General features: G+C 25.9%; 53 protein-coding genes (2 of these 53 cut by a window edge). 4 read left to right on the top strand and 49 right to left on the bottom strand.

All coding sequences use genetic code 11. From position 1 onward, the window contains the following. The 9 genes from EJJ37_RS04310 to EJJ37_RS04270 form a co-directional block, all read right to left on the bottom strand. A protein-coding gene (locus EJJ37_RS04310) for a GGDEF domain-containing protein (protein WP_133014365.1) crosses the window boundary here: on the bottom strand, positions 1 to 596 show its start. It extends 1,309 nt beyond the left edge of the window; only the first 596 of its 1,905 coding nucleotides appear in the window; its start codon is at positions 594 to 596; its stop codon lies off the left edge, out of view. Positions 597 to 618: 22 nt separating this feature from the next. After that, complete coding sequence (locus tag EJJ37_RS04305; RefSeq protein ID WP_133014364.1) at positions 619 to 2,862, bottom strand: EAL domain-containing protein; 2,244 nt, start codon at positions 2,860 to 2,862, stop codon at positions 619 to 621. Between the two features lie 394 nt (positions 2,863 to 3,256). Further along, on the bottom strand, positions 3,257 to 3,526 hold the full coding sequence (locus tag EJJ37_RS04300) for a hypothetical protein (RefSeq protein ID WP_133014363.1): 270 nt from the start codon (positions 3,524 to 3,526) through the stop codon (positions 3,257 to 3,259). 425 nt (positions 3,527 to 3,951) lie between these two features. Beyond that, positions 3,952 to 4,251, bottom strand: a complete 300-nt coding sequence (locus tag EJJ37_RS04295; protein ID WP_133014362.1) for a hypothetical protein — start codon at positions 4,249 to 4,251, stop codon at positions 3,952 to 3,954. 87 nt (positions 4,252 to 4,338) lie between these two features. Further along, entirely contained in the window at positions 4,339 to 4,794 is a 456-nt protein-coding gene (locus EJJ37_RS04290) for a lasso peptide biosynthesis B2 protein (protein ID WP_133014361.1), read from the bottom strand. Then, positions 4,769 to 5,098 carry a lasso peptide biosynthesis PqqD family chaperone gene (locus EJJ37_RS04285; RefSeq protein WP_133014360.1) on the bottom strand — a complete coding sequence of 110 codons (330 nt, stop codon included), beginning with the start codon at positions 5,096 to 5,098 and terminating at the stop codon, positions 4,769 to 4,771. The genes EJJ37_RS04290 and EJJ37_RS04285 overlap by 26 nt, the downstream gene beginning before the upstream one ends. Positions 5,099 to 5,359: 261 nt before the next feature. Continuing rightward, positions 5,360 to 6,283, bottom strand: a complete 924-nt coding sequence (locus EJJ37_RS04280) for a phosphoenolpyruvate carboxykinase (ATP) (protein ID WP_133014359.1) — start codon at positions 6,281 to 6,283, stop codon at positions 5,360 to 5,362. Positions 6,284 to 6,313: 30 nt separating this feature from the next. Then, positions 6,314 to 6,589 (bottom strand): hypothetical protein, encoded by a 276-nt coding sequence (locus EJJ37_RS04275; protein WP_133014358.1) that lies wholly within the window; start codon positions 6,587 to 6,589, stop codon positions 6,314 to 6,316. Between the two features lie 236 nt (positions 6,590 to 6,825). Then, on the bottom strand, positions 6,826 to 7,293 hold the full coding sequence (locus EJJ37_RS04270; RefSeq protein ID WP_133014357.1) for a lasso peptide biosynthesis B2 protein: 468 nt from the start codon (positions 7,291 to 7,293) through the stop codon (positions 6,826 to 6,828). 138 nt (positions 7,294 to 7,431) lie between these two features. Between EJJ37_RS04270 and EJJ37_RS04265 the strand changes: the two genes are divergently transcribed. Then, positions 7,432 to 9,126: an ABC transporter ATP-binding protein gene (locus EJJ37_RS04265; RefSeq protein ID WP_243124834.1), complete on the top strand. Its 1,695-nt coding sequence runs from the start codon at positions 7,432 to 7,434 to the stop codon at positions 9,124 to 9,126. A 51-nt stretch (positions 9,127 to 9,177) separates the two neighbouring features. Here EJJ37_RS04265 and EJJ37_RS04260 read toward each other — a convergent pair whose 3' ends face one another. From EJJ37_RS04260 to EJJ37_RS04085, 38 genes are all read right to left on the bottom strand, one after another. Then, positions 9,178 to 11,166, bottom strand: a complete 1,989-nt coding sequence (locus EJJ37_RS04260) for an asparagine synthase-related protein (RefSeq protein ID WP_133014355.1) — start codon at positions 11,164 to 11,166, stop codon at positions 9,178 to 9,180. A gap of 87 nt (positions 11,167 to 11,253) precedes the next feature. Continuing rightward, a complete protein-coding gene (locus EJJ37_RS20975) occupies positions 11,254 to 11,385 on the bottom strand; it encodes a hypothetical protein (protein WP_264319215.1) in 132 nt (43 codons plus the stop codon). A gap of 92 nt (positions 11,386 to 11,477) precedes the next feature. Further along, positions 11,478 to 11,609, bottom strand: coding sequence for a hypothetical protein (locus tag EJJ37_RS20970; RefSeq protein WP_275547906.1), 132 nt, complete (start codon positions 11,607 to 11,609; stop codon positions 11,478 to 11,480). Positions 11,610 to 11,662: 53 nt separating this feature from the next. Then, positions 11,663 to 14,299 (bottom strand): YfhO family protein, encoded by a 2,637-nt coding sequence (locus tag EJJ37_RS04255; RefSeq protein ID WP_133014354.1) that lies wholly within the window; start codon positions 14,297 to 14,299, stop codon positions 11,663 to 11,665. After that, positions 14,274 to 15,251 (bottom strand): glycosyltransferase family 2 protein, encoded by a 978-nt coding sequence (locus EJJ37_RS04250; protein ID WP_133014353.1) that lies wholly within the window; start codon positions 15,249 to 15,251, stop codon positions 14,274 to 14,276. Before EJJ37_RS04250 ends, EJJ37_RS04255 begins: the two co-directional genes overlap by 26 nt. A 42-nt stretch (positions 15,252 to 15,293) precedes the next feature. Continuing rightward, on the bottom strand, positions 15,294 to 15,716 hold the full coding sequence (locus EJJ37_RS04245; RefSeq protein WP_133014352.1) for a GtrA family protein: 423 nt from the start codon (positions 15,714 to 15,716) through the stop codon (positions 15,294 to 15,296). Between the two features lie 340 nt (positions 15,717 to 16,056). Continuing rightward, entirely contained in the window at positions 16,057 to 16,923 is an 867-nt protein-coding gene (locus tag EJJ37_RS04240) for a metallophosphoesterase (protein WP_133014351.1), read from the bottom strand. A 103-nt stretch (positions 16,924 to 17,026) separates the two neighbouring features. After that, entirely contained in the window at positions 17,027 to 17,626 is a 600-nt protein-coding gene (locus tag EJJ37_RS04235) for a YdcF family protein (RefSeq protein WP_133014350.1), read from the bottom strand. A gap of 105 nt (positions 17,627 to 17,731) precedes the next feature. Then, positions 17,732 to 18,943, bottom strand: a complete 1,212-nt coding sequence (locus EJJ37_RS04230; protein WP_133014349.1) for a nucleotidyltransferase domain-containing protein — start codon at positions 18,941 to 18,943, stop codon at positions 17,732 to 17,734. Positions 18,944 to 19,078: 135 nt separating this feature from the next. Further along, the gene (locus EJJ37_RS04225) at positions 19,079 to 20,245 is read right to left on the bottom strand and encodes a nucleotide sugar dehydrogenase (protein WP_133014348.1); all 1,167 of its coding nucleotides are present in this window, start codon (positions 20,243 to 20,245) and stop codon (positions 19,079 to 19,081) included. 129 nt (positions 20,246 to 20,374) lie between these two features. After that, a complete protein-coding gene (locus tag EJJ37_RS04220) occupies positions 20,375 to 21,397 on the bottom strand; it encodes an acyltransferase (RefSeq protein ID WP_166484655.1) in 1,023 nt (340 codons plus the stop codon). Between the two features lie 100 nt (positions 21,398 to 21,497). Next, positions 21,498 to 22,229 carry an acyltransferase family protein gene (locus tag EJJ37_RS04215; RefSeq protein ID WP_338032244.1) on the bottom strand — a complete coding sequence of 244 codons (732 nt, stop codon included), beginning with the start codon at positions 22,227 to 22,229 and terminating at the stop codon, positions 21,498 to 21,500. 83 nt (positions 22,230 to 22,312) lie between these two features. Next, complete coding sequence (locus EJJ37_RS04210; protein ID WP_133014345.1) at positions 22,313 to 22,543, bottom strand: hypothetical protein; 231 nt, start codon at positions 22,541 to 22,543, stop codon at positions 22,313 to 22,315. A 437-nt stretch (positions 22,544 to 22,980) separates the two neighbouring features. Then, a complete protein-coding gene (locus tag EJJ37_RS04205; protein WP_133014344.1) occupies positions 22,981 to 25,233 on the bottom strand; it encodes a hypothetical protein in 2,253 nt (750 codons plus the stop codon). Positions 25,234 to 25,249: 16 nt separating this feature from the next. Then, positions 25,250 to 25,798 carry a hypothetical protein gene (locus EJJ37_RS04200; RefSeq protein WP_133014343.1) on the bottom strand — a complete coding sequence of 183 codons (549 nt, stop codon included), beginning with the start codon at positions 25,796 to 25,798 and terminating at the stop codon, positions 25,250 to 25,252. A 309-nt stretch (positions 25,799 to 26,107) separates the two neighbouring features. Continuing rightward, on the bottom strand, positions 26,108 to 27,646 hold the full coding sequence (locus tag EJJ37_RS04195; protein WP_133014342.1) for a lipopolysaccharide biosynthesis protein: 1,539 nt from the start codon (positions 27,644 to 27,646) through the stop codon (positions 26,108 to 26,110). 16 nt (positions 27,647 to 27,662) lie between these two features. After that, a complete protein-coding gene (locus tag EJJ37_RS04190) occupies positions 27,663 to 28,652 on the bottom strand; it encodes a glycosyltransferase family 2 protein (RefSeq protein WP_133014341.1) in 990 nt (329 codons plus the stop codon). Continuing rightward, positions 28,649 to 29,071 (bottom strand): glycosyltransferase, encoded by a 423-nt coding sequence (locus EJJ37_RS04185; protein WP_133014340.1) that lies wholly within the window; start codon positions 29,069 to 29,071, stop codon positions 28,649 to 28,651. The genes EJJ37_RS04190 and EJJ37_RS04185 overlap by 4 nt, the downstream gene beginning before the upstream one ends. Then, positions 29,020 to 29,475 carry a glycosyltransferase gene (locus tag EJJ37_RS04180; protein WP_133014339.1) on the bottom strand — a complete coding sequence of 152 codons (456 nt, stop codon included), beginning with the start codon at positions 29,473 to 29,475 and terminating at the stop codon, positions 29,020 to 29,022. Before EJJ37_RS04180 ends, EJJ37_RS04185 begins: the two co-directional genes overlap by 52 nt. Positions 29,476 to 29,480: 5 nt before the next feature. Continuing rightward, positions 29,481 to 30,545, bottom strand: coding sequence for a glycosyltransferase family 4 protein (locus tag EJJ37_RS04175; RefSeq protein WP_133014338.1), 1,065 nt, complete (start codon positions 30,543 to 30,545; stop codon positions 29,481 to 29,483). A 109-nt stretch (positions 30,546 to 30,654) separates the two neighbouring features. Next, complete coding sequence (locus tag EJJ37_RS04170) at positions 30,655 to 31,614, bottom strand: glycosyltransferase family 2 protein (RefSeq protein WP_133014337.1); 960 nt, start codon at positions 31,612 to 31,614, stop codon at positions 30,655 to 30,657. A gap of 15 nt (positions 31,615 to 31,629) precedes the next feature. Then, complete coding sequence (locus EJJ37_RS04165) at positions 31,630 to 32,907, bottom strand: glycosyltransferase family 4 protein (protein WP_133014336.1); 1,278 nt, start codon at positions 32,905 to 32,907, stop codon at positions 31,630 to 31,632. Position 32,908: 1 nt separating this feature from the next. Beyond that, the gene (locus EJJ37_RS04160; protein ID WP_133014335.1) at positions 32,909 to 33,901 is read right to left on the bottom strand and encodes a glycosyltransferase; all 993 of its coding nucleotides are present in this window, start codon (positions 33,899 to 33,901) and stop codon (positions 32,909 to 32,911) included. Further along, positions 33,858 to 35,018 (bottom strand): glycosyltransferase, encoded by a 1,161-nt coding sequence (locus EJJ37_RS04155; protein ID WP_133014334.1) that lies wholly within the window; start codon positions 35,016 to 35,018, stop codon positions 33,858 to 33,860. The genes EJJ37_RS04160 and EJJ37_RS04155 overlap by 44 nt, the downstream gene beginning before the upstream one ends. Positions 35,019 to 35,028: 10 nt before the next feature. Beyond that, positions 35,029 to 36,051, bottom strand: a complete 1,023-nt coding sequence (locus EJJ37_RS04150) for a glycosyltransferase family 2 protein (RefSeq protein WP_133014333.1) — start codon at positions 36,049 to 36,051, stop codon at positions 35,029 to 35,031. Beyond that, the gene (locus EJJ37_RS04145; RefSeq protein ID WP_166484654.1) at positions 36,051 to 37,085 is read right to left on the bottom strand and encodes a glycosyltransferase family 2 protein; all 1,035 of its coding nucleotides are present in this window, start codon (positions 37,083 to 37,085) and stop codon (positions 36,051 to 36,053) included. Before EJJ37_RS04145 ends, EJJ37_RS04150 begins: the two co-directional genes overlap by 1 nt. Next, complete coding sequence (locus EJJ37_RS04140) at positions 37,078 to 38,196, bottom strand: glycosyltransferase (RefSeq protein ID WP_133014331.1); 1,119 nt, start codon at positions 38,194 to 38,196, stop codon at positions 37,078 to 37,080. Before EJJ37_RS04140 ends, EJJ37_RS04145 begins: the two co-directional genes overlap by 8 nt. After that, on the bottom strand, positions 38,189 to 39,262 hold the full coding sequence (locus tag EJJ37_RS04135) for a glycosyltransferase (protein ID WP_133014330.1): 1,074 nt from the start codon (positions 39,260 to 39,262) through the stop codon (positions 38,189 to 38,191). The genes EJJ37_RS04140 and EJJ37_RS04135 overlap by 8 nt, the downstream gene beginning before the upstream one ends. 20 nt (positions 39,263 to 39,282) lie before the next feature. Further along, a complete protein-coding gene (locus EJJ37_RS04130; protein WP_133014329.1) occupies positions 39,283 to 40,368 on the bottom strand; it encodes a glycosyltransferase family 4 protein in 1,086 nt (361 codons plus the stop codon). Beyond that, positions 40,362 to 41,600 carry a hypothetical protein gene (locus tag EJJ37_RS04125; protein ID WP_133014328.1) on the bottom strand — a complete coding sequence of 413 codons (1,239 nt, stop codon included), beginning with the start codon at positions 41,598 to 41,600 and terminating at the stop codon, positions 40,362 to 40,364. The genes EJJ37_RS04130 and EJJ37_RS04125 overlap by 7 nt, the downstream gene beginning before the upstream one ends. Positions 41,601 to 41,617: 17 nt before the next feature. Then, positions 41,618 to 42,724: a glycosyltransferase gene (locus tag EJJ37_RS04120; protein WP_133014327.1), complete on the bottom strand. Its 1,107-nt coding sequence runs from the start codon at positions 42,722 to 42,724 to the stop codon at positions 41,618 to 41,620. Positions 42,725 to 42,804: 80 nt separating this feature from the next. Further along, the gene (locus EJJ37_RS04115) at positions 42,805 to 43,965 is read right to left on the bottom strand and encodes a glycosyltransferase family 4 protein (protein ID WP_133014326.1); all 1,161 of its coding nucleotides are present in this window, start codon (positions 43,963 to 43,965) and stop codon (positions 42,805 to 42,807) included. Next, positions 43,934 to 44,623: an acetyltransferase gene (locus tag EJJ37_RS04110; protein WP_133014325.1), complete on the bottom strand. Its 690-nt coding sequence runs from the start codon at positions 44,621 to 44,623 to the stop codon at positions 43,934 to 43,936. Before EJJ37_RS04110 ends, EJJ37_RS04115 begins: the two co-directional genes overlap by 32 nt. Positions 44,624 to 44,641: 18 nt before the next feature. After that, positions 44,642 to 45,319 carry a CpsD/CapB family tyrosine-protein kinase gene (locus EJJ37_RS04105; RefSeq protein WP_133014324.1) on the bottom strand — a complete coding sequence of 226 codons (678 nt, stop codon included), beginning with the start codon at positions 45,317 to 45,319 and terminating at the stop codon, positions 44,642 to 44,644. Next, entirely contained in the window at positions 45,270 to 46,004 is a 735-nt protein-coding gene (locus EJJ37_RS04100) for a YveK family protein (RefSeq protein ID WP_133014323.1), read from the bottom strand. The genes EJJ37_RS04105 and EJJ37_RS04100 overlap by 50 nt, the downstream gene beginning before the upstream one ends. Before the next feature lie 111 nt (positions 46,005 to 46,115). Beyond that, positions 46,116 to 46,712, bottom strand: a complete 597-nt coding sequence (locus EJJ37_RS04095) for a sugar transferase (RefSeq protein WP_133014322.1) — start codon at positions 46,710 to 46,712, stop codon at positions 46,116 to 46,118. 108 nt (positions 46,713 to 46,820) lie between these two features. Next, on the bottom strand, positions 46,821 to 48,014 hold the full coding sequence (locus tag EJJ37_RS04090; RefSeq protein WP_133014321.1) for an aminotransferase class I/II-fold pyridoxal phosphate-dependent enzyme: 1,194 nt from the start codon (positions 48,012 to 48,014) through the stop codon (positions 46,821 to 46,823). Continuing rightward, positions 48,014 to 49,924 carry a polysaccharide biosynthesis protein gene (locus tag EJJ37_RS04085; protein ID WP_133014320.1) on the bottom strand — a complete coding sequence of 637 codons (1,911 nt, stop codon included), beginning with the start codon at positions 49,922 to 49,924 and terminating at the stop codon, positions 48,014 to 48,016. Before EJJ37_RS04085 ends, EJJ37_RS04090 begins: the two co-directional genes overlap by 1 nt. Before the next feature lie 571 nt (positions 49,925 to 50,495). Here EJJ37_RS04085 and EJJ37_RS04080 point away from each other — a divergent pair. Together EJJ37_RS04080 and EJJ37_RS04075 are read left to right on the top strand one after the other, a co-directional pair. Further along, positions 50,496 to 51,167, top strand: a complete 672-nt coding sequence (locus tag EJJ37_RS04080; RefSeq protein ID WP_133014319.1) for a helix-turn-helix transcriptional regulator — start codon at positions 50,496 to 50,498, stop codon at positions 51,165 to 51,167. A gap of 774 nt (positions 51,168 to 51,941) precedes the next feature. Then, entirely contained in the window at positions 51,942 to 52,346 is a 405-nt protein-coding gene (locus EJJ37_RS04075; protein WP_243124833.1) for a type II secretion system protein, read from the top strand. A 167-nt stretch (positions 52,347 to 52,513) separates the two neighbouring features. On the opposite strand, the gene EJJ37_RS04070 is transcribed toward EJJ37_RS04075, so the two are convergent. Then, the gene (locus tag EJJ37_RS04070) at positions 52,514 to 53,809 is read right to left on the bottom strand and encodes a M18 family aminopeptidase (protein WP_133014317.1); all 1,296 of its coding nucleotides are present in this window, start codon (positions 53,807 to 53,809) and stop codon (positions 52,514 to 52,516) included. A 266-nt stretch (positions 53,810 to 54,075) separates the two neighbouring features. Between EJJ37_RS04070 and EJJ37_RS04065 the strand changes: the two genes are divergently transcribed. Further along, the gene (locus EJJ37_RS04065) at positions 54,076 to 55,251 is read left to right on the top strand and encodes a cation diffusion facilitator family transporter (protein ID WP_133014316.1); all 1,176 of its coding nucleotides are present in this window, start codon (positions 54,076 to 54,078) and stop codon (positions 55,249 to 55,251) included. 471 nt (positions 55,252 to 55,722) lie between these two features. Here the strand turns inward: EJJ37_RS04065 and EJJ37_RS04060 are convergent, their stop codons facing one another. Then, positions 55,723 to 57,671, bottom strand: partial view of a tetratricopeptide repeat protein gene (locus EJJ37_RS04060; protein WP_133014315.1) — the 3' portion only. 640 nt of this gene lie beyond the right edge of the window; the window shows 1,949 of its 2,589 coding nt (coding positions 641–2,589); its start codon lies off the right edge, out of view; its stop codon occupies positions 55,723 to 55,725.

The raw sequence follows: 57,671 nt of genomic DNA, 5'->3' as shown, positions 1-57,671 counted from the left end.
ATCATATATTGTATAGAGTCTTTTTCTGTCATACTTTTAAAAACTTCTTTATCTACTGCTATTTGTATAACAGAATAATCTTCTAGTTTTGATTTAATTCCTATGTACATTTTTTCTTCATTTCCAATTATGCTTATAGCATCTAAATCTATAACATAATCATTAATATTGTCACTTTTTATTAAGTTCCAGAATTTATGTGCACTTTTTGAGTGTAATAAATCTAGCCCTATAGAACTTGCATCATCACTTAATACTATAATTCCATTATTATCAATAAGATATATAGACTCTATATCCATTAATTTTTTTATATTTTCTAGTGATTCTATATTTAAATTTTCTTTATTTTTATTTAAAATATAATCTATCGCATAAGCCCTATTTAAATAATCATTTTCAAATAATTCTTCAGTTGTTTTTAATTTTGATTCAATTTGATTATAAGAGTTTTCAACTTGAGAAATCATTTGTGATATGTCACCTTTTGCAAAATTGCTTTTTATAAAAAACATAACTACTATAGAAACTAAAAATATAGCTATAAATATAACTGTAAAAATCGATATAATTTTTCTTAAAATTATTTTCTCCAAAAGTTTATCCCCCAGATTCAATTTATATATCTTTATTAATTAATAAATTTTCAAATCTTTCACAATCTAATGGTTCTGAAAAATACTCTCCTTGAATTTCATTACATTTATTTTCTTTTAAAAATTCAAATTGTTCCTTAGTTTTTACTCCCTCTACAATAACTTTCATATCTAAATTATGTGCTAAATTAATAATTTCTTTTACAATATACTCTCCTTTTTTATTACCTATTTTATCTACAAAGCTTCTATCCATTTTTAATATATCAAATTTGAAATCTTTCATTGAACTAAATGATAAATATCCTACTCCAAAATCTCTTAATAAAACTTTAAAACCATAATTACGCATTTTATTTATTATTTTTCTTAACTCTTTATCATTTGTAAATAAACTACTTTCACTTATTTCAAATTGTATGTATTTAGGTGATATATTATATTTTATTAAAATTCTTTTTAAGTTATAAAAATCATCCATATTATTTAAATAACCACGAGAACTATTTATTGATACTGGAACTATTTCTATATCTTTTTTTTGCCACTGATTTATTTTGATACATATATCTTCAAAGATTAATTCCTCAATTTGTCTTGTAAATCCAGTCTTATCACTTATATCAAAAAATTCTGATGGGAAATATATTTCTCCATTTGATTTATGTAATCTACCTAAAGCTTCACATCCTGTAATCTTTTTTGTTTTACAATCAAACCTTGGCTTGAAAGAAGCTTTAAATTCCTTTTTTAATATACCTTCTTTTATTTCCTCTTGTAACTTCTTTTCATTTGTTTCATTTCTAGCTAAGATTTCATCATAATATGTAAAAGGTTCCGTCTTAAGTAGTTTATTCTTATTTTTAGCTATGTTAGCATGATTATATATTTTTTCAAAATTACACTCTTCTTCTTTTATTTCATAAATTCCTATGTATAAATTGTTAAAAACTTTATTACTATAATTTATTAACTTGGAATCACTTATTACTTTGTTTAATCTAGTTTCTAATTCTTTTTTATTTTTATAAAAATATATAGCTGCAAATTCATCTGCATATCCGTGGGCTATAATTTCTTTATCATATTTTTTATTTTTAATTAAGACTTTAGATATTTCTTTAATTAAATAATCTCCAGTATTAACTCCATATATTTCATTAATAACTTTAAAATTTTCTATATTATAAATAACTAAAGCTGATTTATATTCTTTATTATTTATTTCTTTATCTAATAACTTTTCTTTTAGATAATTTTTATTATATAAACCTGTAAAACTATCTCTGTATGCTATTTTTTGTAAATAATCTTTTTCTTTTATTTGCTTCCTTATAAAATACAAAACTGTGCTTAAAGCTGAAATAAAGATAACTATAGATACAATATGTATAATATTATTTATAGGCAATATTCTTTCTGTAAGTATGTCTACTGGAACAACAGTAATTAAGAACCATCCATTTATATTTAAAGGTGAATATACAGCATATTTATATTCCCTATAGTAATATTTGGTATATTCGCTAACATTATTATTGATTCCATCCTTTATATCATCTATTGCTTTATTATTTATCTCTTTGATATTTGATGTTTCACCCTCATTTATTAAACCATTAAATAAATTTCTATCATAATACTTTTCCATATTTGGTGGGTCAGATATTACGTTCCCATCTGAATCAATTATATATGAATATCCATTTCCACTAAATGAAGATACTTGTAGTAAATCAACAAACTCCTCTGTATCATACATAGCAAAACATATTCCTTTGACTTCTCCGTTAGAATTAATAATAGGTACACTATATACATTTATATCTGTTTTATCCCCCATATCTTCTAATGTTTCTGTAACATAATTTTCTCCATTCATACTATGTTTAAAATACTCTCTATCTGATATATCAAATATTGTATTGGAGCTCATATATGTAATTCCATTTGGTAATGCAAGTCCTAGCTCTCTAAATCCAAATGCCTCTGCAATTTCTCCTGTATATTCATGACTATTAGCAAAGTCTTCTTCTGTATAATCACTAAATTCTTTAGCTATAATATTTAATAATTTAAATTTTGTATTTATTACATTTTGGATTAATTTTATATTTTGATCTGATATATCATTAATAGACGTTACTAATTGTGATTCTAATTTCTTATTAATATATCTATCAAAAGAATATAATATTGTAATAAGAATAACAGAAAATAGAAAAACTATACTAACTCCTTTGCCTATCTTATATTTTTTAAACATGTTAAATACCTCTACAAATACCAGTTTTTTGTCAAAATTATAGCATATTAATCCATTTTTTAAAATATATTAATATTTTTTTACAAAATATTTTTAAAAAAAATACAGTGATTATATTGATTTTTTTAATTTTAATAAATATTCTTAGAAATTTTTTAATTATTTACTTAATAATCTATATATTTTTCTTTTATTAGAAATAAAAAAGAGATATTGATAATGAATTAGATTTCATTATCAATATCTCCCCTTTATTACTAAGAAGACCTTACAGCATATCTTAACTCGATATTAGTAACATCTAAATTATTTCCATGTTGATCTTCATTTTCATTTGTTTTATTTACTGATAAATTAATAAAATCAATCTCTAGAAATACTTCAATTTAAAATCTTAAGATAGACCTACTGATGGTTTAGTCCCTTTGAGTACTTTTATCCATGTATTACTTACTTTGCAATCACCACAAGTTTGATTTGGCGTTGTATATATAATCCCATCGCTCGTTGTTCCTCTGTCATCAATATCACCTCTAGGATCTCCATAACAACTTGCACATATCCACTCATATCCTTCTGGTGCATAAATACCTGTAGTTGAAGCTCCCTCTCTTGTATTCTCTACTCCTAAAACTTTTAATTCTGGTTTTTCCCATTTTTTCATTGTTAATTCTCTCCCTTTTGTTTATTTAAGTATCTATACCCCATCGCTATATAAATACTATTTTTAAGTAATTATATTTTTGCTCTTTATTATATAAAGTTAGTAATTTTTAAATACTACTTATTTAACTAGCTTTAAATTACTCCTAGTTATATTAGTATTAATTAAAACTTCTACATATAATATAAAGGCATATTTATTATATATTACAAATCCAATTTATGTAAATTACACTTTAGAGGAATATTAAGTTTATATCTATTACTACTTTAGTAGCAATAATAAAGTTCTTACTTAGTTATATAGACATACTGTAATAAATATTCACCTTGAAGAAATACAACTTTATCATATATATAATAGAAATAAACATTAAAAAAGAGGATTCAAATTTGAATCCCCCTTTATTATCATCATTTAACCCTTTAAGACATTCCCCCAACTGATGCAGCCTTAAAGCAACAACATATAGGATTACCTTGTGCATCATAATGACTTGGATTTGTGCATCCTGATGAAAGGACATGACCATTTTGTTCTACTCCAGCAGTGTGATTTCCACTATTGTTATGCTCCCCATTTCCTGTTTTGTGACAAGGATGTTTATTGGCTTTAAAAGTTGAACTATCACTAGTTACAACAACTCCACAAGAACACTCTGTTTCTTTAGTATGAATTGCATCTGAAGTTTTTAAATCTGGATTGCTCCAATTTTTCTTTCCCATAAAAATACCCCTTTTTATTATTTTTATAAAAATTGCATATAAAATATACAAATTTACTTACAAATCTTTAATCAATCTTTATATTTTTTAGTTAGCAAACTTAGCTACTACTGTATATTGATCTCGAATAGCTCCACCTGTAACATAATACTCACCACATCTACTCCAGGCATGAGCCTTCATTTCATTTCCTTCTTTTCTTACTCCTAAATAAATAGTAGTAGAAATCCCCCTTTTCTTAAGCATTCTTTGTGCTGTTAAAGCTTGTACTAAACATTTGCTTTCCCAAGGAGTCTTGCTAGAGGTTACTGCAACAATCCAAGATATATGCCTAGCTTCTTTGTATACTTCTACATCAACAGTCGCTACAGATTCTTCCTTATGTTTACCCATACCCTTTCTTAACTTATTAAATGGCACAAAAAGTATAAAGGCTCTATACATCCCTTCATAAATAAATGCTTGTATAAATTCAACTCTTAGTTTATTATCTATACTAAAAAAAATCTTTATCTTTCTAGCTAACTCTGATAAGATCTGCATTATTCAATCTTTCCAAAAATTCAATCACTGTATCTGTACAAGTTTCTTCATCAACTTCATATTCAGAACGTAAAGCATCTACAATACCTTTGACATTCATGGTTTCATTGATAATTTCCCATATCCTACTTCCAACTTCATTCATCATGAAGTACTCTCCTTTATCAAGGTTCATCATTACTTTTTCTCCATCTAAATCTGTATCATCTATTTCTAAATTTTTATTAATTATTGTATCTAAACCTATTTCAAAATCTTTTTTTATTTTTCCAACTTTCCCATTACCCTTTTTAAAATTAATCATTCTTATTATCCCATCCTATTCTACCTAGTTTAAATTATATCAATCTACTTATTAATACATATAAATTTTACCAATTAATTCAAATTTATTAAATGGTACTAATTTAGCATTTTATTATTACCTACAAGAACTACTATCAATTTAATCACTTTTATACTTAAAATATAATATTTTAGTATTATATTTATTTTTTGATTCAATAAAAAAGTTACACAAAATGGCTGTATATCATTTTATGTAACCTATTTTAATATATTCACTTTATACTACGACTTCTTTAACTCCTAGTATTTCTCCTTCAATTAATTCAATTTGTTCATCTACAGTAAATTTATTTGCTGGTCTAGTTATCTTAAAGAATCTTATATTTTTAGCTATATCAAGACACTGTTTAAAATAAATTACATCCATTTTCCCTAAATGCTTGATATATTCACCTCTATATATATTTTCAATTATATTATTTAATTTTTCACTACCTCTTAGTTCCTCAATAGTTACTTCTTCAACATCACCAACAGTTAATTTAACTATTCCAACTAATTCTCTTTCCTCATAAACAAATTCATCTAATTCTGGTACAACATATTTAACTTCCTTATCACTCATAAAAGAACTATAAGCTTCTTTATCGTACCCAAACTTATCCATTGCACTTTCACATAATTTTTGATATGGAAAACCTGGCATTACATATGGAACTCTATCTATCTTAACTCCTGCAACATCATCAGATATAAATTTATATCCTTTTTCTCTTAATGCAGTAGTTAAAGTAGATTTTCCTGCTCCTCTATCCCCAGTGAATATTACTGCCTTATTATCCATCTCTATAACTCCACCATGAATAGCAACCATCTTCTTTTGAATCATAACAAACCCTAGGCAACTACACATTAGATAAATTTTCATAAGCTTCATATCAGCATTATCACATAATTCTACTTCTATTTTATTACCATTAGTTACACAATAAGTTGCTATATCATTTATATGAAACCATATTTTATTATTACTTAATTTTATTCTTTTCCCCTCTTTTATTTCTTCTTTAATTTCATCAGACATTCTTGCATATGATATAGATACTACATCTTCACTGTTTATACTATCTAACTTTACAAATTCTTCGATTTCAATTTCTGACTTAATATTTAGTCCATAAACATAATAATTATTTATCACCCTAATACCCCTCATTTAAACTCACTTTTACTAAGAACCTGTTATTCCTGGAACATCCTCCGGTGGTGCTACTGGATTATCTGGACAAACTCCTCCATCCCCTTTATCTGGAAATTGCCCTGGTCTATTTGGTTTATGTGGATGTCCTGGCCCAAATCCTGGTTTCCAATGTTGCCCATGCCAAACTGTAGATAAGTCTCTAGCTCCATATGCAGCTATAGCTCCTGCCTCACAATAACAAATTACTTCTTGAGTTAATGTTGAGTTTAACATTTCTAACTCCGGATTTATCCATTCCTTTTTCATTATTATTCTCCCCCTTGTACCTAATTCTTTTATCTAATTAATTGGTATATCACTTTCTAGTAATTACAATAATAATTATACACTTACGTATATTTTCATGTAAATTAATCCCAAGAATAATAATTTAATTAACATTTACTACTTAATTTAAATTACTTAATAATAATTATATTTTTACTATCTAGGAATATGCTTTTCATCACATTCCAATTAATACTTTAAACATCAACAATAACTTACACAAAACAATCTGCAAACTTTGCCACAACCGCAAATCCTTTCATTTCACTTCCACCAGTAACACAATACTCTCCACTTCTGATCCATGAATGAGCAATCATCTTACCATTTTCATCTTTTTTTACACCTAAATACAAAGTGCTAGATATACCTTTTCTTCTTAACATTTTTTGAGCCGTAAGAGATTGTACTAAACATTTACTTTCCCATGGCGTAAATCTAATAACATTTGCAATTATCCAAGATATACGCTGTGCCTCTATATAACTACTATTATCAACAACTCTTTGAGATTCTGCTTTGCTTGTTCCAATTTTTTTTCTTAACTTATTAAAAGGAACAAATAAAATATACATCCTAAAAATCCCAGTATAAAAATACGCATATAAAAAATCAAATTTAGTTTTACTATCAATCTTATTAAAAGTTTTAACCTTTCTCAATATGATAGAAATATTACTCATTCATAATTCCCCCTATAAAAACATAATAAAATATAATTTAATTTTATCATTTATTGTTTTATTTTTGAATATTTACCTTTATTTTCTAATATGGTAATATATTACTGTACGTATATTTTAGAAAGAGAGGAACAAAAATTGAAGAATTCTATATCAAAGATGAAGTGGATATTTACTCAAAGTAAATCTGCCTTATTCCCTTTATTAATAATAGTTATATTAGGCGGTATAACATCTATCACCTCAGTATATAGAGCTTTAGCATCAAAAACACTGATAGACTCTGCTACATCTTCACAAAACAACTTAATCACTAAATGGGCAATAATATTGGTATCACTTTTATTAACTGAACTAATATTTAAAGGTATTTCTTCAGTACTATCAACATTTTGCTCAAATAAAATCTCAAACAAACTTCAAGAAAAAATATTTAAACATATAACTTATAGTGAATGGCTAGAAGAATCTAATTATCATAGTGTAAATTTACTAACACGTCTTACTAACGATGTTGATACAATAACTAATGTTATAGTGAGCGTATTTCCTGGAATAATATCACTCTTAACAGTGCTTATATTTTCATTTGTCACATTACTTGCTTTGGACCCTATAATAGCAATTGTTGCTATAGTATTTTGTCCTGCTTTGATTCTTTTCACAAAGCTACTTACTAAAAAACTAAAAAAATTCTATATAGACATACAAGATGAGGAAGTTAAATACAGATCCTTTATACAAGAAAGTATTAATAATACTTTAATTGTAAAATCTTTTACACTTGAAAACTCTAATATAATGAAACTTAAAAATATACAAAATACAAAATCTAACTTAACAATAAAACATAGCTTTTTTACAACTTTAGTTAATTTAATTATTCAATTAGGAGTTTATGGTGGAAATATCTTTGTTATGTGCTTTGGTGCCTTTAAAATTGCTGCAGGCTTATCTTCCTTTGGTACATTAACAGCATTATTACAACTATTCAGTAATATACAAGGACCATTTGCAGCTTTATCACAATGTATACCTCAAATAATATCTGCAATTGGAGCTACTGAAAGGCTTATGGAAATTGAAAACTTATCATCTGAAAATACTTCTAAATCTAAACTTAAAGATATTACTAATAATTTATATATTACTGGTACCGATATCAATTTTTCTTACAAAAAGGAATTTCCAATATTAAAAAATATAAACTTTAATATAAAACCTAATGAAACAGTTGCATTAGTAGGACCATCAGGAGAAGGAAAAACTACATTAATAAGGCTTATTCTTTCACTAATTCATCCTAGTTCAGGAAATCTATATATTTCAAATAATTCAATAAACGAAAATATTATACCTGATCATCGTAACTTAATTTCTTACGTTCCCCAAGGGAATACGTTATTTTCAGGCACTATAGAAGAAAACCTAAGAATAGGTAATAAAGATGCTTCAATGGATGAGATAATAGAATGTTGTAAAATAGCTCGTGCTTATGATTTTATAAACTCATTAGATAATAAATTTAATACCTTAATTGGAGAAAAGGGACTTGGTATATCAGAAGGCCAAGCTCAACGTCTTACTATTGCTAGAGCCTTATTAAAGAAAAGTCCTATATTAATATTAGATGAAGCTACCTCTTCTTTAGATGGGGATACGGAGCTTAAAGTATTAGAAGGTATAAAAAATCTTAAACATAAACCTACATGTATTATAATAACCCATAGACCTTCAGCTTTAGAAATATGTAATAGGATATTTAAACTTAAAAGTGGAACTCTTAAAGAAATTGAAGCTCCTATAAATGAAGTAGCTGCAAGTTATAGATAGATAATAATAAAAAAGTTTAAAATAAAACAAGCTTCCCCATGGAAGCTTGTTTTATGAATTAACCACTATTTCTTCATTCTCAACCATTTCTCTATATTGCAATAAAAATCTATAAAAAACTAATGGTATCAAAATTAGCTTAACTTCATTTTGAATTATATTATCGTTAAGTGATTCAAGATTTTTATACTTGTTCATCAGTCTTTCAACCTTTGGAACATCAACATATCTCTGTACATCTTCATCATTTAAAGCTTCTTTAACAGATTTAATGATATTATTCCAATTAGGCTTCAATCTATCTACCCAATCAGCACTTTGTCTTCCTCTCTTCCTCCAATTAGTTCTTATTTCTTCAGGTAAATACCCTTCCATAGCACTTCTAATTAAATATCTTTCCTCACCTTCATGGACATATTCTCCACTAGGTATACTTAAGCAAAATTCCATTATTCTCTTATCTTTAGTAGGGTCCCTCTTAATAATTCCATACTTTAAAGAATCCTTAGTCTCCATTATAGCTATATGTGATAAGGTAGCTGCATCTAATATATTTTTTCTTATTTCCTTTAAAGTTTTAGTTTTTGGAATTATAGGGTTATAATCATTTTCTTCAAATCTTTTTTTAACATTATATCTTTTTGCTAAGTCTAATTTTACAACACTATCTTCAATTCTATTTTCAACAGTATACTCTTTTCTATGCCTAAATTTTCTAATGCTATAAGGTATACTATTGGCAAAAATAGTACTATAAATTTGCTTTTTAGGCTTTCCATATCTCTTATTAGCTGCATTTACTTCTTTAATTATTTCTACTATATTTCCTTCATGTAATAAAGTTTGAATATGCGTAAAAAAGTCTCCAAAAGAAATACTAACATTCCCATTTTGCCCTACTAACATAACTTTTACATTTTCTTCTGAGCACTTCTTTGCCATACCTGTTACCCAATAAGAATTTTCAAGCGTTTTTATAGGTTGCTCAAAAATACTTATAAATTCATCTATATTAGTTAATGAATTAATACCATCATTTCTACAATACTCAACTTGTAAATTGCCACAATAATCCTTTAACATTTCAACAAAGTCACTTTCATCGGCAATTCTTCCACCAACAACCTTATCTTTATAACTATTTAAAGGTACAAAGCTATACCCATTTAAGACTTTATCTTGCTCCTTTAAAGTTTTAGTTGCAATTGCAGCTATGGATCCAGAATCAAGACCTCCACTAACCATTATTCCAACATCACCACAAGTTCTTAATCTACAATTAACAGCTTCCTTAAATATTTCTAAAAACTTCTTTTTATATTCCTCATGATTTTTTAAATTTAAAGGCTTTAAATCTTTTAAAGGATTCCAGTACTTATTTGTTATAATTCCATCCTTTTTAACAATCATAGTAGTTGCTGCTTCTACTTGATAAATTCCATTATAAATAGTTTCTACTGCTTCATAATTATGCATTGGCCCTGCTAAAGCAAAGAAATCAGTTAACCATCTTTCATTTAATCCATCATTATATACTTTAGGAAATATTAAATTACTTAATGTACCAAAGGCAAAAACTCCATTATTAAAAGTATAATAAAAACTTCTACTTCCCATATGGTCTCTTACACAAAATAATTCTTGTTTCTTTTCATCCCAAATTACAAAGTTAAAATCACCTAATAAATATTTAGGACAATCCTCTGCCCATTTTTTATAAGCCATTAAAATAAGCTCACTATCTGTTATAGCATTATTTATTTTATGACCATCCTTATTAAACATTTCAATTAACTCTTCTCTATTATCTAAAATAGCATCAGAAACTAAAATTAACTCATCGTTATGTAAAGGTAATACTTCGCCTTTATTTTCCTCTGTAATAAATACTTGTCCACTAATCATTAGATAATTATTTCTTAATATGTAATCTATATTATCTACCTTATATAAATTTATAATTTCTATCATACTATCTTTTAGATTTTCATTAATACCTTCATTGTTAAAATTTATAATTCCACCAATAATTCCACTCATATCTTATACCCCTTTATCCTTATAAATAAAGAAATCTAAAGGAAAGAATTTAATCTTCCTCTAGATTTCCTTTATACTGAAATAATATTAGCTTCTGCTATCCCAGTAGTTTCCATCTGAATCATAAGTAGTTGCATCAACATTATTAAGATGTGTTGAACTTTTTTCAGTTGATTGTACCCCTAATTTGTTTAATTCTGGTTTTTCCCACTTTTTCATTTTAATCACCTCATCATATTATTTTATATAATAAACTATTAAAGCTTACTATTTTCTTATTAAATACCCTTAATTTTTTATGCTAAATAATATTAGCTTCTGCTATCCCAGTAGTTTCCATCTGAGTCATAAGTAGTTGCGTCAACACTGTTAAGATGTGTTGAGCTCTTTTCAGTTGATTGTACTCCTAATTTGTTTAGTTCTGGCTTTTCCCATTTTTTCATTTCAATTCCCTCCATTTTATATAATTTTATATAATAACAAGCTATAAAGCTTACTATTGGCTTAATTTATTAGTTTTATTATTGTAATATTTACTTTTCTTCTTAGCTATTTCTACAAAAACAATAATAAATATTGCTACTAAAGAAATAGTTGATCCTAATAATAATCCTGGAGTTTTATACTTAAATTCAATATTATGATTACCTTCACTAAGCTCTACTCCTATTAATCCATCTAATATTTTTATATATTCAACTTCAACACCATCTACAGTTACACTCCATCCTTCATCATAAGGAATAGAAGTATATAATAAAGTTTTATCCTCTGTTACAGTAATATCTCCACTAATGTAACCATCTTTATATACTGTATTAGTTATTGTATTTTCATTTAAATTATTATAAATTTCTTCAAATTTACTTATATCACAAGAATAAACCTGCAATTCTTTTAATGAAAATTGCTCTCTTTTTAAATTAACTTTTATTTTTATTTCATCTCCTGCATTATATGTTCCAATATATTCAACATTATAGTTTCCACTATCAAATTGAGGAAATTCCTTAGAATCATTTATAGTAATTAAAACTTGATTATAATTATTAATCTTGTTTTCATATAATTCAGATTTTAAAAACATATATACTGGATTATTATCACTAGCTTCAACAGTAAATATGATACTAGCATCTTCATCTTTATTTACTTTTTCATAATATATTTCGCCTTCCTTAGTTGTTGAAGTTAAATTATTAGATTCTATTTCCTTTAATTCTAAAGGCTTATTAATTATTTCTTCACTCTTTACCATTGAGCTTAAAATATTATTATTTAAATCAAATGTATTAACATTTGAAGTCTTTACATCTTTTAAATCTTCATTAACCATAAATGCTATTGGTAATGCAAAAGGATTTTCATAAACTATATATTCACCTTGCTCTAAAACCTTTTTATAGTAATTATTTTCTGTATACTCATAACTTGAAAATTTTTCTGACCTTACTGCTGCTATTTGATATTTAAGTCCTAACAAAGAATCAACGCTTATAAGTCCTCCTCTGTTATACCCTTCAAAGCTTGGTGCAGTCTTAAATCCCATCTTTTCCATAAACTCTTTTGTATTGCTATCATTAGATGAGCTTGAATGAGTAATACCATAATAATTTAATAACATTGAATCATCATAAGTATTAGTAAAAACCTCTTCCATTCTATAGAAGTTGTCCATTTCTTCTCTTAACTCGTTAACTATAGGTTGCATATCATTTATATAGTTATATATATACTCTCTTGGTGCATATGATTGTAAAACTAAACAACTATATGCATTAATAACTAATTCCACTGAAACAAGTAGTGCTAATGCTGTTTTAACAATATTTTTCTTATTTATTATTTTGCTTAATACTTTTAACAATGTTACATAAGCAACAAAAAACATACTAGTAACTAATATTTTAGTTTTAGTTAATCCCTCATAATTCCCAATTGAAATCCATATTGATGTTACAGATCCTATTAAAAGTAAAACTATAACTTTTATTTTTGATAAATTTTCATCACTTATAAACTCCTTATAAGCTAAATTGATAGACAAAAATGATATTAAAAACGAAAATCTATATGCAAATCCTACAGGATAATCAAATCCATGCCATACTAAATTTAATGTACTTATAAAAGTGCTTAATAAAAATACTATCATAAACATTCCAGAAGAAATTCTTTCTTTTTTGCTTATGTTTTTATTTATGAAATATAGTAAAACTAATATTGTTATAATTACTCCGCAATATATATTAGTATAACTTCCGGTAATTTGCTTTAAACTAAAATTTCCTATAAAAAGCCTAGCTACTACTTCTGATGGTTCTATCATTATTTCTGGAGCCGATTCAAATAACTTAAATTCAGCTTTTCCTGAACTTAATGATAATATTGTTGGAACAAGTATAAATGCTGATAATGCACCAGATATTGCAGATGTTCCTATAAATGTTCCTATTTTTTTTAATGATATTTTATTATTTAATATTATTTTATAAATAAAATATAGTACTGAAAAAATACATACCATATAACCTATATAATAATTTGAAACTATTGTTATAAATAAAGTTATTACATATAACTTATATTTACTTTCATTTATAAGCTTATCTATTCCTAGGGCTACTAATGGTAATAATATTATTGCATCTAACCACATTATATTTATCTGAAAGTTAATATTATAAGCCATAAAACAATAACATAATGAAAACATTAGTGTTGTTATGTTTTTTTTCTTATAAGTTTTACTTAAATATATAGTAGATGTTAATCCTGCAAATCCTAATTTAATTAATGTTATAAGTGCTATAACTTCTCCTATATATTCTTTTGGAAACAATGCTATAATTAAATTAAAAGGACTTGACATATAATAAGCAAATAATCCTGCAGTATTCCCACCTAAGCTTTTACTAAAGCTATAAAATATACCTGCATCCCCTGATAATATATCTTTTACTCTTGATAAAAAAGCTACATATTGTAAATACATATCACTTGTTATTATATTTTTATTTCCAAATGGATATATACCTATTACTGCATAAATTATTCCCATTAATATAATTGGAATAATAAATGATAATAAATAAACGTAATTTTCTTTAAGCTTCAATTTTAAATTCTTCATTAATCTCAATTTCCTTATTCACTAGTATTTTTTGATCTTTAACTATATATAAAGGTCTTTCCTTTATCTCTAAATATGTTTTTCCTAAGTATTGCCCAAGTATTCCAAATAAAAATAACTGAACACCACTTATTAATAAAGTAACTAATATTGATATTAAACTACTTGATATAACTGAATTAGTACTTATTCCTTTGATTATTAAATATATTCCAAGAATTGTAGCTATTAGACATAATATTAAACCTAAAAATGAAGAAATAAGTAATGGTACTGTTGAAAATCCTATTATTCCATCTAAAGAGTAAGTAAACAATTTAAATATAGACCATTTACTATTTCCAGCCACCCTATTAATATTTTCATGTTCTATCCATTTAACATTAAATCCTACCCATTGAAATATCCCCTTAGTAAATCTATTTTTTTCTTTAATTGAAAGTACTGCATCAACAAACTTTCTATTCATCATTCTATAATCTTCTTCCCCTTCTCTAAAATCTAGTTTTGTGATCTTACTTGCTAGTTTAAAGAATGCCCTTGAAAAGAATGATCTTATTTTACTTTCTCCCGTCCTATCTTTTCTGTATGCAGCAACACTATCATACCCTTCTTTTACTATTCCATAGTACATATCCTTTATTAATCTTGGTGGATGCTGCAAATCTGCATCTATTATGACCACATACTCTCCTATTGCTGCTTTTAATCCAGCATATATTGCTGCTTCTTTTCCAAAATTTCTAGAGAATGATATATACTTAACTCTACTATCAACTATTGAGTAATTTTTTATTATACTTAATGTCTTATCTTTTGAACCATCATCTATAAATAATATTTCAAAATCAACATTTTTCATTTCAGAGGCGACCTTAATCATCTCATTATAAAAACTTTTCAATACATCTTCTTCGTTATAGCATGGTACTACAACAGTTATTGTCTCCATGAGATTAATCCCCCCTTCTCTTTCTCATTTAAATTATTTAACTTAATTATTTAATTGATCTACTTTTTGAAATACAAATACCTTACTAAATATAAAATTTAGTACTACAACTATTACTCCTATTACCAATTTGGATATAATATCATTTACTTTTATCATGTTTACTAATAAAAATAGTAATATCATTTCTATAACTCCAGATGTTAATCTACAGTTTACAAATTTAATAAACTCTTTAATTACTACGTCTTTATTCTTATCTTTACTATTAAAGACATAAAGTTTATTAGTTACATACGCGAATGAAACTGATATTATCCAAGAAATTATATTGCTTATAAGATAATTAATACTTATAATGTTTGAAAAAAAATAATATGATATTAAATTTATTATTGTTGTTAATATTCCAAAAATCACATAGGAAATAGTTTCTTTATTTAATATTCTTTTCATATTATCCATTTATTTCCTCTCAACTTTTCTACCTAATTATATATTTTATTACATTTTATGGAAATACTTTTTTAGAATTACTCCTATTGTTACTCTATTATACTAGCCCTGGCTAAAGTATTAATTTATCAGCCTTTTCAAAACTATATCTAAAAAAAGAAGCTATTATTCTTTTATACTTTTGTAATTTTTCACAAAAATTTCATAGTTTTTATTATGTCTATATACAAACATTTGCCAAATATCCTAACAACTTAAAATATTCTCCTATAATAATTTAATTTCTCTATAATATGAGCATGTAAAAAAAGCTGATTCTATTTTTAGAACCAGCTTTTTTTTATATTACTTATTTACTTTTTAATGTTATAACTGTAATTTCGGGGTTATTAAAAATTCTTAAATTAAAAGAAGATGCTCCTATCCCCCTATTTACTATCATTGTAGAACCATTAACTTTAAATTTCCCTGCAGCATATCTAGGAAATATTTCTCTTTCCGGTGATAAAAGTCCTATATTAGTAAATGGAATTCTTACAATTCCTCCATGCATATGTCCCGCTAAAACAAGATCGGCACCCCACTTACTATATTGTTTAATAAATATTGGATTATGTGCTAATAATATATTAAACTTATCAGTATCAGCCTCAGGCAAAGTCTTTTCAACATAATCACTTTCTAATTGCAACTTACTCACATAAACCCCAGATGGCCAATCTAAAGGGATATTAACTCCATATAAATTAATTGACTCATCTCCTTTATATATTTCTACATACTCATTTTTTATTGTAATAACTCCTAACTCTTTTAGAAAGCTCATAAAATATAAATATTCTCCTGGAGCTAATTTTTCAGCTAAATGCTCATGATTACCATCAATATAATATATAGGATAAATTTCAGCTAATAGTTTAACTAACCTTTCAAACTCCTCTGTCTCTGTCATATCATAGCTTATCATATCACCAGTCATTACAATTATATCTGGGTTAATTTTTTTTATTTTACTTATTATTTTTTCTGTAGTATTTCTATATCCCTTACTATGAAAGTCAGATAATTGGACTATTTTAAAATTATTAAACTCTTCTGATATTTTTTTATTTTTAATCGTATATTTTTCTACATCTATTTTAATAATAAAACTCATAAACAGCTCTATAGCAATTAAAATTATACATATTAATACTATGATTTTCTTCTTTTCCATTCCACCTCTCCCTTCCTATATTTTGCAATTTTACCACATAAAAATGTATACATATATTGCACATTTTAATTACTTAATATATCTTTACCTGTATATTTATTACTTATATATATCCTTTTGCCCAATATCCTGCAAGTTTAAGGTATTCACTTATTATAATTAAAATACTATTTCCCTTTGTCCACCATTTAGTAGTAAATTTATCTTCAGCAGCTGGTCTTACAATTACTTCTACCTTCTTTCCATTTACAATTACATCTTCCAATGCTTTTTCCATTGTAGCTTTAGCTCTTCTAGTATGATAATCTGATGTTACTAATATTATAGATTCAAAATTATTCTCCTGAATTATTTCTTTTGTAAATTTAGCATTATCACTAGTTGTTTCTGACTTGTTCTCAAGTATAATTGAATCTTCATCAGCACCTAACTTAATGGCATGATCCTTCATTAATTCAGCCATTGTAACATCATCATATACCTTCCCCCCTGAAAGTATTAAATAATCTCCATATCCCTTCTTTAAAAGCTCTACACCAACTTCAGTCCTAAATCCATTATCTCCACTAAAAACAACTATAGCATCTGCTTTTTTTAAATCATCACTTACTACAAGAAAATTTCCTAAATTAAAAAAACAATAAATTATTCCTATTAAAAATATACTAGCTATACCTATAATAATCTTTCTTTTCATGCTCATAATAAGCCCTCACTTTCTTATTTAAAAATGACCTATAACACTTAAAATTGCTATAGGTCATTTACATTTAAAATCTTTTATTTACTTTTTAATATTTTCTTCATCTTAAAGTTCTAACCACCTAACAACCTTGTTTCTGCTTTTAGCATTGCTAATTGTAGATGTTAAGAATTTTTTCTTACTCTCACTATCATATTCTTTACTTGTAATTCCAACATATATATGATGTATCCATGCTATGGGTAATAATATTTTGTATTTCTTCGCATATGCATATCTATCTGATAATTTACTTGGTGGTGGTAATATAACCTGAATATATCTCTTTAACATACTGAAGGTACTATCATCATCTATATCATATCCAACCTGTGCTCTAAATGAAAATGATAAATCCCTTTGTCCATAAACCCCACCTGTAAATATATCATTAACAACTAGCTTAATTATTTCATCATCTTCACTTTTATTTTCTATATTTAATTCTTTAGGTATTTCCATACCAAATAAATAATTACAAACCTTGAACATCCCTGTAGAGAATTGAGTTAGCCCACTTTTCTCTGCTTTTTCTCTAAACTCATTCCATTTTATTTCATTTCCTTTATGTTCAACCAATAAAACCAAATCTGCTAATTGCCTTACTCCAAATCCTGATATAGCCATATGCGAAGCCATATGTGCACATAAATGTAACGCTAAATCCTCTAAACTAAGTGAAAGGGTATCTACTCTCCCAACCTTAACTTTCATAGCATCATCCCATATTTTTTCCTGAAAGCACTCTTGACCTTTTCTAAACGTTTCATTTGCCAGTGTCCAGTGAATTTCTAAATTAAAGTCAGCTTTCATAAATGCTATATGATGTCCTGCGTCTTCCTCTTCATGGAATCCTCTTTCTAAAAGTAATTTTCTAACTCTTTCTAAATCACTTTTATATATAATTACATCCGAATCACACATGGTTCTAAGGTCTGGTTTAGGATAATACTCTCTGACTACTAATCCCTTTAAGACTATTACTGGTATATTATTTTCATTAAATAATTTTAATATTTCTGCAGTCCTTTTTATATGATTAGATTGTCTTATAGCCGAATAAAAAGTAATTTTTTTCAATTTATCTATTATGTCTTTATCAATATTATTATCTTTAATATTTTTTAAAGCAGGATATATTAATCCTGTTATACTATGGGCATTTGCCTCATTTATTACTTCATCCCAATCTACATCTTTACTATAATCAAGTTTTGGAACTGTATTATGTATAGATGCATTTAACAAGTCTATTATTTGTTTTTGAATTAAGTTCATTATTGTTACCCCTTATCTTAAAATATGTTATAATTTTAACTTATTTTACATTTATTAACAACGCACCTTGTTACTACTTCCAAAAAATAATAAGTATTACATATAATTATTTCTATATGTAATACTTAAGTATAATTAATCCCTGTTAAATAAATCTCTTGTATAAACTTTTTCTTCTACATCAAATAATTCCTTTGATAATCTATTAGATACAATAACATCACTTTCTTTCTTAAACTCTTCTATATCTTTAACTACTTTAGAATTAAAGAAACTATCTTCTTTTAATACTGGTTCGTATACTACAACTTCTATTCCTTTAGCCTTAATTCTCTTCATTATTCCTTGAATAGAAGAAGCTCTAAAGTTATCTGAATTCGTCTTCATTGTTAATCTATATATACCAACCTTCTTTGGATTTCTTTTTATTATTTGTTCTGCAATATGATCTTTTCTTGTCCTATTTGCATCTACAATAGCTCCAATTATATTATTAGGAACATCGTTATAGTTAGCTAATAATTGCTTTGTATCCTTAGGTAAACAATAACCTCCATATCCAAATGAAGGATTATTATAGTGAGAGCCTATTCTTGGATCTAAGCATACTCCTTCTATTATTTGCTTTGTATTTAATCCTCGTACTTCTGCATAAGTATCTAACTCATTAAAATAAGCTACTCTTAACGCTAAATATGTGTTTGAAAAAAGTTTTACTGCCTCTGCTTCTGTTGAATCTGTAAATAATACTGGAATATCTTCTTTTATTGCTCCTTCTACTAAAAGATCTGCAAACTTTTTAGCCCTTTCACTTTCTTCTCCTACTATAATTCTTGAAGGATATAAATTATCATATAAGGCCTTACCTTCTCTTAGGAATTCTGGAGAAAATATTATATTTTCAGTTTCAAACATTTCTCTTACTCTTTTTGTATATCCAACTGGCACTGTTGATTTTATTATCATTGTTGCATCTGGATTTATTGAAAGTACATTGGCTATTACCGCTTCAACACTTCTTGTATTAAAGTAATTTTTCTCTGGATCATAATTTGTTGGTGTTGAAATTATTACATAGTCTGCATCTTTATATGCCTTGTACACATCTGTAGTTGCAACTAAATTTAACTCTTTATTTCTTAGGTAGTCTTGTATTTCACTATCTATTATTGGTGATACTTTATCATTTATCATATCTACTTTTTCTTGTATTATATCTACTGCTACTACTTCATTATGTTGTGCTAATAGGATAGCATTTGCTAGTCCCACATATCCCGTTCCTGCTATGGCTATTTTCATTAATTCTTTCCCCCAATACCTTTTTGTAATTCTCAATAAAGTTAATTATGTTTTTATATTTTAAAACATTTTTGGTAATATTTTATATTATTTTTACATTTTTTTCAAGTATTGTAGTGCTTATTTATTTTAAACTTCAGTATTAAATACTTTTACACCACTTATTATATTATTAAAAATTTTATCAAATAATTTTTTTCTTAATATATCAATCAAAACAAATATAGAAAATATAGCTATGCAAATTACAATCATATGAAGTATCATAAACTTACTATTCCAAAATAAATTAGTTTTAACTATTTTATATTGAAAATTTAATATATATGGATTTAAATGTATTATAAATACACCAAATACAGAAGCAGCTATAGTATTTATTATATTACTTTTAATATTAATCTTATTAAATGCATTAAATAAACAAATAGCACTAAAAATATTTGTTATAAAATAATAAGCCCATGAATTACTCTTTATAACTGGAATAAATAATGATATAAAGGTTAATAAACTAAATAACATATACCTGATCCCCCAGTACGAAGAACTCTTAGAGTTATTATAATGCAACTTTAAATATCCTCCTATTATATACAATACTATAAAATTTACAATTCCATATCCTGAATCAACAATTATTTTATTTGGTATTATTGAATCCCAAAGTGAAAAAACTAATAATATAACTACCAATAATTTTTTATAAGTTTCTTTATCCATATTATTTAATAATATATTTATAAAAGGAATTAATAAAAATAAAACTATATAATATTTAAAGAACCAATAATTATTAATTAGTAATGGAAATAAAGCCTTTATAAAAGTAGTTATTTGAAACTTTTCAACTCCTAAGACTAAACATAATAAATAAATTATCACATTATATAAGGATAATTCTAAAAATAATTTTATAATTTTTCTTAAATTGACAGACTTTTTACTTACCATAAAATAACCGTTGATTATGATAAAGCAATCAACTGCAATAATAAACATACTTTCAATAAATCTAATTAAATACCAATTAAAAGTTCCTTCATTTGTATATTCTAAAGCTCCACCCATAGAAGCATTAAAGTAGTGTAACCCTATAACCATAAGCATTAAAACTATTCTTAATAATTCAATTCCACTTTTTCTTTTCATAACCATTAAACTCCCCCTTATTTCTCTAAAAAAATTAATAAAAAAACTAGCAATAATAAATTGCCTCCTATCCAATATAGATGGGAGGCAGTTCATATAGCTAGTCCACAATATATCTTTTATTCGTTACTTTATTTTCTATTAAACCAATTATCTTATCATTAATAAATATTAATATGTTATAGCTTATTAATGATAAGATCAGAATAATAAATGTACCTATTATTTGCCAAATTGTTGTTGATATAACTGATAACATTCCTATTTTATATAAAAATATATTAATTAAATTTATAACTCCTATGTGAACTACATATATTCCAAAACTTTTTCTTCCAACTTTACAAAGCATATTATCCTTTTCTTTTCTTTTAGTAATACATAAAACAAATATTAATATAGACAATGGTATAGTAGATATATAAATATCTCCAGTTTTAATAAATACAGAATCATAAATAAATCTCTCTATTAAAGAAGTTAATGTAAATAGCAAAATAAATAATATATATATCGAATTTATCTTATCTTTTAACTTTTCTCTTATTACATCTTCTTTAGCCTTTAAATACATACCTAAAGTACAATAAAATAAGCCAAAGAAAATAGCATCCCTATTATTTTTTAAATGACCTGAATTATAAATGAATATACCTGAAATATTTAATATTCCTGAAAGTATTAACATCTTATTTATTAAGTTATATTTAACAGTAAAATAAAGAATTTGAACTATTAAAACCATAGCTGTTAAATACCATAAATGAAACTCTATCACTCCATCTCCATAATAAAAATCTGTTATTTTTAAATTGCTAAAATAATAATATATGGTACTTCGTATTCCATTATGAAATAAAATATTAATATATATTAGTAGAACTAATTATAATATGTTGGATATTATAAAGAACTTTAACATCTTATAAAAATACTTCTTACTATGCCCTTGCTAAATTTACTTAGAAATAAATATCCACTACATATAAATACTAATGGTAATGGTAATGCTACTCTACATATTGTATTAATAATAATTCCTAACTTTGAACCATAGAAAGGTGCTAAATGAATACATACAATAGCGGTTATACAAAAAAACTTAATGAAATCAAGCGAATAATTTCTACTTTTTATCTCAATCACCCCACCATTTATTGTTTTATTTAATTTATTGTAGTTATATATTATTGTTGAAAAGTTATTTCTTTGTTATTGCAAAGCGTCTTTAGTTTCGTATAAATAATTGTATAATTTCATTTTTGTAAAATTATATATTTGTTCTTAGCATTATTATTATATAATTTATCATTTATCCTTTAATGAATAAATTTTACTGATACATTTAAGCAAAATAATTTTAAATAATATTTTCTAAGCTAATACTTTCATAAAACTTAAGTTAAACTCTAATATAATTATATATGTAAAATTTTTTTCTTTTATATATCTTTCTTAAAATAATATTCAATAAATAAATGCTACCTATATTATAATAGTTTTATTAATTAAACTATTAGCTCTATAAGTAACATATAAAAACTTTTTGCATAGCTTATTATTAATTTTTCTACAATTAAGATTTACTTATTTATTATTTCGACTTTTGCCAGTTTCATTAAATATAGTAGCTCTGCATCACCACATTTTTGATATCCACTCGTATGAGTAGGTACATTATCACCTTTAAATGCCCCCTCCTTACTAACAATATATAAGCTACTATCTGTATATACATAAGTTCCTTTTTTAATAATAGCTTTGGGATTAGTTATACTTGAAAATTCTACATCGCTATCTGCCAATCCAAAACTCCCTTGCATCGGTACATATCCATCTTCAGTGCATATTATTTTCTTTTTATCATTTTCCGCAACTATATCTCCCTTAGTATAATATCCTCCACCATTAGGCATCCCCCTATAGTTAATTGTAGTAGGAGAAGTAAATTGTGCTCCTCTTACACTAAAAGCACTTATACTTTCTATATCTCTAATTTGAGTTAAATCAAAATTAAAGTCCTCTGCATCAAACGCTTCTATATTTACACCATTCATTTGATTATTCTCTATCGTAAGCTTTATATAATTATATTTTCCTTTGTTCCCTTCATCAAAAAACTTTCCTGAAATACTTGCTTGGTTATTTCTAAATACTAAATTTACATATGGATTAGATTTTTCTTCATCACTTAAATAATCCGGCGATCCCAATTGCGTTGGTAGCACACCGCAAATTTTTCCATAATCAATTCTTTGATTTCCTTCAATTATTATATCTCCATACATCCCATTAAGAGAAAATGCATCTGTTGTTGATGGCATTTTATTATTTCTGATTACTATATTATTTAAAGTATATCCAAATCTATAACTTCCAGCTGCATTTGAAAAATCATTATTCTCAAACACCAAATTTTTCATCTGTACTCCATAAAAATTCCAGGTATAATTGTAACCTTTACTGCCTATAGAATTACTAGTAGTATGAGTCATTACATTACTTTTAATAGTTACATTTTCACTAACTTTTCCTGCTCCGTTAAATGCAAAACCACACCATCCATCTACATAATTATTACATATCTCTAGATTTTTAAAACATTTTTTTGCTTCAAGGTCTATCCATCCTAATCCTCTGCAGCCACCATATAAAGACGTATTTTGATTCATATCTTGGAAACAGTAATTATTATTAAATTTCACATTTTCGATACATTCTCCATTTCCACCCAAATCAATGGCAAAACACCATCTCCCCCAATTAATAAACTTATTATCATGAATATTAATATCATGAGATAACTCTGAAGGGTTTATTATTAATATTCCATCTCCCCCAACATCTTGGACATCCCTTCTAGTTCCCCCTTCTATAAATTTACAATCATATATTTCAATATTTGATATTTCATCTTTTATTTCTGAATACGGAGCTATCTTTCCACCGTCTAAAGTTGAATTTCCTGACTTATATATTATTCCATGATTGCTTACAACATGACTGGAATCCATTGTTAACCCATTATTATTAAAATTAATTCCATGAATTTTTAAATTCTTAACAAATCTAAACAAATGAAGTATTGCCATGTCTGTAGTTTTTCCATTATTACAAAAATCATTATCTTTTATTTTTATAGTAGAATTTTCTCCAACTATTTCTACTCCATCTACATTTGCCATTATTGGTTTTTGTATATATGCTCCTCTTCCAGACATATACGCTCTATATGGATTATCCAAATAGGAATATATTCTTGGAATATTTTCCTGCTTTCTTTGTCCCATTAAATAAATTCCATCTTTTTTAAATGCTATCTTTCCATGTTTCATATGAGCAAATAGATGAATGAATGATTCTATATTATCAAAATTTCCATCCCCCTTTGCTCCATATTGCTCAACTTTAATATCTTCTTTATTCATTAAACAAGCAACCAATTTATTATCTAACGTATGATTTCCATACTCATCAACTGGAGTATCAATTAAATAAACATCTGTCATTGTTGGCTTAATACCAACCTTCCTACAATCTTCTGGTAACCATTCATTCAAATAATAATTATAATCTTTAATTATATAACATGCCCCGCCTCCATCATCTTCATTATAATATCCTTTTGTATATACTATATCTCCTTCATTTAAATTAGCTTTCTTCATTTCACCTACTGTTGAAAATATAATTTTAGGTTCTTCTACTTCGTCTGATAAAATTAATTGTTTTAATAATAAACTATTTATTGATTGAATATATTCTGTATTTACTGTAAGTATTTGCTTACTTATAGTTTCTATTAATTCTATCCTTTCATCTATTAAATAATCCATTACCCTCTCACCTCCTTTATAATAGTGTTAGTTTAAGCGAAGTTATTACAATCTTAGAATCCTCACCATTAGATTGATTCAACATTATTACTATATTTAATTGTCTTTCCCAAGATGCTAAAAGTTCTATATTCATACTAAATTTATTATCTTCTATTAAATTATCACTTGTACATATATATGAATTACTACATCCCTGCTCTTTATATCCTTCTATATGCAACAAATATTTTGTTCTTACATTTTCTATATAATTTTCTGGCAATTCAGTATATATACATTTTATTGAGGCATACCTACTAGTACCATGTATTATTAAACTGTTATTTTCAATACTATACGTTGCATAATTTTCTACACTCCACTTAATATCTTGTAAGTTTCCCAATAATCCACAATCTAATTCATCCTCTTCATGACTTAATCCCTTTAACTGATCTATTTCTAAATTTAACTCTTCTATTATGCTATCTTTTTCTTGTAACTTATCTTCTAATTCTATAAGTCTATTTTTTATATCTATTGTATTATTTAATAATTTATTTATGGTTTCATTAATTTCCATAATACACATATTCTCCTTATAAATATTTATAATTTAATATATGCAGTAAAATTAAAATCGACATAATAAATATCAACTTATTAAAATAAATTCTGATATAGTAACTAAAAGATGGACTTCATATTTTTATTGTTAGTTTAAACATAATATTATTATGTAAATTTTTTGATATAATTATCATCTATAAATTAAATATATTTGATAATAAAAGTATAAATTATTATATAAAAGGAATAATTTCACTCAAAATTAATGCCTGTATCATAACTGATTTAAAAATCAGTCATGATACAGGCAGATTTATTAAATTTATGCTCTTGTTATTTTTAAATATATTCCGCTTATAATATTCTTAAATAAACTTAAAAGATATTTTGCCTCTTTAGTTTTAAATAAGAATCCCACAAATACTAAATTTATAATTATTGTACTTACAACACCATTAACTACTAATTGTAAAAATAAATTATTTATTTCTATATATCTACACAGCAAAGTAGTAAGTGTACCTGTAAATATTGTTATAAATAAATACTTGAAATATTTACTAAAATATTCAATTGAAGACTTATTAAAAATATTATTATAAACTAATTTAGGTTGTAACCAAAAAGGAATTGCTATAGTACTTATTGTTGTCCCTAAAAATATTCCTACAAGTCCAAAGAATTTTGCTAAAATTATTGATGCACCTAAATTAATTATAGATTCCATAATTGGAACATATTTATCATTATCAAATATACCACCTTTTGTTTTAAAGGTAATAACGCAACTCCTTAATCCTGTTATATAAAAATTTAATAATATAATAAGAAACGTGAACTTATCTAATAACAATCCTTTTCCTAACCATAAATCAATAAACGGTTCTAACAAATTAAATAAAACTATTGAACAAAAACCATAAATCCAAAAATTTATTAAATATACAACATTGAATATTTGATAACTTTTCTCTTTACTCTCTGTAACAATTAAATTTCCAACACTTGCTCCTATCCCATCTATTAATGGCGTTAATAATCCCTTTAACTGATTTATAACCATTGTATAATTTGAATATAAACCTACAGTTTTTAAATTAATCAATGCAGAAATAAGAATATTATCTGTACCAAATACACAATATCCACCTACATTATGTAAAAACATCGCTTTTACATTTTTGCTTAATGTTGCTTTAGTTTCTTTATCTACTTCATATTTTTCCTTAACATTTATATATGAATATCTCTTGTTAACAATATTTCCATTCCATATATTTTGAATTAAAAATATTAATACTTCTATAATTAAATATAATATATAATTACGTGTAATTGATAATACCAATATCTTTGATATAGTTGTAATTACATTAAACAATAAATTATATCTAGATAATACATACCCTTTTTGATCTGCATTAATTAATGACCATTTATGTGCATTTAAATAAGATACTACATTTTTAAATACAAATAAAAAATACACTACTCCTAAATTATATATCCCACTTGTATCCCCTACTAAAATATCCAACAAAGGATATAATGCCATACTTAATACAAAAATTAGAACTGCCAATATTCCATATATTTTTTTATATAACTGAACTAGTGCTATAATTCTTGGTCTATCATCTTCCGCTAATGGCTTGTACAAATTATATACTATACTACCACCTATACCACCTTCAACTAAACTAAGCATTGATAGTATGTTACTTAAAAGTCCATTTACACCTAAATATTCACTACCTAGACTATCTAAAAATACCCTTCTAGATATAAACCCTAGTAAAGTAATTATAATCTGAGTCAATATACTTATATAAATGTTTTTTATTGAATTTTTTACTCTCATACCCTTACCTCTATAATTATCTACATAATAATTTTTTTATCTTAAATCTTATTAAATCATATGCTTTACCTAAATCATAATTAAAATTATACGCTATAATACGTATTTTCATACTTAATGACTGTTCTTTAACATAGTTATATATATATTTATTTCTATGTATATTTATATTTCTTTCCTTATATTGAACATATACCTCTTTTGTAATATTATTTAAGGTTTTTGAATCAATTATTACTCTTTTGAATAAATGAATAAAGATCATGTATTCAAATTCACTATTATATAAATAATATATATTATTATTTATTAATTCGTCTTTCATAAATTCTATAGCAATATTTACATCCAATATCTTATTTGAAATAGAACCTGTTATGCTATCACTTCTTTGATAGTAATTATATAAACTTTTATCTAAAAGTCCTATTTTAGGATTATACATGAACCAATGTGCCACTGTAGCTAAATCTTCTCCATAACTTATATATGATGGAAATTTAATTTCATTATTAATTATAAAATTTCTCCTCACCATTTTGGCCCATATAGCTGGCATAATATTATCTAAAAATAAACCTTTTAACGGTTCTTTCAAACTAAATTCATTATCAAATATATAAAACTTTTCTTTATAATTATCATAAGTTTTATATGAATTAAAACATACTATATCTAAATTATTATTTATTCCATAATCATATGCTTCCTTAAGAGCATTAACTTCTAAAAAGTCATCTCCATCAATAAATAAAATATATTCACCTCTTGCATTATTAAATCCTTTTTTCCTAGCTTCAATGAGTCCCTTATTATTTTGACTGATAACTTTGATTCTAGTATCATATATTTTAAGCTTATTTAACCTATCTAAAGTTTTATCTGTTGATCCATCATTAACAACTATTATTTCAATGTCGGAAATACTTTGATCTACTATTGATCTTATACAACGTTCTATATATTTTTCTATATTATAAGCTGCTACTATGACACTTACTCTCATATAACTTTCTCCTTTTTAGATATACTTAGTAACTTAAGATATCTCAAGTATACCTTTATCATATTAAACTCCCTATTTTTAATTAATACTAATAAATATTTTACTAAATCTTTTTTAGATAACATCCAAGGCTTCTTCTCTCCTACAAAATGAACAACTGAAATACTATTATTATTGTTTTTTTTAGTATTGTAATTACATTTTTTGCAATAGAATTCCAAATCATTAATAAAAACATTATACTTATGATTTAGTTGTAAATCTTTATTTTCATACCATTCATTGTAATATTCCTGTATTAAATCTTGATCTCCAAAATACTCCTTATTTTTACTAACCATATCAATTGTTTTTGCTATATTAGTACCTAATTTTTTTTTGGTTCTATTACCATTATACCTGAATTTAACAATTTCCAATCTTCTCTTCCTGGAATTAATGCACCTGCAACAACTGCAGACATATGTTTTTTATTGAATAATTCATCTATATTATTTAAAATCAGCATATCACTATCTAAATAGACTATTTTTTTAAATCTAGTAAGCTGAAATATAGCTAATTTTTGCAACGTATTATTCCATTGACTATATCCTGATTTAGAATTTTTATTTTTTATCTCTTCTGGTAATTGAATATTATTATCTAATTTTATTATATTTATGTTAACATTCCCCAAAATATCTATAGATTCTTTACTTATATCATTAGTTATAGCTACATAAAACGGATACTTTGTCCCAGTATTAAGCAATGATTTATATAAAGTCAATACTCCTAATAGATATTCATCTGATGACAATACTGTTAAAAAAACATTCATATTATTTAAATCTCCTTTAAAATTCTATTCCACTTACTACAAATTTTATTTATAGAGTATTTGCTAGCCTGTTCATATGCCCCTTTTGATAAACGCTCTCTTAAATTATTATCAGACATCATTTTATCCATTACTTCAATTAATTTATTTTCATTATTTTTTTCTACTAAAAAACCATTTATATTATCTTCAATTATTTCTTTCGGTCCTACATTATCGAAACTAATAACAGGTACACCAACTGCATTACTCTCTATAAGCACACATCCAAAACCCTCTTTTTGAGACGTTAAAACTAAAAAAGCAGATTCTTTATATTTATTAATTATATTATTACAAAAACCTGTTATTTCAACTCTACTGCTTAAATTTAACTTTGTAATTAATTCTAATAATCTATCCTTATCCGGCCCATCTCCAACTATCTCTAATTTCCATTCTGGATATTTATCTGCTAATTTTGAAAATGCTCTTATGGAATAATCTATAGATTTTTCTATACTCACTCTACCTACGGTTATTATTTTTTTACTACTTTTATCATATAAGTATTGTCTTTTATATGGTAAAGGATTAGAAATAGTATACGAATTAGAATTATATTTCTTATATATTTCGTAATCAGAAGTTGTTAATGTTACAATACCATCTAAATTTTTATAGAATATTTTCTTTAATCTATTCCATTTATCTGTATCAGATGAAAATTCCTCATGATGTGAGGAGATAACCTTAAATCTTAGAAATGGCCTCATAATTGAAAAATATAAATTATGAAATGTTGTAGTTGTAATAAGTACATCTATATCCATATTAATTAACCTTTTTCTTAAAAATAAAAATTCATCTAAACATACATAAAAAGAATTTCCCTTTTTAAGTTTATAATTTAAATAAGTTATATCAATATTATTATCTACTTGATATATGCTATTATTATTTTTTTCTCCCTTTGATATTATTATTACTTTATATTTATACTCTCTAACAAAGTAATTAGCTAATGTAATGACAACTCTTTCAACTCCACCATTAGCATTTATATCATTAACTAAGAATGCTAATCTCATTTTTTATTCTCCTAAACTACTTAATAAATTTATACCTTTGTTATTTATTAAAAACTTAATATTAGTATAAAATACTACAAATAAATATAATGCTATTCTATTAACTCTTCTATATATTTAATTTTGTTTTAAAACATTTTTTACATAGTAATGGTGATATTCTAAAAGAAATATATACTACTTTTTCTTTATAATTAAGCTTTCTACTTTTCAATACATATTTAATATTTCTATTAAAGGATATCTTTAATCTTTTCTGTATATCTTTATATTCGTTACTCCAAAAATAATATCTTAATAACCTCCCACAAAAAACAGATTTTAAGTTACTTATATTAATATTAGGATAATTATCATTAAAAAATTGTAACATTTCTTCCCATGCTTCTATATCCTCTAACTTTTTAATATTAAATTTTCCCCTAGTACTACTGTTGTCAGACATATAATAGTAATATAATTTACAATCTATTTTTATTATTTTATTTGACTTATCGTATATTTTATAAATAACTCTAAGATCTTCAGCAAATTTATTTTCTGGGAATCTAACCTTCTTCCATATATCAGAACTATATAATTTATTCCAAACAAAAATGTAAGGTAATAGTTCAAAGCTTGTACAATTCCCAAACTCATTTAAAACATTATCTATAACTTTAACATTATATTCCTTTATATAATTATCTTTCATATAACTCTTACTAGGATAATGGTCAATTTGAGAAATTTGTGCATTATATTTAATTATATTTTCATAAAGAATTTTATACATATCTCTATGTATCCAATCATCACTATCTACAAATCCTATATAATTACCTTTTGCTATATCCAATCCCCTATTTCTAGCTGATCCTTGCCCCCCATTTTGCTTATGAATAACTCTAATTCTTTTATCTATATCTTCATACTCATCAACTATTTTGCCACTATTATCAGTAGACCCATCATCAACTAATATTAACTCAAAATTCTCGAAACTTTGATTTAATATAGAATCAATACATCTCTTTAGGTATTTCTCAACATTATAAATCGGAACAATTATGCTTATCTCTGGATTCATAAAACGCTATCTCCTCTATAACTTTTTAAACTTAGGAATTACTCTCTCTTCATACTCACTTATTGGTGGTAGCCAATAAAACATTTTTATCTTCCTAAAATTTCTATTAATTTCTCTTAGCCACTTTAAGTTATATTTAAAGTTATTGTTAATTAACTCAACTTTTTGTTCCTTATCCTCATAAACATCAGTTAATAACTTCATCCAATCATCACATATTTTATAAACATCAAATTTTTGTTTTACAAACTTCTCACCATATATACCCATTTCAGAATTTAATTTATCATCTTTAAGCAATCTAACTATGGCATCTTTTAACTGTTTCTCGTTTTTTACTAACAATCCAGATTTTTTATCTATAATAGTATCTAACAAGCCATTTTTTTTACAACTAACTACAGGAACCCTCATTGCTTCAAATTCTATCGCACTTATGCAAAATGTTTCTCCAAATCCTGATGGGTTAGCAATTCCAACCTTTGTTTCATTTATAGCCTTAATTTTTTCATCTCCATTCAATACACCTAAAAACTTAACACTATTCATTACACTTCCATCATCATTTAAAAGATATGGCATAAATCTCTTTTCATATTTTTCATCTGATATACCATAACCTCCTGTAGTTACATTTTCATTATATAGCTTTGCTCCTCCCATAACGTGCAATTCAGCATCAGGAACTTCTTTAATAACTTCTTTCCATACCTTCGCTAATATATGAAAACCCTTTGTTACTCTCAATCCACCCATGAAGGTAACAACATTTTTCTTTTTAATATTCTTTACCTTATATGGTGAAAAATCTAAACAATTATATATATATGTTGATTTATTAAATATTTTATGATCCCTCAATCTATCATATTGTTCTTTTCCAACACATAAATTTCTCTTTAAATAATTACAATTTAAAGCATATTTTAATCCAATAACACTTTCATAATTATGAGACCACATTATTGACTTAACTTTTAAATTATCAATTAAATTAAATAATTTAATATCATGATATGGTCCTTTAAATATAAAAATATCTCCATCTATTTCTTTACATAGCTTAACAGCTTCTAATTCATCTTTACATTTGATTCCTATTATCTCCTTAGGTAATGTCTCTATATTAGCTGCAAATACTACAACATCTAACTCAGGATATAACTTCTTTAGATAAAAGCTAATCGTCCAAAACATAAATTCAGTTCCACCTATACCTGGATTACCTAGTAAAGGATTAGAAAAATCCTTTTTTTCTAATCCATAAGTATTTAAATAAAAACAAACCTTCATTTTAAATCCTCACTACCCTTAATAAACTAATAAAATTATTAACTCCAAAATATTTAATTAATTTACTTCCAATTAAATATTTTTTTACCTGTGCTTTCTCTAATACACTTTTTGTTGAAGATATAATCTCAGTACACTTTTTTATATTAGTACTTTCTTTTATATCCCTTGTAATCATTAAATCTCCCCAATACATCCTTACCAAATCATCTATTATTATCTTCGAAACATTTCTTTCCTCAAAAAATTTTATTAATTCATTAGCTATTATTAATCTGTCACATAGCTTTTTACATATAGATTTTTCATCTCTTGATGTTATTGTAGAATTTTCTCTCATTCGTCTCATATACCAAGGTTCATTATAAATAACTACTTTTTTAGCATAATAAAAAACTTTAAAGCTCCATTCTGCATCCTCATGATAATAACCCTCTCTAAAATATAAGTTATTATTTAAAATAAAATCTCTTCTACATACTTTTAAATATGGTGCATGATGAAATGAATTTTTATTTATTAAGTCAGCTAAAATATCTTTACCTAATTTATTTTTGATATCTCTATTTGTTAAATTTATAGGTAATATTTCTGTTATTTCATCTTCATTTCCATCATTAAATCTACAATACGATGTATATATAAAATCACATTTACTACTGTTTAATGTATTTATAAACTTCTCTATTATTTCACTATCACATAAATAATCATCACTATCAACAAATAATACATAATCGCCTTGTGATACATCTAATCCCTTATTTCTTGCTACTGATTGTCCACTGTTTTTTATATGCATTACTTTTACTCTACTATCTTTTCTTGAATACTCATCACATATTTCACCACTTCTATCAGTTGAACCATCATCTATTAATATAATTTCTATGTTACTATATGTTTGATTTAATAAACTATCTAGACATTTTCTAAGCCAAAGTTCAACATTATAAACTGGTATTATAACACTCATCTTGGAATTCATAGTCATTGTTAAATAACCTCTCAATATCGCTTATTCTATCTTTATAATTAAAAAAGTTTACTCTCTCTTTAGATTTTTCAATATAGTATTCCAACTTTTTTTTATCCTTTAAAATTTCCTTTAATCCTTCATATAAAGCATCTTCATTATTTTCAACCATAAATCCATACTCACCAAAATTAAGTAATTCATTTGGTCCTGAACAATTTGTACTAATTACTGGTAATCCTAGAATCATTGCTTCTGCTATTACAAGTGAAAAACCTTCATTTTTAGAAGAACAAACGAATAAATCACCATGTTTTATATATTTATATGGATTTTCCTTAAACCCAAGTAGCTTAACATTATTTAACTTATATTTATCTGTTAACTCCTTTAGCTTTTCTCTAGCCCATCCCTCACCTAAAATCCATAACTCATAATCCAATTTATCCTTATTCAACCTATTACAAACTTCTAGTAAAGACTCATATCCCTTTTGAGATACTAAGCGTCCACTAGTAACTAACAATTTCTTATCTTTTGGTTTTTCTATATCATCTATTACTTCTTGTGATTTTTTGATAACATCACCAGCAATAATTGGATTATATTTAACTTGAAGATTATCAAAATCATCTCCAAATAATTTTTTAAATCCGTCCTTGGCTGAATTAGAAACAAATATTATGTCATTAAACCTCTTATAACACTCCTTTTCTTTCTCTAAACTTTTGTTAAAAACCATGCTTGTCCAATGTCCTTGTGATAAATCTATATGAACCCATGCTATTTTTTTACTATTAGAATTAGTTGATGCCCCTATTATCTTAGTAGCTCTTCCCTCTATAAAAGCAATCTCAATATCATATTTTTCTCTTATTCCTAATTTATAAAGTAATTTTCCATCACTTTTTTCTACAAAATTATGAAACACCCTACTTATGCCTTTTATATTAGGAAAAATAGACTTATACTTAACATCTTTTCTTAAATCTTTTTTTCTAACTCCATAATCCCATATGCTCATAACTGTGATATCATACTTACTTATATCCATGTTATTGATTAAATCAATAAATACTTTTTCAACTCCACCACCAGCAAAACTCTCTATTAGAAAAAGAATCTTTTTCTTCATATAAATACCCCTATCTTAATACTCTCTTTAATCTAGTAATAGAATAAATCCCATTTATCCTACTTCCCTTCATCTGCTTAAAAACCATATTAGTATAAAAAGAATTAGTTCTATCCAAAACCTTAATACATTCCCTAACCTGCTCTGTATCTAATATCTTTCCTATCTCTCTTTTCTTATCACTTACACTCAAATTACATTTCTCATGATTATATATTTCAAAACACTCAATAACATGATGAATATACATTGAAGCTAACTTCTTCCTATTTTCCTCATTATATATACCCCAATCCATAAGCAATTGCTTTAATCTATCATATCTAAAAGTCCTAACCTTAAACTTATTAGCATGATATCTAGTAACAATAGTTTCCTCAAAAGTTTTTACATAATGATAATAAGCCTTAGTGCTTATAGTTAATTTATTTAACTTCTTGAAAACATCAATATTAAAATTAGTATCCTGATCTATAGGCAACCAATCTATAAATTTAAGATTATTATTCTTTAAAAACTGTGCATTATATAACTTATTGTGAGTATAGTTAAAAAGTAAATTATCAAATAAATCCATAAATATAGGCTTTATCTCATCTTGAGATTTCAAAACCATATCCTTATAATGAGATTCACTAGTGACTACTTGTCCATTTTTTTGATGAATATCAAACTTCATACCACACATAACAACTTCAGCATTGGTTTTCTCTGCTAAGTTATATTGTTCTTCTAACATATTATTTTCAATATAATCATCAGCATCTACTAACTGTATATACTTTCCCCTAGCCTTTTCAATTCCAGTATTCCTAGCTATACATGCTCCTTCATTTTTCTTATCAATTACAGTTACTCTATTATCTTTATTTTTATATTCTTCGCAAATCTTCAAACTATTATCTTTAGAACCATCATTAACTAATATAAGTTCTATTTCTTTTAAAGTTTGGCCAAGCATACTTTCTATAGACTTAGCTAAATATTTCTCTGCATTATAAACTGGCATTACAACGCTAACTTTTATATCCATTATGATTTCACCAACCTCACTAAAGATATCCCTTTAAATACACTACATATAATTGTAGAGTTTTTTATTCTAACTAATAATGCTGTTAATCCAATAAGTCCTTTATCACTTTTTCTATTTGCTGCACATTCATTAACATACTCTCTATCTACAATAGCTTTTATATACTGCTTCTTTTGCTTTAAAGTTAATTTGCAATCTTTATGAAATAAATTTAAGAAAGATGAAAATACTCCCATAAGATGATTTCCATAAAGAATATATTTATTTTTACTATTATAAAAATTCATATCTTTTAAAAATTCTTCTAATAAACTATGAATTTCTAATCCTTTTTCGTACATATTATCAATATATTGGTATGTTATACTATTATTATTTCTTCTTATATAGTAATAAAGCTCCTCCTTAGAAAAACATATATTTTTAATTTTTCTAAAATATTGTAGGTTAAAGATAAAATCTTCCCCTGTTTCAACCTCTTCTTTAAATCTTATATTATTTTTTTCTATTATTTCTCTACTATATAATTTGTTCCATAAAGGATTTAATAATCCACTATTACCAAAGTCCATTATTAAATCCTTCATATCTTCCATAGCAATTACTTCTTTAGGACAAAATACTCTACTTAACTCTTCAACTTGTCCATTAGCTGAAACTTTTCTTTCTTTAAAGCCACAAACTGCAAGCTGTCCATTGGACTTCTCCATACTACTTAATAGTATTTTTAAATAATCTTTATGAACTAAGTCATCACTATCAATAAATGCAATATATTTTCCTCTTGCATTATCTAAAGCAGTATTCCTAGTACTTGAAACCCCTGCATTTTCCTTACTAATAAATCTTATACGACTATCTGATTTTTGAAGTTCTATACATATATTTTTACTGTTATCTTTAGAACCATCATCAACTAATATAAGTTCCCAGTCTTTATAGCTTTGATTTATAACACCTTGTACTGTATTTTTTAAATACTCCTGACTATTGTATACAGGCATTAATATACTTATAGTAACATTACTCAAATACTTCACCTCCATTAAGATTAATAGCATTAACTTGTATCTTATTGGCTCTTTTAAGTCTTAATAAATGAAATGTTCCAGCAAAATAATATAATTTACATAAACACAATAAAGAAAAAATCTTATCAAAAATCTTATTAGTTATGCTATAACTACCTTTATGATTTATAAAATATTTATCTAATTTACTACTTAATGCAACCTTCCTTATTGATTTATTAAAAGTTGATGCTTTGCTATATTCCTTAATTGAATTTACTAATAATTTAACCTTTAATTCATCAACATAAGATAAAGCATTTATAAATTCCCAGTATGTAATATAATCAATAAAGTTTTCATCTTGAATTTTATTTTTACTAAGGAAATCACTCATAATATTAACTGTGTTCATACACCTTTTTACCATGTTTTCTTTTGCGATTTTGCTTTTTGTTAGTGAATTTTCACTTATTTTATAATCATATAAAGGTTCATCTATGCAATATAATCTTTTAGCTTTTAACATTGCTTCATAATTAAATAATGTATCTTCACTAGCTACTTCACTATAATTTATAAATTTAATTTTGTTTTCTTTTATTAATTTACTTTTGAATATTTTATGCCATACTGCAGTTCCTAAATTAAAGTATTCATTACTTAAAAACTCTTTTTCAGTTAAGCTTTTAATGTCTATAATACCTTCATTTAAATTTAAACTAACTTTTTTATCACCATTTAATACATCATTAACATTACATATAACTACATCACTATTAAATTCTTCTGCCTTTTTATACATTTTTTCATACATAGTTTTATCAATGTAATCATCTGCATCTACAAAAGCTATATATTTCCCTAAAGATTTACTAATTCCATTATTTCTAGCTGCTGAAACTCCAGAATTTTTTTGATTTAATACCTTAACTCTAGAATCTTTCTTAGCAATACTTTCTATAATATTTCTCGTATTATCTTTTGATCCATCATTTACTATTAATATTTCTATATCTTTTAATGTTTGATTAGTAATTGAATTAATGCACTGCTCTATAAATTTTTCACCATTATAAACAGGCACTATTACACTTATTAATGGTTTTATTTTTACCCTCTCCTTATTCATTCAATATACTTAAATATGAATTAATACATTTATCATAAGTAAAAAGCTTACTTCTTTCTTTTGACTTATTTAAAAAGTCATTATATAGATCATTATCATTTACTAATCTATTAAAGCATTTAGCTAACCCTTTATAATCATCTACTTTAAATATCAACCCATACTTTCCATTATCTAATATTTCTTTGGGTCCATAATCACAATCACTTGATATCATAGGAACTTCTGAATATAAAGCTTCTATCATTACTGTTGGAAGTGCCTCTCCCCTACTAGCAGATATCAACATATCCATATCATTTAATATTTCAAATATATCTTTCCTCGGTCCCCAGAACTTAACCTTATCTTGTAAGTTATTATCTTCTATTATCTTCATTACATTAGAATAATAATTTTTATCTTCTATTCCACCTATAAAATTTAAAATATATTTTCTATCATTTATTCCACTAAAAGCTTTTGATATTATATCTTGAGCTTTTCTTGGCTGTATCCATCCAATTACAGCAATATTAATTACGTCTTTATTTTCTATATCTTTAAACTTAATTTCACTTTTGCTAACTTCATCAAATATTACTGGATTATATATTGTAGTAATTTTATTTTCTTTAACCCACTTTTCTAATACCATGGCATCTTTTAATTCATTAGATACAGCCACCACTTTACTACAGACACCTAAAGATATTTTGGCGAAGTTTTTTCTTATTAAATCATTTTCTTTAAATCCCCATAAATTAGGTCTAATATGAACAACAGAAATAACTTTAACCTTTCTGCCACTTCTGACTGTAGCACATTTAGCTATAAATCCCTCAAACCATGTATTGGCAATTATAGCTTCTATATTTTCTTTTTTTATAAAATTACTTAGTTTTTTAATTCTTTCTAAGTGATTATTACACTGAAGTAATGTTATATCATCTCCATATATGGTATCTGCACTAAATGTAACTATATGACTTCTAATATTACTTTTACTAAAAGCATTTTGTAAGTTATAAACAAACTTACTTATACCCCCATTATCTAAAGTATTACTATATATTGCTATTCTCATTTTAATTCTCCTAATAAAATTTATAGGTTTATTAATATATTTTCCCACTTATCAACTATTGGTTTTAACTTGAATTTTTCTATATCTAAGTTTGACTTATTACTAAAATCTTCTCGCTTATTTATATCAGATAATAATATGTCAATCTTATTTACCATAGCTGCAACGTTACCAGTTTCTATTAAAAATCCATTAATATTATTTCTAACTATCTCAGATGGACCAGTTAAACAATTAAAACTAACAATAGGTAATTTATAACTTTTAGCTTCAAGTAAGGTCATTGGCAATCCTTCAAACCTAGATGTCATAACATATAAACTACTATTTTTATAATAATCTTCAACGTTTGATACTTTACCCTTTAAGATAAGCTTTCCTTGTAAGTTATACTCTTTTATCTTACTTTCAAGCTTTTCTTTATCCTCTCCATCTCCTAATATAATCCACTTCCACTCTGGATTATCTTTTAATACATCTTTAGCTACTTCACATAACATATCAAATCCCTTTTGATATGTTAATCTTCCAACACTTATTAATTGCTTAGCTTTTATATCACAACTTGTACTATCCCCATTTTCCATAGGATTGTATATAAAATCTATCTTCCCTTTAATATTTAAATTATTAAGATAATTCATTTTGTCCTGTTCTGTAAGAGTTATAATACAATCTGAAAATCTAGATATTAACCTTCTTGAAAAAACTCTTAGGCTTGACCCATTATCCTCATAAAAGTTAAAGTGCTCCCAAGCAATTAATCTAGCTTTAGTAAATAACGCTGCTGGAATTGAGAAAAGACTTGCTATAACTTCAACATCTATTAAAATATCAATCTTATTTTTTTTAATATATTGTCTTATTCCCTTAACAACTTGAAAATAATGTTTCTTAAAATTCACATCTTTACTTTTCAATATTCTTTCAGTTTTAATATTTTTATTTAAAGTAAAATAACTACTATTACTTTCATTGGTTATACTTAATATATGAATATTAAATTTATCATCTTTTTTAGAAAGTTCATTTGCTATTATTGAAAGTACTCGTTCTGTACCTCCAGTTCTAGACATATCCCCACTTAAGAAACAGACATTTACCATACCAGTTCTCCCTCTTTTTCCTCTTCCTCTTTACCATCTATATATTTATCTTTTGTACCAATATAAGATATTAACATTAATGACATAAATTTATTTCTATGCCGCATTGCCGTTCCGGTATTATGAGTTCCCATTCCATAAATCATTCCAGCCACAAAAATAGCTAAAAATAACATCTTATATTTAGTGTCAATTTTTCTAAAATTTCTTAATATTTTATAAGTAGCATATCCCCATAAACATGTATCAAATAAGAAAGTTGGTATATCAAGTCCACCTCTTATTAACCAAGGCATAGGAGAATATAATAAATAAAACCCCTTTATAGGTGCAAACATAATGAATTGCATAGGATTATTTATTTCTAATGCTGTAAGATAACTTGATCCTCCTCCTGTTTCAGCATTAGTTTTCCCTAAAAATTCCTCTTGATTTGCAGTTACTATAAATATTGCTCCAACTACCGCCACTACTATACAAATAATATTTATAGCATTAAATTTAATTCTTTCTTTTTTTCTATCATAAAATATAAATGCATATATCATTGGTGGTAATATATATAGTGCTCCTTCATGATAAAGTGATGCCATATATATAGGTAGTATTGTTAATAAAATATAAATAGGATTATATTTTTCAAACCACTTAAGGAAATGATAAACCCCTAACATAATTAGATAATACATACTTCCTTCTCTAATTAATGCATATCCCATTAAGAAAGGAATAGGCATAAATAACCACAAAGCAACCATTAATTCTGTATTTTTATCTTTTAATTTTAAAAGATTTGCTATATCAATAAGCTTTGTAGCTGCAAGTACTACAAAAACTACATTTAAATATTGTCCAAAAAATCTATATGGCCCAAAAAAATAATACACTACTCCTAAAACTTGCGAATAAAATCCAGTGAAATGTTCTAACATTACATCTGGAAGAGCATTTGCAGTCTCAACTGCTAACTCATGAAATTTATATGCATCTCCTGTATTAAATGGAAGTAATCCTATTGATTGGTCATACCATAATGCAGCTAATCTAATTAAAAAGCCAAACATAAGAATCATAAAAATAGTTTTATTCTTAGCTTTTATATAAAACCACCCCATTATTGCAAGTGAATTTATTAATATATAAATTAATGCAAATATCTCTCTATTTATCTGTCCTTCAAAAACTACATTAATAAATGCTTCTAATAATAGAAGTGATAAAAAAACTCTCATAAAACCAACTCTCCAAGTTAAATTAATTGTCCATATAACTCTCTTATCTTATTTTCATAATTTTTAATATTGTAATTTTTATTTATATACTCAAACCCTTTTAAACATAGATTATTTTTTAATATTTCATCATTTTTTAATCTTATTAATTCATTAACAAACTTCTCATAGTTTCCTTGCTCAATTAAAAGCCCAGTTTCATTATTAATTATTACTTCACTTATACTTCCTACATTCATACTAATAACAGCTTTCTTAAATGCCATAGCTTCCAATAAAACCATTGGTAAACCCTCATATAATGATGGTAAAAAGAAAACATCAATAATTGGATAAAATACATTAACCTTCTCTTGAAATCCAGTTAATATAAATAAATCTTCTAAGTTTAATTCTTTAATTAAACTTTTAATTTCTTCTTCTTGAGATCCATTTCCAACTAAGAGAATTATAGAATCATTAAACTCTTTCTTATACTTTGATAACTCTTTTATAAAAGGGATAATTCCCTTTTGTTCATCTAATCTTCCTATAAAACCTAATATCTTTTTATTAACATCTATGTTATACCTTTTTATAATCTCATTAACTTCTCTTTTATCAATATTAGTTATATACTTTATATCCATTGCATTAGATAGTGTTAAAGCTCTATCTGCATTAAAATAATCAGTATTTTCTTTATAAAAATCAGTTACGGTTTTTCCACAAGTAATGTTATAGTCATACTTATTTCTTAAATATTTATCTATCTTTTTATTAACACCATTACCTTTTAAAAAAGGATAACAATTATGAATATGTGATACTACTTTTACATTTAATCCGAAGATTTTCTTTGCAAGATATGAGACTAAAGAAGCCGTATTATCATGTGCATGTACAATTTTTATATTTTCATCTTTTATAATCTTACTTAAACTATTTGCATTGCTTAATAATTTTTTAGATGAGAATTTAATATTATAAGTTTTTATTTTATTTTCATTAAAAGTATTAGCAAGCTCTTCTCCGCCACAAACTACTATTGGTTCATAATTTTTTAAATTTTTACATAATAATAATGCCATTCTTTCAGCACCACTGATTTTATTCATTGGTAATACATGCAATACCTTATCCATAATAGGTTTTAGTCTCCTTCTCTTTAAAACTTTCTATTCCTTGTATACTTAAATTTTTAATATTCTATCTTAGTTATAAATCAACTTCTATTACTAACATAAGAAGAAAGTCCCTTCTCATAATTAATATCTAATTGGATCCCATCATAAACCTTTAAAAGTTCACTGTTTATACTCTCAATATCATATTTCTTAATTTCCTCAGAAACTTCAAAATTCTTATCCTTTAAAAGATAGTACTTTTCTATAGCTTTTGCTGTTGATTCATAATCATTGACATTAACTAAAGTTCCCACAGTTTCATTACAAACAAGATCTCTACATCCCCTAATATCAGTAGCAATTACCTTCCTACCGCAAGCCATAAACTCCATTATATTTCTAGGTAACCCCTCTCTATAAGACATTAATATTCCAATATCAGATATATTTATTAACTCATTTACATCTTGTCTATAACCTAACATAAATATATTATTTTCTAAATTTTTTAAAGTTATTTGATGCTCTAACTCTTCTCTCAAATTACCATCACCAATACAAATAACCTTTATATTAGGATACTGTTTAGTTAATATCTCCATAGCATTAATTAATTGGATATGATTTTTATTTTTATTAAGTTCTGCAATCATTAAAACTACAAAATCCTTATCCTTAATCCCCAGTTCTTTCTTTTTTTCTATAATTTCTGTATCACTTAACTTTTTATATTTACTTAACTCAAGTCCAACTCCATTAAGTAGATAACACTTTTTAGGTTTAAGTTTCTCCTTAGTTATTTCATAATCTTCACTATTTATATTAATAATTACATCAGTAAATTTAGCCATAATCTTTTCAATTGGATAATATAAGAACCACCCTAATTTAGATCCACCTTTTAAGAAATGATAACCATGTGCCGTATATATAGTTCTTAAATTTGGAAAACTTAACTTAAGTAATCTTCCGTATATAGCTGCTATTGGAGTATGAACATGAACAATATCATAATCATTAATTCTTTGAAGCTCTTCTAACTTTATAAAAGCATTTATATTTCCAATACCTAATGGATTTCTTGAAAAAGGAACTTCAAATATCTTAACACCTCTTCTTTGTAACTCCTTATCTACTGGCTTATCTATAGAACAAGCACAATGAACTTCATATCCATTATCTAAAAGCATATTAATATGTGGTATTAAAAATGCATTTATTGTTCTACTAACAGTTGTTACATATAAGACCTTCTTCATATTCTCTTTCCCTTCTTTCATAATCAACCTTTATAACCTTTGCTGGAACTCCAACTACCGTACTATATGAATCAATATTATCTATAACTACAGCTCCTGCACCTACTGTTGAACCCTTTCCTATTTTCTTCCCTTGAATGACTGTTGAAGCTGATCCCATCATTACTCCCTCTTCAATAATGTCATTTCCGGAAATATTGACGTTCCATAATAAAGAAACGTAATCCTTAATAATAGAATCATGTCCAATTCCACATTTAGGACTTATAATAACATGATTTCCTACTTTTATATTTGTAGTAAGAATTGCTCCTTCATAAATTATTGTTCCTTCTCCTAACGTCATATAATCATGAAGCCATACTCTAGGATGAACTATAGTTGCAAATTTAAATCTATTATTTATTTTATTTACTATTCTCTTTTTCACTTTATAATTTGCTATTGCTACAACAACATAAGTATCTAGTGATAATTTTTCTAAAGAATCCATTCCACCAATGACTGGATACCCATTAATAACATTGCCCCAACTATTTACATCATCATCAATAAATCCAATTAAATTCCATGTTGATTTTAATTCATTTATTTGTTGTATTATTAATGATGTTTCTCTTCCTACTCCACCTGCACCTACTATTACTATATTTTTCATTATTAATCCCCAAATCTATTATTTATTAAAAATCTTTACTTTTTTGCTTTTTCCTTGGTCATAATATTTATTATCTAAAAACTTATTACTTTCATTTAAAATAGTACCTATAACATTAGCTTTAACTTCTATAAGCTGTTCATAACATTGCTTAACTACCTTTGACTTACTCTTCCTAGCTCTTACAACAATAATAGTTCCATCTGCCTTTGCTGATAAAAGTAATGTATCTGTTGATGGAAGTACTGCTGAAGTATCCATAATTATATAGTCAAAATTAGTAGATAATTCATCTAATAACTCTTGCATAGAATGAGAACCAACTATTTCGGAAGGATTATTAGTAACAGAGCCTGCTGTTATTAAAAAAAGTGAATCTTCAACCTTTTTCATAGCTTTTTCTAATTTACAGCTTCCTGATAATATATCAGTTAATCCATTGTCATTTGGCATAAAAAAATTTAAGTGCATAGAAGGATTTCTTAAATTACAATCTATTAATAATACTTTTGCTCCATCTTGATTTAAAATATAAGCTAAATTTCCTGCCACAGTAGATTTTCCCTCACTACTTATTGAGCTCGTTACCACCAAAGTTTTTAATGGATTATCTACAGAATAAAGTTTTATACTAGTTCTTAAACTCCTATACGCCTCCGCTGACAGTGACCTGGGCATTTTTTTCGTTACGAACATCCTTACTCTCCTTTTTAAATTCTTTTTCTACTACTGGTATACATCCTAATACAGATACAGGTATTACCTTTTCTAATTCCTTTTTAGACTTTATTTTGTTATCTAATAAATCTAATACTAAAATTATTCCTATTGATAAAAATATTCCACCTATAAAAGCTATAGTTGGTAACTTCTTTGTATCTGGATATATAGTTGATACTTCTACTTCTTTTATTATAGTAGGATTACTTTCTGGAATTATCTCACTAATTTTATCCATTACCTCTTTACTTACAACTTCTAAAGTTTCTTCCATTTGTTTATCTGTCCAACTTGAATAAGTAATGGTAACTAAAGGAATAGTGCTAGAGTATGAAAAATTTATTGAATATGCAACTTCACTTGAAGTTTTATTTATCTTATTTTTCTTTAATGTATCATCAAAAAACCCCTCTAGTTTAGATACTTCACTAAATAATGTAAAAAACTCCGAGAAAGCTTGCATTTGATCTTCTGAATATACTTTAAACATATTATCACTATCACCCATAAATATTTGCATACTTGCAGTATAACTAGGCTTATATTTTGATACCTTATAACTAGCTAAAGAATTCATTGCTAATGTAACAACTATAATTATCCAAAATCTTCTTTTAAATATATATATTAATTCATCTAAATCAAACAATTTCTCTAACACTTCATCCTCCTGTTATCCATTAATATTTTATATAAATCAATTGCCCCAATTTATTTATTTATTTATAATAATTAATTCCCCAATTACTTAACTGCTTAACTCCTTAATTAATTAGTTTGTGCCATTAAAATATTCCATTGTAACTGTTTCACTTTGATTAATCCCTTCTCTTTTAATAACCTTCCAAAAAGTTAAAAAGAAAATCTTAACATCTAGCCAAAGAGACCAATTATCAACATACCAAACATCAAGCTTAAACTTTTCATTCCAAGTAATTGAGTTTCTTCCATTGATTTGTGCCCATCCAGTAAGCCCTGGAAGTACTTCATGCCTTCTAATTTGTTCTGAATTATAATATTGAAGATATTCAACTAATAAAGCCCTTGGCCCTACTAAACTCATATCTCCCTTTATGACATTTATAAGTTCTGGTAATTCATCTAAACTGAAACTTCTTAATAAGCTTCCGAACCTAGTGACTCTTTCATTATCACTAAGCAAATTACCATTCTTATCTCTAGAATCCTTCATAGTTCTAAACTTAAGCATCTTAAAAACCTTATTATCCTTACCAACTCTTTCTTGAACAAAAAATGCTGGTGATCCAAGATTTATCCTTACTAAGACATAAATAATTAACATCAACGGTGACAAAATAATTAGTGCTACCAATGATATAATAAAATCTAATATTCTTTTAATAAGCATATTTCCCCATCCCTTTTTTTAATGAATAACCTTGCCCCCACAAAAATTTATTCATACTAAACCCTAATTCTTTCACACCTTAATTGGCTAATTACTTAACTATTTAATTTAAAATAACCCTTTAACAATTTTAATAACTCTATTGATTTCTTCATCACTCATCTTAGTATCAGATGGTAAACATATTCCTCTATTAAAAATATCCTCTCCAACACTAATACCCTCATTATTAGCTTTAAAGAAATCATATTCTTCATAGAAAGGTTGCATATTCATTGGTTTCCATATATGCCTTGATTCGATATTTTCCTTTTCTAACTCTAAAATAATATCAATTGGCTTAACTTTTGATTCAGGACTTAATATTCCAATACTTAACCAATAATTTGGCTCACCATATTCACATACATTAGCCATTTCTATATCTTTAATATCTCTAAATGCCTCTTTATATTTTTCATATATATATTTCTTTTTTGCTATTCTTTCATCTAAAACTCTAAGTTGCCCTCTTCCAATTCCAGCAACAATATTACTCATTCTGTAGTTATATCCTAGTTCTGTATGATGATAATATCTTTTATTATCCCTAGCTTGAGTTGCCCAAAATCTTGATTTCTTTATTCCATCTTCATCATTAGAAACAAGCATTCCACCACCAGAAGTAGTTATGATTTTGTTACCATTAAAAGAATAAATTCCATACTTTCCTATTGTTCCTGTTTGTTTTCCTTTATAAGTTGCTCCTAAAGATTCTGCTGCATCTTCTATTACCGGAACATTATATTTATTACATATAGTCATAATTTCATCCATTTTAGCTGATTGTCCATAAAGATGAACTACTATTACTGCCTTTGGTAACTTTCCTTTTTCTGAATAAACTTCAAATGCCTTTTTTAATGCTATTGGTGACATATTTAAACTGTCATACTCAGAATCTATAAATACTGGTTCTGCTCCTTCATAAATTATTGGATTACAAGTGGCTGCAAAAGTTAATGATGAACAGAAAACTATATCTCCAGCTTTTATACCTAAAAGTTTAATTGCTAAATGTATTGCTGAAGTTCCTGAAACTAATGCTGATGCATGATTTATCCCTACATATTCAGCAAGTTCCTTTTCAAAATTATTTACATTAGGTCCAAGGGGTGCTACCCAGTTTGTATCAAAAGCTTCTTTAACAAAAACTTGCTCTAACTCCCCTATATGTGGTGATGCTAAATATATTCTTTTGTTTTCCTGATTAATTTGATCTTTTGATTTTTCTAGTATTTCCTTGCTTTTCAATTCTTTCATTATTCTTTACCCCCTGTAGTAACTGCAGCTTCTTCTAATGCTATTTTATTGTTATAAACTTCTGGTGAACTATATGTTGGAACTATTTCCTTTAACTTATCCTTTAGCATATTTTTATTTCCTATCTTTGCAACAAATAATAAATCATCTATTTGCTTTATTATTTTATTTAGTGATATAGTTTCTGGCTTGTCTATGAATATTTTATTATGCGCTGTTTTGGTTAAGTTATCGTTATTCATTAATAATTCTTCATATAATTTTTCTCCTGGTCTAAGACCTGTTATTTCTATTTTTATATCTTTATTTGGGGTATATCCTGAAAGTCTAATTAAATTTTCTGCTAAGTCATAAATTTTAACTGGTTTACCCATATCTAATACAAATATTTCTCCACCCTTAGCATATGCACCAGCTTGAAGTACAAGTTGTGCTGCTTCTGGAATTAACATGAAATATCTAGTTATATCTTTATGTGTTAAAGTTACTGGTCCACCATTTTTAATTTGTCTCTTAAATAATGGAATTACTGAACCATTACTTCCTAGTACATTTCCAAACCTAACTGCAACAAATTCTGTTTTATTTCCTCTTTCATGATTAACAGCTTGAACTATCATTTCACAAAGTCTCTTTGTTGCTCCCATTACATTAGTTGGATTTACTGCTTTATCTGTTGAAATTAAAACAAACTTTTCTACCTTATATTGACTAGCAAGTTGTGCCATATTTAATGTACCTATTACATTATTCTTTATTGCTTCTGATGGATTATCTTCCATTAAAGGTACATGCTTATGTGCTGCTGCATGGAATATTATATTTGGCCTATATGCACTTATTATTTGATTTAATCTTGCTTTATCCCTTACTGATGCAATTATTACCTTCTTATTTAGCTTAGGCTCTTTGTAAGATAATTCATTTTGTAAATCATATGCATTATTTTCATATATATCTAATATTAAAAGTAACTTTGGATTAAACTTTGCAATTTGTCTGCATAGCTCTGATCCTATTGAACCACCACCACCAGTTACTAAAACAATTTTATTATTTATATACTCAGCTATACCTGACTTATCTAATTTAACTTCTTCTCTACCAATTAAATCTCTTAAATCAACATCCCTCATTTTATTAATTGATATTCCTTCTTCTAAAAGCTGATAATATCCTGGAATAACCTTTGCTTTTGCTTTAGTCTTTCCACATATATCTAATATATTGGTTTTTTCTAATCCACTTATTTTTGCTATTGCAAATAATATTTGGTCTATCTTTTCTCTTTCCACTATTTCAACTATGTTATTTCTATTACCTAGTACTTTTACTCCATTTAAAAAGCTATTTAATTTTGCTTCATTATCATCTATAATTCCTATAATATTGTATTGATCACCCTTTTCTTTTCTTATTTCACTTATAATTGATGAAGCACAGTCACCAGCTCCTATAATTAAAACGTTATATTTACCATCAGTTCTATCTGCTGAAGTATATGTTATAAACCTAGTTATTACTCTTAGAGATAACCTTACCCCTGTAACTAATAGCATTATTAATATTCCTGCTGTAATATTAACTATTGCTGAAAGAGAATTTGATATAAATAACATTAATATTGTACTTGCTATACATGCAGATACTGTTGCAATTATTGATTGCATTAGCTCATATGACCCTGCATTAATCCAGATAGAACTATACATTCTACATCTTTTTAAAAATAATACATAAGTAATTATTGATATTGGTAATGTCCTACTTAATTTCAGTATCACATTACTTGCATCATTATTTAATATTACTGATAGAAAGTAAGATATTAATATTATTGATATATCAATTAATAGTAATATTATATTTTTATTTCTTTTGCTTAAATTTACTACAGCTAAATCCTGCACAAAGTACCCCCCTCATAATCATTACTAAACATCCACTATTTAGCATTACCCCAATCAATTACTGATTATAAATTTACCATTTATTCTCATACAAATTATATATTTACATCTTTTGACAGTAAATAATCTATTAGTTCTATGTCTTTTATTCTTCTAATTAGTACTCCTATAATTACACTCTTAAATAATTACTTAATACCTCTTTTAAATTACAAAATACTAATACTTAGGTATTATTTACTTTGTTTTTGTAAACATTTTCTACTTTTTTAAAAATACTTCGCATATTTAAAGGTTTAAAGCTATCACTATTTTCTTTAATTTTTTGTATTTTTTTCTACTTTTTAGTCATAATTTATTTTTATAAATTTTATATATATCCTTTTAATTTTTCAATATTTTTTATTTTTTTACAATTTAGTAGTACTACTTTATAATTACTACTTTTCTTATTTCTTAATACTTCCGTAGAATAAACTTTTACATTTAATGTAACTTTGTATAGACTTTTACATTTTTTGACGATATAATTTTAATAGTAATTTAGGTTGAATGTGAAAAGGAGGATTTAATGAGAGTTTCCATATTATGCAAATATCCAGTAATTCATGAAGGAATTAAGTCAATATTAAAAGATAAGTATCAAAATATTACTTCTTTTACTTCTATTGATGATTGCTTTAAATCATTAGATAATTCTGATAGCAATCTTATAAATGATAATGAAGATACTATTTTAATTATTACTTTATTTAAAGAAGATTTAAGATCAATAGATAATATTTTATCTATTAAAGATAATTATTCTAAAATTAAATTATTAATTGTAGATTTTAACGAAAGTAAGGACATGTTCTTTAAGGTATCAAAGTTAAATATTGATGGGTATATGCTTGGAACATTTGCGCAAGAAGATATTAGTTATGCTCTTCATAAAATTTCTTCTGGAACTAAATTTTATGATAGAGAGTTATTATATAGACTAGTAGAAGATGAGCCTGCTGCTACTATTACTGGGAAAACCAATTTAGGTAGCCCTCTAACTAGGAGAGAGTTAGAAATTCTTTCTCAACTATCTAATGGCTTAAGTAACTTTGAAATTTCTAAAAATCTTAACATAAGTGAAAATACTGTTAAGAAGCATATTAGTAATATATTTATAAAAATAAATGTTAAGGATAGAACTCAAGCTATAATTTATGCTTATGAATCTGGATTAATAGCTAAACCTTTATTCTTATAATAATAAAAACTACCTTTAAGGGTAGTTTTTTAGTTATGTATTTATTTCCTAATATTTTATTTTATAAATAAAATAACTTATCTTATATATTAAAAGGATTTTGATTCTATTTTATTTAAGTTTTACTTTTTAACAATATAAATATCGTTAAAACTATAAACATAAACTACTATATTAAATATAAAGATAGTCCTTTATCTCCTATGACTTGTTGACAAGCGTATTACACATAACTTTAGTCATCTCTTGATAAATTTCTTTATCATCGTTATTGCAGTATGTCTAAATAGAAAATATCCGAAGTTATGCCTAATATTAATCTAAACTAATATTAAAATACTATCTCGAACCATCATGTGTCCTTATAAAGCTTTTCTTGTATACATAATAAGTAACTTTCAAAAATTAATATCTCTGTTATTTTATAAAAATAACTATGCATACTATGTATTTTGAAAGAAATAGGTCAAAATCCTTAAATAGATAACATTATAAATTTTAAATCTAACATTAAATATAACAAACATATTATATTCAAACTCTATTTAAAACTTATAATAATAAATTTATTTATTATTTGTTATCTCTATTATTGTTTTATCCTTTTTGTGGTTAATTTATTCATATTTTTTATAACTTCTTACAAAAATATGAATTTTATAGATTTTTTCATCTTTTTTTGAATATCTCATTTATTTATAGTCCATACTTCGAAAAGAATAATTTCATGAAATAATTCTAATTTTATTATTTAATAAAGGAGATGAAAGTATATTGAAATTAAAAAGAAAAACTATTAAATCTAAAAATAAGAAAAAAGGGTTCACTTTAATTGAACTTGTTGCTGTATTAGCTATTATTGCAATTCTATCTGCTGCATTTGTTCCTAAAGTTGGGAATTATATTACTGAAGCCAAAAAGGTTGCTGTTTTAAATGAAGCTAAAACTGTTGTTACTGCTTATGAAGCTGCTAGTCATAAATTAAATGATAATGACGGTATTACTATATCTGCTCTAACAAGTAAAGGACATCTTGAAGAAGGTTCTATAAAGAAAATTCCAGATACCTTTTCAGTATCTGACTGTAAGCAATTAATGGATACTGAAAACTATACTTTTGATATTGATTCTGGATATGCAAGTCAACCTGAAAAAATCACTAATACACCTACAGAATAAAATCTAAAAACTTATCTATAAACTTCAAATAACATCTTACAAAAAATGATGATATATTTAATTATATTATTAACTAAATATATCATCATTATATAAACTTATTATTTTAAAATAATCCCATAGTTACATTTATTTTTATGTAACACTATTAATAATCAATTTTAAAATTATAAACTAAAGAATTCCGTAAATGCTTTAATAGTATAATAATTATCTTTAACACTTGCTAATTCTCTTATAGAGTGCATTCCAAGAACAGGAGCTCCCATATCAATAACTGGTATAGTTAAGTTTGCAGCAGTTACAGGTCCTATTGTAGTTCCACCTCTAACATCTGATCTGTTAACAAACTTTTGGAATGGTACACCTGCAGCTTCACATACACCTGCAAATACAGCACCATTAAAGCTATCAGTACTATAGCTACCAGAAGCAGCAATCTTTAATACTGGTCCACCTTCAAGTACAGGTCTGTTAGTTGGATCATGTTTATCACCTAAGTTTGGATGAACAGCATGAGCTAAATCAGCAGAAATCATTATAGAATTAGCTAATGCTCTATAATATCCTTCTCTGTCCTTACCTAAACCTAAAGCAATTCTCTCTAATATATTATTTAATAATGTAGAGTTAGCTCCTTCAGCAGTTAAACTTCCAATCTCCTCATTATCTATGCAAATCATAACTTTAGTTGCTTCATTTTCTCTACTATCAACTAAAGCTTTTATTCCTGCATAAACCATCCATAAATCATCAAATCTTCCTGAAGAAATAAGCTCTTCATTCATTCCTATTAACATACCTTTTTCATATTCATATAAGCCTAATTCAAAATTTAATATGTCTTCTTTATTAACTTTAAGCTCTTCTGATAATATGTTCATTAAATAGTCTTCTTTTTCTAACTTATCATTTATAAGTCCTAATAAAGGAAGTGTATCTACTTGTCTATTTATCTTAAATCCTTCATTAACTTCTCTATTCATATGAATTGCTAAGCTTGGAATTATTAATAATGGTTTATTTATATTAACTAATCTTGTTTCTGGTTTTAATGGAGATGCACCCTTTAATGATACCTTACCAGCTATTGATAATGGTCTATCAAACCATGTATGAAGTATTGGACCACCATAAACTTCTGTATTTAGCTTAACATATTTTCCTTCTGAAATCATTTGAGGATTTGGTTTAATTCTAAATCCAGGCACATCAGTATGAGCTCCTATAAGTCTAAGTCCTGTTTCTTCTATATTTCCAGTCCCAACTTCAAAAGCAATTAATGCTGAATCATTTTTTATAACATAATATTTACCTTTTGCTTGTAAATCCCATTTATCAGTTTCTTTTATTTCAATAAATCCATTTTCGTCTAATATCTTTTGTGTTACTTTTACTCCATGACAAGCACTTGGACTGTCATATAAAAAGTCTACTAATTCTAATGCTAACTTCTTTTCCATAGTCACTTACTCCTTTACACTTCATATATTTCTAATATACTTCATTTACTATTTTTTCACAACTGATTATTTTTTTGCCACAGCTGTATATAAAATATAGCTACATCATTAGCTCTATTTATATTTAGTATGCCTTTTAATTAATATATAATTGACTTTTATATTGGATTAAATTAGCATATTGTAATAAGCGTAATTGTTTTAAAATATAACATACTATTAATATAAGCAATTATATTGATTACAAATAAAAATGGGAGGATTTTATGTTTTCAAATTTTTTAGTTAAAAGATTTGTCAAAAATTATGACAATGTATCTGACGTAAAAGTTAGAGGTGCTTATGCTAATCTTGCTGGAATCGTTGGAATAGTTACCAACTTAATGTTATTTATAATAAAGTTATCTGTTGGTTTATTCTCTAACTCTGTTTCAATTTTAGCAGATGCATTTAATAACTTATCTGATGCTGCCTCTTCAATTATAACTATAATTGGTTTTAAGATGGCAAATAAACCTGCTGATGCAGAACATCCTTTTGGACATGGTCGTATCGAATATATAACTGCAATGATTGTTTCTTTCATGGTTATGCTTGTTGGTATTCAATTTGTTAAAACATCTTTTCAAAAGATTATTAATCCTACCCCAGTAACTTTTGAATTATGGCCATTTATTTTATTACTTATTTCTATTGGATTTAAATTTTGGTTGTCCAAATTTAATAAGTCTATTGGAAATAAAATTAATTCATCTACGTTAAAGGCAACAGCAACTGATGCTATGGGTGATGTTTTTACTTCAACTACTGTTGTTATTTCTTTTTTAATATGTAAATTCACAACACTGCCTATTGATGGTTATATTGGTATTGTTGTAGCTTTGGCTATTGTTTACTCTGGTTTTTCTCTTATTAAAGAAACCTTGAGTCCATTACTTGGGGAACCACCTGATCCTGTTTTAGTTAGTAACATTACTGACATGGTTATGTCTTATGATAATATAACAGGTATTCACGATTTAATTGTTCATAATTATGGACCTGGTAGAATTATGGCTTCTATCCACGCCGAAATTCCTAGTAATATTGATATTATGGAGATACATCATATCATTGATACTGCTGAAAGAGAGATTTCTAAAGAGTTAAATATATATTTAGTTATTCACATGGATCCTATTTGTGTTGATACTGATGAAATAATTGAAGCTAGAAACATGGTCAAAGATGTACTTAGCAAATATGAAGACGTTAAATCCTTCCATGACTTTAGAGTTGTTGGAGAACATGATAATAAAAACTTAATTTTTGATATAGAAGTTTCTCCTACCTGCTTAGCTAATGAAAGTAGTTCATCTAAATTATTAGCTAATATAGAAAAAGATATTAAGGAAAAAGCTCCTGAATACAGATGTGTTATTACTGTTGATTTAGCTTTATAAAAATAATTATGTTTTAAACTAATTAATGATTTTTGTAAATTTCTCCAATGTACTATTGGAGAAATTTGCGTTATAATTATTACATAACTTCCATAAAAATATAAATATTTTTATACCAAACAATCTAATCAAATTTCACACTTTTTTGGAACCGTTTCTATTTATTTTACTTTGAACTCCCTTTTAATTTAAAGTAAAATAATAGAAACAATAGTTGATGATTGATATATACTTAAGATAGATTCTAACTTCTTATAATATATCAATCATTAACTCTAATTTATTATCTCTATATCTATAGAGAATTTAATTTGCTCACTCTTCTAATCACTTAATATAAATAATACAATTTATCTAATTTATTCTATTTACTACAGATAAAATTTATGATGTTAACATTTTTCAAAATATCTATTTAGAATAAACGACGAGACTTAAATTTAAGTCTCGTCGTTTATTCTATTGAAGTCACTATTCATCTTTAACAATGTTATAATATATAGCCTCTTCTTTTAATTCATAATAAATTCTTTTATCCTGTGGTCTTCTATTATTATACCACTCAATTAAATCATTAATTACTTCATAAAATCCACTATTTATAAGCTTACCAAGCTTTTTAATAATTATTAACTCTTCAACAGTAACTATGCTACTATTTTGAGTCTCTTTTAATTTATCCTTTAGGAATATATATTTACATTTATTTATTCCTAGATTTTTTCCTTCCATTGCAACTTCAAATGCTTCTTTATACTTATTATTTTTATTTAAACCGCTATTATATAAATAAATAGCAAGTTGTCCATAACACTCTAAATTTCCAAGTTCTATTCCTTCTCGATATAGCTTTATAATTTCATCATTATCAATATCTATTAAGCCTTTTTCACCTAAATATCCTTTAATATATTTTGCTGTTCCTACATCTATCTCTTTTATTTCTTCAAGTAATTCATATCCCTTTTCCTTATTTTCTTCAATACCAATTCCTTTAAAACAATAATATACTAATTTTTCTTTTCCCTTTATTGCGTCTAAATCAATAAGTTTAAACACATAATAAATGGCTTTTATATCACTTCTTCTACCACCAATTCCATTTTCATATATCTCTATTAGTTTCTCTATTGATTCAATATCATCTTCTTTTGCTGCTCTTTCATACCATTTAATTGCCAGATCTATATTTCTATTCAAGAAAATACCTATCTTATACCAATCTCCTAACTTAATCATAGCTTTAACATATTTAGTTTCTGCTGCTAAAGTATAATAGTAATAGGCCTTCTCGTAATCTTGCTCTATTCCAATTCCTTTTTCGTATATATATCCATACTTAAATATGGATTCTTTTAGCTCATTCTCCACACCAAATTTTATATAAATTACAAGCTCATTTTTATTAATATTCTTGCCTTCCTTTAATTCATTTAGCATGATACAAGCTAAATAGTCTGCTGCATAAGGTGAACCTAACTCATATGCTTCCTTTAATAATGCCTTAGCAATATCACTAGTCTTATCACCAAACTTATTTAATCTATAATATGCAACTGCCAAAACATACATAGCATGTGGTTCCTTTTTAGCTGCTGCTATTTCCATATATTCCATTGCTTTTTCTAAGTCTTTTTCAACACCTTCACCATTGTAATACATTATACCTAGTCTTTGGGTACACTTTAAATTCCCCTCTTCATGGCCTTGATTATATATTGAAATTGCCTGATTAATTAACCCTTCATCTTCATATACTTTTCCAACTTTGAAATATATACTTCTATCTCCAAATTCTAATGCCCTATTATATAATTCTAATGCAGTATAAACATCCTTTTTTACATTAAGTCCTTTTAAATACATTTCTGCAAGGGATTCTATACAATTAGTATCTAAAGCTAAATATCCCTTACTTAAATAATAAAATGCTTTCTTATAATTAACTTCTACGCATATCCCCTCTAAATATGATCTACCAACTACATAATAAGCATCTTCATAATCATTTTCTGCAGCTCTTTCAACCCAATAATATGCACTTACTAAGTTTTCATCACAGCCCTCTCCATTTTTATACATTAATGATAAAGCATATTGAGAAGCTGCTAAATTGTTTTCTGCTGCTTTCTTATGCCATTTAAATGCTTTTTCTTCATCCTTATCTACACCTAAACCATTATAATATGCCCGTCCTAATTGATAGTATGCTCCTACATAATCATTTTCAGCACTCTTTTGAAACCATATAAAAGCTTTATTATAATCCTTAATAACTCCATTTCCTTCAGAATATAAAACTCCTAAAGAATATTGAGCAAAGGCATTTCCCTTTATTGCTGCCTTATAGTACCACTGATATGCAATTTCATAATTTTTTCTTACAGCTATCCCTTTATCATAAAATAATCCAAGATAAG

It is taken from the genome of Clostridium cuniculi (assembly GCF_004353185.1).
Classification (GTDB): Bacteria; Bacillota; Clostridia; order Clostridiales; family Clostridiaceae; genus Clostridium; species Clostridium cuniculi.
Note: the sequence above shows the minus strand (reverse complement) of the source record. Positions and strands in the feature narration are given on the sequence as shown.

Coding starts and splice junctions, on each gene's coding strand:
- EJJ37_RS04305 (WP_133014364.1), bottom strand. CDS start 2,862: ATGTTTAAAAAATATAAGATAGGCAAAGGAGTTAGTATAGTTTTTCTA.
- EJJ37_RS04300 (WP_133014363.1), bottom strand. CDS start 3,526: ATGAAAAAATGGGAAAAACCAGAATTAAAAGTTTTAGGAGTAGAGAAT.
- EJJ37_RS04295 (WP_133014362.1), bottom strand. CDS start 4,251: ATGGGAAAGAAAAATTGGAGCAATCCAGATTTAAAAACTTCAGATGCA.
- EJJ37_RS04290 (WP_133014361.1), bottom strand. CDS start 4,794: ATGCAGATCTTATCAGAGTTAGCTAGAAAGATAAAGATTTTTTTTAGT.
- EJJ37_RS04285 (WP_133014360.1), bottom strand. CDS start 5,098: ATGATTAATTTTAAAAAGGGTAATGGGAAAGTTGGAAAAATAAAAAAA.
- EJJ37_RS04275 (WP_133014358.1), bottom strand. CDS start 6,589: ATGAAAAAGGAATGGATAAATCCGGAGTTAGAAATGTTAAACTCAACA.
- EJJ37_RS04270 (WP_133014357.1), bottom strand. CDS start 7,293: ATGAGTAATATTTCTATCATATTGAGAAAGGTTAAAACTTTTAATAAG.
- EJJ37_RS04260 (WP_133014355.1), bottom strand. CDS start 11,166: ATGAGTGGAATTATTGGTGGAATTATAAATTTTAACAATGAAGGTATT.
- EJJ37_RS20975 (WP_264319215.1), bottom strand. CDS start 11,385: ATGAAAAAGTGGGAAAAACCAGAATTAAACAAATTAGGGGTACAATCA.
- EJJ37_RS20970 (WP_275547906.1), bottom strand. CDS start 11,609: ATGAAAAAATGGGAAAAGCCAGAACTAAACAAATTAGGAGTACAATCA.
- EJJ37_RS04255 (WP_133014354.1), bottom strand. CDS start 14,299: ATGAAGAATTTAAAATTGAAGCTTAAAGAAAATTACGTTTATTTATTA.
- EJJ37_RS04250 (WP_133014353.1), bottom strand. CDS start 15,251: ATGGAGACAATAACTGTTGTAGTACCATGCTATAACGAAGAAGATGTA.
- EJJ37_RS04245 (WP_133014352.1), bottom strand. CDS start 15,716: ATGGATAATATGAAAAGAATATTAAATAAAGAAACTATTTCCTATGTG.
- EJJ37_RS04240 (WP_133014351.1), bottom strand. CDS start 16,923: ATGGAAAAGAAGAAAATCATAGTATTAATATGTATAATTTTAATTGCT.
- EJJ37_RS04235 (WP_133014350.1), bottom strand. CDS start 17,626: ATGAGCATGAAAAGAAAGATTATTATAGGTATAGCTAGTATATTTTTA.
- EJJ37_RS04230 (WP_133014349.1), bottom strand. CDS start 18,943: ATGAACTTAATTCAAAAACAAATAATAGACTTGTTAAATGCATCTATA.
- EJJ37_RS04225 (WP_133014348.1), bottom strand. CDS start 20,245: ATGAAAATAGCCATAGCAGGAACGGGATATGTGGGACTAGCAAATGCT.
- EJJ37_RS04220 (WP_166484655.1), bottom strand. CDS start 21,397: ATGAAAAGAAAAAGTGGAATTGAATTATTAAGAATAGTTTTAATGCTT.
- EJJ37_RS04205 (WP_133014344.1), bottom strand. CDS start 25,233: ATGGATTATTTAATAGATGAAAGGATAGAATTAATAGAAACTATAAGT.
- EJJ37_RS04200 (WP_133014343.1), bottom strand. CDS start 25,798: ATGGAAATTAATGAAACCATAAATAAATTATTAAATAATACAATAGAT.
- EJJ37_RS04195 (WP_133014342.1), bottom strand. CDS start 27,646: ATGAGAGTAAAAAATTCAATAAAAAACATTTATATAAGTATATTGACT.
- EJJ37_RS04190 (WP_133014341.1), bottom strand. CDS start 28,652: ATGAGAGTAAGTGTCATAGTAGCAGCTTATAATATAGAAAAATATATA.
- EJJ37_RS04180 (WP_133014339.1), bottom strand. CDS start 29,475: ATGAATGTTTTTTTAACAGTATTGTCATCAGATGAATATCTATTAGGA.
- EJJ37_RS04175 (WP_133014338.1), bottom strand. CDS start 30,545: ATGAGATTAGCATTCTTAGTTAATGATATAAATGCTAATGGTGGAGTT.
- EJJ37_RS04170 (WP_133014337.1), bottom strand. CDS start 31,614: ATGAATCCAGAGATAAGCATAATTGTTCCGATTTATAATGTTGAGAAA.
- EJJ37_RS04165 (WP_133014336.1), bottom strand. CDS start 32,907: ATGAAGGTTTGTTTTTATTTAAATACTTATGGATTAGAAAAAAAGGAT.
- EJJ37_RS04160 (WP_133014335.1), bottom strand. CDS start 33,901: ATGACTATGAATTCCAAGATGAGTGTTATAATACCAGTTTATAATGTT.
- EJJ37_RS04155 (WP_133014334.1), bottom strand. CDS start 35,018: ATGAAGAAAAAGATTCTTTTTCTAATAGAGAGTTTTGCTGGTGGTGGA.
- EJJ37_RS04150 (WP_133014333.1), bottom strand. CDS start 36,051: ATGGATATAAAAGTTAGCGTTGTAATGCCAGTTTATAATGCAGAGAAA.
- EJJ37_RS04140 (WP_133014331.1), bottom strand. CDS start 38,196: ATGAATAAGGAGAGGGTAAAAATAAAACCATTAATAAGTGTAATAGTG.
- EJJ37_RS04135 (WP_133014330.1), bottom strand. CDS start 39,262: ATGAGAATAGCAATATATAGTAATACTTTAGATAATGGGGGTATAAGT.
- EJJ37_RS04130 (WP_133014329.1), bottom strand. CDS start 40,368: ATGGTAAATGTCTGTTTCTTAAGTGGGGATATGTCTAGAACTGGAGGT.
- EJJ37_RS04125 (WP_133014328.1), bottom strand. CDS start 41,600: ATGAGAGTTTTTTTATCACTTCTATTATTAGAAGCATTTATTAATGTA.
- EJJ37_RS04120 (WP_133014327.1), bottom strand. CDS start 42,724: ATGGATAAGGTATTGCATGTATTACCAATGAATAAAATCAGTGGTGCT.
- EJJ37_RS04115 (WP_133014326.1), bottom strand. CDS start 43,965: ATGAAGAAGGTCTTATATGTAACAACTGTTAGTAGAACAATAAATGCA.
- EJJ37_RS04110 (WP_133014325.1), bottom strand. CDS start 44,623: ATGAAAAATATAGTAATAGTAGGTGCAGGTGGAGTAGGAAGAGAAACA.
- EJJ37_RS04105 (WP_133014324.1), bottom strand. CDS start 45,319: ATGTTCGTAACGAAAAAAATGCCCAGGTCACTGTCAGCGGAGGCGTAT.
- EJJ37_RS04095 (WP_133014322.1), bottom strand. CDS start 46,712: ATGCTTATTAAAAGAATATTAGATTTTATTATATCATTGGTAGCACTA.
- EJJ37_RS04090 (WP_133014321.1), bottom strand. CDS start 48,014: ATGAAAGAATTGAAAAGCAAGGAAATACTAGAAAAATCAAAAGATCAA.
- EJJ37_RS04080 (WP_133014319.1), top strand. CDS start 50,496: ATGAGAGTTTCCATATTATGCAAATATCCAGTAATTCATGAAGGAATT.
- EJJ37_RS04070 (WP_133014317.1), bottom strand. CDS start 53,809: ATGGAAAAGAAGTTAGCATTAGAATTAGTAGACTTTTTATATGACAGT.
- EJJ37_RS04065 (WP_133014316.1), top strand. CDS start 54,076: ATGTTTTCAAATTTTTTAGTTAAAAGATTTGTCAAAAATTATGACAAT.